Origin of the sequence: Rhodococcus sp. HM1, from assembly GCF_023218075.1 — a bacterium.
Taxonomy (GTDB): Bacteria; Actinomycetota; Actinomycetes; order Mycobacteriales; family Mycobacteriaceae; genus Rhodococcus.
The window spans coordinates 1-57439 of record NZ_JALPTB010000009.1; the positions used below are offsets into that span (position 1 = coordinate 1).

Consider the following 57439-nt stretch of genomic DNA (forward strand, 5'->3'; position numbering starts at 1 on the left):
GTCCGGGGGCGGCGCTGCTGGCCGGGGCGGTGGGCACCGGGATCGTCGCCGCCGGGGCCGCGGTGATCGTGGGTCGTGGTGGCACCGAGCCGATCCCGGACGCCCCGCGCGCCCCCGGGATCGCCTCGGTCCTGCGCGCCTCCCAGGTGCAGCTCGCGCTGATCGCGATGACCTCGCTGGATCTGCTGCTCGCCCGCATGGTGCTCGACGCCGACGCCGCCGGTCTGTACGCGCTGGGCGCGGTCGCGACGAAGGTCGCGTTCTGGCTGCCGCAGGCCGTCGGTGTGGTGCTGTATCCGCAGATGGCCAACCCGACCCGGTCCGGGGAGGCGGTCCGGTCCGCATTGACGGTGATCGTCGGGATCGGGGCGGTGGTCGTCGCGGGCGCCGCGCTGTGTGCCCCGCTCGTGCCGCTGCTCGTCGGCGACGCCTACGCCCCGGTGCAGTCGCTGCTGTGGGTGTTCGCGCTGCAGGGCGCGTGCCTCGCCGTCCTGCAGGCCGGTCTGCTGTCGGCGATCGCGAGCGAACGCACCCGTCTGGCGGGAGTCGCGTGGCTCGGCCTGGTCGTCGAGGCGGTGCTCATGACCACCGTGGCGTCCACGGTGCAGCAGTTCGTCGCCGTGGCGGTCGGGGTCGCGGCGGTCACCGCCGCGGTGGTCGCGGTGCTCGCCGTGCGCGCGGCCGGACCCGCCGTCCGGAGGAAGTCCTGAACACCTCGGCTGCGGCCCAACTGAAGAACTCGCGCGCCGGAACGGCAGCCGCCCACGTGAATTCCGCATGCGCCTGTCCGTTCGCCGCGCGGCCGATTCGACGCTGATACGCGCGAACGCCCGGCCGGGAATCCCGGCCGGGCGTTCGCGTGAGCTCTCGACGGTTACTGCTCCGACGGCGGCTTGCGCAGATCCGTCTTCGGGATCTCCTGCGTCGCGTCGGTGGTCCAGTCCCGCTGCGGCGGGTTCTGTCCCGCGTCGGTGCGCGGGATGACCTGGGTGTCGTCGTTGGTCAGGTCCCGCTGGGTCGGAGCGGCGTGCGCCGGGCCGGACGGGGTGGTCGTGGCCGGGCCGGCCGGAGCCGGGCCGCCGGCAGCGGCGGCCGGGGTGCCGCCCTTGCCGCCGCGCACACCGAGCACGATGCCCGCGATCAGCGAGATGGCACCGAGGATGCCGAGGATGATCGGGACGGTGCGGCCGAACGTCGACAGCTGGTCCTGGCCGTCCTTGGCCTGTCCGACCTGGTACTCGATGGTGTCCTGGTCGAACGGCAGCGTGACCTTCAGGACCGTCACCTCGGGCTTGTCGGCCGCACGGGCGTAGTACTGGTACTGCTGCTCCTGGCCCTTGATGACGACGCCGGTGATCGGATCGACCCACAGGTCACGGACGTTGGTGTACCAGCGGACCATCGTGACCGGCGCATCGCCGCCCTCGACGCCCCACGTGGAGGCCGGCAGGCTCAGCTTGTACGACGGGTTCGACGGATCGGCCTTCGACAGGTCGACCGGATCGATCGTGTGCTGGAAGTGGTAGACCTTGACGCCGCTGATCTCTTCCTCGCCCTTGTACTCGATCTCGTAGTTCTCACGGGCGTTCAGATCGAAATAGGGGTAGTTCTTCTGCTCCACGTCGAACGGGAACTTGTACTGCAGGCCGTCACGGTTGTCGATCTCCGTGGGCGGCGCGGTCGCCGAGGTCTGGATGGTGCTCACACGATCCGGGTACTCCTCCGCCGAGACCGGCATCGAGGTGACACGGTCGACGGTCACCCGGTCCACGGTCGCGGACACCAGGCCGGTGTCTCCCTGCATGTCCAGGCGACGCACCGTCTGGCCGGCCTGCAGCGTCATGATGTCGGCGTTCGAGGGGTCCTCGACCGTGACGAAGCGCTGCGCGACGATCGGGACGTTCGTGTCGACCTGCGCCTTACCGGAGAGCAGCGCCCTGGAATTGAGGATGTCGCCGGTACCCTCGGCCACAGTGGTGACCTCGAGATCGAGCGGCGTCTTCTTCAGCTTGCCCACTGTGTAGGTCGGCACCAGCAGCGCGATCGCCAAGAGGAACGTCCCCAGGCCCACCAACACCAGCGCAAGTTTCCGGCCCGAGCCCGATCGCTCAGCCATGCTGTCTCTCCTCACTCAACGGTTGTCATCGAGTACCCCCACCGGCAGCAGGGCTGCACGGATCGTCTGGTGTACGACAATGCGGACACCACGTGAGCCCAGACACTAACAGCCGACAGTGGTTGTGCGTACGTTCGGATCGCGGAAGAACCCGGACTTCCGGGACAGTACGCATCCCGGGCACACTGGTCGGCGATGACCAATCGACCCGATGCCGGTGCCTCACCTCGTGGCGCGACCGGCTTCCTGCCGGCCCTCGAGGGCATGCGCGGCTTCGCCGCCGTGGGTGTTCTCATCACCCATGTGGCGTTCCAGACCGGTGCCGTGCACGATCCGGTGATCGGCCGGGTGTGGGGCCGTTTCGATCTCGCGGTCGCCCTGTTCTTCGCGTTGTCCGGTTTCCTGCTGTGGCGGCCGCACGCCGCGGCGGCCCGCGGATACGGTGTCGCGCAGCCGACGGGCCGTTATCTCGCCTCCCGGGCCGTGCGCATCCTGCCGGCCTACTGGACCGTCGTGTGCCTGGTACTGCTGTTGCTGCCGGGGGCGGGCGGCGGCTGGCGGGTGTGGGTGGCGAACCTGACGCTGGTGCAGGTGTTCGTGCCGCTGACGCTCACCGAGGGCCTCACCCAGATGTGGAGCCTGTCCGTCGAGGTCGCGTTCTATCTGGTGCTGCCGCTGCTGGCGCTGGCGTTGTGCCGGCTGCGCGGGGACGCCGCGCGGTTCCGCATCCCGGTGATCCTCGCGGCGTGCGCGCTGAGCTTGGTGTGGGTGTGGCTGCCGGTGGCCACCCCCGAGCACATCCATCACGACAACTGGCTTCCCGGTTACCTGCCGTGGTTCGGGGCCGGCATGCTGCTTGCCGAACTGGCCACCGTCGGCGGGACGTGGATGCATCGTCTCGCGGCGCGGCGGGCGCTGATGGCGGCGATCGCGATCGGCGCGTTCGCGCTCGCGACCACCCCGCTGGGCGGGCCGGAAGGACTCACGGACCTCGAGCCGTGGCAGTACAACGGAAAGATCCTGCTCGGCGCCGTGATGAGCGCGGCGCTGCTCGCCCCGTTGACCCTCGCGCCGCGCAGCGACCACCGCATCCTGGCGTCGCCCGCCGCGCTGGCCGTCGGCCGCTGGTCGTACGGCATCTTCATCTGGCATCTCGCGGTGCTGTCGATCGTGTTCCCGGTGTTCGGCATCCTGCCGTTCCACGGCCACTTCTGGTTCGTGCTCGCGGTCACCGTCGTCCTGAGCATCGCGGTCGCGTCCGTGAGCTACGCGCTCGTCGAGGAACCCGTCCGCCGCGAATTCCACCGCAGGACGCGGGCGAAGCGCGGCGACAGCGGCACGGTGGCCAGGCCCAGCGCGACCAGCCCGACGACCGCCGCGAACTGAATCAGGAACGAGTGGCCGACGTAGCCGCCCGGCGCCCGCCACGGGCCCGTCGACAGCATCGCCATCGCGATCATCGTCGCCGCACCGGTCGTCCCCACCAGGATCCGTGAGGCGGCGGTTTCGCCCCGGCGCGCGATGATCACGCCGATCGCCACGGCACCGGCCACCGCGACACCCGCCCCGACCGCGCCCGCCGCCACCGTCGCGACCGCGACGACCCCGGCGAGTCCGACGAGGGTGCTGCCCCACGGCCTCGGAGCGGGACCGGGCAGTTCCTGCTCGCGGCGCCGCCGCGGCCACCATGCCGCCGCGAACAGCGGGATCAGCAGCAGCAGTCCACCGAAGATCCCGGCGCGGTACCAGCGGTCCGTCGCGAACGCGAGGGTGACGGTGCCGCCGGTTCCGGCCGGCACGATCCAGCCCTGCTGCCAGCCGTCCACCACGACCGGGGTCAGCTCGCTGCCGTCCGGTGCGGTCGCGACCCAGCCGACGTTGGTGCTCTCCGGCACCACCACGATCCGTTCGGTGCCGGCGACCGGGACGTCGAGTTCGCGAAGATCCTCGGTCCACGTGCCGGTGGCGAGTTCGACCGGTGCGGGCACGGGCGGCAGCGCCCCCGGGACGGGCAGGTCCACGCTCGACACGACGAACGCGGCGCCCGGGGTGATGTCGAGGTGCACCCGGCCCGCGGGCAGCGCGACCGTGCCGGTGTCGCACAGGGTCGCGGGGATCTCCTCCCCGGAGGCGAGGGCGGCGACCGTCGTCGTCACCGACGTGCGGTAGGAGCGGCCCGCGACGGTCACGACCGGGCCGCTGTCGCAGCCGACGGTGACGGTCCGGTCGGCGGCCGGGTCCTGCGCCCCCAGCGGGCCGTCCTGCCCGAGGACGGTGATCTCGGCGAGGCCGGGCGGGGTGAGCTTCGCGAACCCGAGGATCGTGCGGTCCAGGACGTCGGGCCAGGCGACGAGACTGACCACGATCCGGTCCGTGACGTGCGGTTCCAGATCCACCCGGGCCGAGCGGACGTCGTCTCCGAGGTCGATGTCGCGCACCTGCGGTCCGTTGCCGAGGTTGACCGCGATCCGGGTCGGTGCCACCGGTAGCGCACCGAGGCTCGCGGCCACGTCGAGTCCGGTCACGAGTTCCGGCGACGGCAGTTGCAGGGTCAGGGTCGGGCGTGGTGCGCCGGGTTCGAGGGCGGATTCCGGCGCGGTCCAGGAGGTGCGCGGATCCCCGTCGGTCGCGGCGAACGCGGAGCCGGACAGGTCTGCGACGTCGGCGGGACCGGTCGCGGTGACCCGATCCGGCTGCGCGGCGAGCGCCTCCACCGCGGGACCGGGACGCGTCCGCACCCGCACCTGCGGCGCGACCTCGGTTTCCGCCGGCACCGACAGCGAACGGGTGAACGTGTTCGGTTCCTCCGGGGCCGTCGCCAGCCCGCGGGCGCACCGCACCCGGTCGGGGGTGTCGACGCAGCTGCCGCGGCCCGGGAACTCCTGGCTCAGCTGCCAGCCGAGCACGTCCGCGCCGTCCGGGACCGGCGGCAGTACGATGCGCCGGCGGATGTCGATGGGCCGTGGGTTCTCGCGGTCGGTGAAGTCGTCCACCGCGACCTCGGTGATGCCGAACTGGCTCCCGGCGGTGCCGTCCTCGGTGTGGGTGGCGGTGATGCGGATCCACGTCGTGGTCCCCAGCGGCAACGCGATCGTCTGTTCGCGGCCGGGTTTCTCGACCCGGACGGCGGTGGTGCCGCGGTCGGTTTCCAGCTCCAGCCACTTGACGGGCGAGCCGAGCGCGCCCGGGCTCGTCGTCAGGTGCAGCATGCCGGCCTCGATCGGGGTGTCGAGGTCGAGCTGCAGCCACTGTCCGACCGCGGATTCGAGGCCGTTGCTGTGCCAGCCGGTGGTGGGGTCACCGTCGACGACGGCGGCCGGTCCGCTGCCCGGTGAGGTGCCACCGAGCTGCGTGGCGTCGGACGCGGCGCTGGAGACCCCGATGCGCGCGCCCTCCCATTCGGCGCGGACGAGGTCGGTGTCGGCGACCGGATAGTCCGGCACCAGGTTGTGGGTGCGTCGGGGATCGTCGGCTGCCCGGATCGTCGACGAGTGGTAGTCCACCTGCCCGTAGTCCGTTTCGCGGTCGGTGGGCGTGTCGGTGACGACCACCCCGTCGACGGGCAGCCCGGCGCGCTGCGCGTCCGCGGCCAGCAGCAGCGGGCCGGGCAGCGGCGGTTCGCCGCCGGCGAGTTGCAGCGGCGATTCGGGGCCGCCCTGGACCCGCGGAACCGACGCGGCGTCGACGACATACGGGCCGACGGGCGAAGAGCCCGGCACATCGACGCGGTAGATCTCGATCGCCGGATAGGCGGGCTGCAGATCCGCGTCCGCGACGAAGTCCTCGCCGAGTTCGCGGCGGATGTCCGGGCCGAACTCGGCGACCCGCACCAGGCCGGGGGAGCCGTCGAGGGCGCGGTGGACCAGTGCGCTGCGCGCGGCCGGGGACGTGTCGGGATCCAGATCGTTGCGGACGACCACGTAGCCGATGCCCTGGCCGCGCAGCGTGGCGGCGAGCCCGTCGGAGGGCCGGCCGTCGGCGATGAGCCGCTGCACCGAGTCGAGGGCGCGGATCGCGCCGGGCGGCACCAGCGGCACCGCGTCGCGGGACACCCACGGTGATTCGGCCAGGGCCTGGATCGGTTCGTCGCGGGTCAGACCCCAGATCTGGCTGCCGAACGGGGCGCCCGGCACGATCAGGGCGCGTTCGCCGCGGTCGGAGGTGTTCTCGCCGAGCCACGCCGCGGTCTCGTGCCAGTAGCCGGGGACCTCGTCGTAGGCGCCGCGCGGCGCGAGCTTGCCGGTCCACGCCAGGGAGGTCGCGAGGGTCGCGGCGACCAGGATCAGGGTGGTGAACGCGACCATCGGGTCCCGTTCGGGATGCGCGAAGGCGACGCGGGCGCGTCCCCACGGCACCGACCCGGGCAGCGGCACCCGCCGCAGCAGGTGGGCCAGGCCCAGGACCAGCGGCAGCCGCACCAGCGGTTCGAGTTTGTGGACGTTGCGCAGCGCCGCCCCGCCGGAGTCGAGGAACAGGCGCACCTGCTCGGCGAACGGGGAACCGAGCTCACCGACATAACCCGCGCCGAGCCCGGCCACCCCGACGAACAGGATCAGGGTCAGCCGGCCGCGCGCCGGCATCGAGCGCATCGCCAGACCGGCCATGCCCGCGGCGGCGAGGAGACCGGTCACGAGGACCGCGGCCGGCTGCGTCACGAGCACCGCCCCGGCGATGCGTTCGGGGGAGACGAACGGTGTCCAGCTGTCGGTGCCGCGCAGGATCTCCGCCAGCGACGCCCACTCGGTGGTGACACCGGACGATTCGATGTAGTCGAGGAAGGGCGGACTGACCCTGCCGAGCAGCAGCAGCGGCACCATCCACCACAGCACCGCGAGAATGCAGCACGGGATCCACCGGATCGTGAAGTGCCACCACGCCCGCCCGGGCCGGTGCGCGAGCCACCACAGGCCGGCGACGAGGCAGGCCGCGGCGGTCGCGACCGCGTTGATCGCACCCATCAGCGCCACCGCGACCGCGGACTGCGCGGCCAGTTGCAGGGCCGAACGCCCGGAATCGCCGCGCGCGTACCGGACCACGGGCAGCAGCACCCACGGCGCCAGCATCATCGGCAGGGTTTCCGACGAGATCGACCCGAGGGTCGTCAGGACCCGCGGGGACAGCGCGAACACCACGGCGGCGAGAACCCGGGAACTGCGGCTGCCGATGCCCAGTGCTTCGGCGAGCCGCACGATGCCCCAGAATCCGGCGATCAGCAGCAGTGCCCACCAGATCCGCTGGGTGATCCACGGAGGCACGTGCAGGATCTGCCCGGCCGCGAAGAACGTGCCGTGCGGGAAGAAGTAGCCGTACGCCTGGTTCTGGACCTGCCCGAGCGGGGCGATGCTGCTCCACTGGTGGGATGCGCGGGCCAGGAACCCCAGCGGATTCTGCGTCAGGTCGTACTTGGTGTCGGCCACGATGAGGCCGGGGACCTGCGCGAACGCAAGTACGAACGCCACCGCGGCGGCCGCGTACAACCACCGACGTGACAAGGGTTCGGCGGACGGCCCCGGATCGTGCGGGGCCGTCACGCCGGAGGAAGTGCGTGAACTCGCAGCGTTGCCGGCGCCGTCAGCGGCTGCCGTACTCAACCTGGTTCAGGAGGGAGGAATCGGCGTTGCCGCTGCGGTCGATCTCCGGGCGGGTGTTGTCCTGCACCGCGGCGGTCACACCGAATACCGCTGCAGCACCGAGAACGGCGCCGATCACAGCGCTGCCCAGGCCGGGTCCAAGGAACTTCGCCATGCCCATCTCCCCATCGTCAAAACGTCGGCGCGGGACGTCCCCGCGCCGTTTCGCACCGCGTCAAGGTATCACCCGTGTCACACGGTGTGCCCCCACTGTGTCTCTGTCCGTGTGCCACGACGGTGTGCCCGGAATCAGAGGCCGAGCGTGCCGAGCAGTGTCCGCAGCTTCGCGGTCGTCTCGTCGAGTTCGGCGTCGGGGTCGGAATCGGCGACGATCCCGCCGCCCGCCCACGCGAGGGCACGCAGCCCGTCGGAGCTGATCTCCGCGCAGCGGATCGCGACCAGCCAATCGCCGTCCCCGGCGGCGTCGCACCAGCCGACGGCACCGCCGTAGAAGCGGCGATCACCCTCGACGGCCCGGATCGTGGCGAGCGCCGCCTCGGTGGGGGTGCCCGCGACCGCGGGTGTCGGATGCAGGACCGTCGCGAGGGTCAGGGCGTCGGTGGCCGGGTCGCGCAATGTCCCGGTGATCGGGGTCGCCAGATGCCACACGTCGGGGGTGCTCGTCAGCACCGGGGTCTCGCGGATATCCAGCTCGGTGCACAGCGGGCCGAGACGGTCGCGGATCCACGCGGTGACGTAGGCGTGCTCGGCGAGGTTCTTCGCGGACGCGAGGAGGTCGCGACCGGCCGCCTCGTCGTCGGCGGGGTCGGCGCAGCGCGCGGCGGTCCCGGCGAGCGGCCGGCACGTGACGGTGCTGCCGCGCCGGCTCACCAGAACTTCCGGGGTCGCGCCGACGAGGGTGTGCCCCCAGTAGCGTTCGCCGGCGGCACTGAGGTCCACGGCGTAGGTCGCGGCCGTCGGGTGCCGGGCGACCATGCGCGCGGCGACGGCGAGGGCGTCGAGCGGCTCGTCCGCGTCGAGCGCGACCGACCGTGCGGCGACGACCTTGCCGAACTCGCCGAGTTCGAGCCGTTCGATCAGTGCCCGCACCCGCGCGACGTGGATGCGCGGGGGCGGGTTCTGCGCGGCGACCCGCACCGGCGGCAGTGCGTCGAGGTCGTCGGGCGGGGTCCACGGCCCGTCGGTGACGGTGCTCTCCTCGGGCTGCATCAGCGCCGGCGGGCGCTCCGGGTCGAAGGGCAGGGCCCCGACGATCAGATCGGCCTCGTCGCGTCGCAGTGCCCGTGACGCCTCGGCGGCGGTGTCGTACAGGCGTCTGATTCCGGTGGTGCGGAGGGTGCGCTCCGGGCGCGAGAGAAGGAAGCCGTCCATGATCGCTCGACGATATCGCCCGGCGGCGACGGCGGTGCGCCTAGCGTCCCGGCGGCACGATCAGCACCGGCCGGTGGCTGTGGCGCAGCACGTGGTCGGCGACGGAGGACTGCAGCAGGGACCGCAGCCCGGTGGTGCCGCGGGTTCCGGTGACGATGATGTCGACGTCGAGTTCGTCGGCGGCCTCGATGATCGAGGTCCACACCGCGTTGACGATCTCGACGGTGCGGCCCTCCGCCTGCAGGCCCGCCGCGCGCGCCAGTTCGAGGCCTTCGGAGTTGGTGACCTTGGCGTCGGTGAGCGCCACGTCCTCGCTGTCCTCGTCGGGAACCCATTCGGGTTGCATCACCCCGGAGAGCCCGGACATCCGTGCGGCCTGGCGCACCATCGGTTCCCACGCGGTGACGACGACGGCGCGGCAGGACTCGAGGAAGCGGCCCGCGTATTCGACGGCGCGCTTGGAGTTTTCGGAACCGTCGTAGGCAATGAGGATCAGATCTGCGGGCATCGCACACCCCTTGGGTCGAAACCGGCTGCTCGGGGTGCACATTACCGTTACCGGCGGGCTGTGGGAGCCGACTGTGCGATGGTCGGCTACCGTCGATGTCCATGCGTATCCGTCACAGCCTCGTCGCCGTGCTCGCCGCCGCGACCGCGGTCGCCGGCTGCGGCGGGAACGACTCGCCGGACGTCTCATCGACCGCCGCAACCGAGTCCGTGTCCGCGACATCGGCGGCTCCCACGACCACGACCACGACGACCGAGCCCGTGGCGGCACCGGCACCCGCACCGGTGTGCGGCGACGATCTGCTCGCGTCGCTGTCGTTGCGGCAGAAGCTCGCGCAGCTGCTCAACGTCGGGGTGACCGGCACCGACGACGCGCTGGCGATCGTGCAGTCCGAGCAGATCGGCGGCATCTTCATCGGCAGCTGGACCGACGTGTCGATGCTGTCGAACCGGGAGATCCCCGCGGTCGCCGCACAGAGCTCCCTGCCGCTGATGGTGACGATCGACGAGGAGGGCGGCCGCGTCTCGCGGGTCGGTGAGCTGCTTGGGGAGGATCCGTCGGCGCGGGTCACGGCGCAGACGATGAGCGTCGAGGAAACCTACGCGATGGCGCTCGAGCGCGGCCGCGAACTGCGGGAGCTGGGCATCACCGTGGATTTCGCGCCGGATGTCGACGTGACCGACCGGGCCGACGACGACGTGATCGGCGACCGTTCCTACTCCGACGATCCGCAGGTCGTCGTGCAGTACGCCGACGCGTACGCGCGGGGGTTGCGCGATGCGGGAATTCTCCCGGTGCTCAAGCACTTTCCGGGTCACGGCTCGGCGTCGGGTGATTCGCACACGGGCGCGGTGGTCGCCCCGCCGCTCGCTCAGCTGCAGCGGATCGACCTCGTGCCCTATCGCGAACTCGTCACGTCCGGGGTCGCCGTGATGATCGGCCATCTCGACGTGCCGGGGCTGACCGACGGGCGGCCGGCGAGCATCAGCCCCGCGGCGGTGCGGTTGCTGCGCGACGGTGCCGGGTACGGGGCACCGCCGTTCGACGGGGTGATCTTCACCGACGATCTGTCCGGGATGCGCGCGATCACCGACAGTTACGGCATCGCCGAGGCCGTGGAGGCGGCGTTGATCGCCGGTGTCGACCAGGCGTTGTGGCTGACCACCGATCAGGTGCCCGAGGTTCTCGATCGTCTCGAGCAGTCCGTGCGGTCGGGCGCGTTGCCGGCCGCGCAGGTGGACGACGCGGTGCGCACGGTCGCGCGGGCCAAGGGTGCGCTCGGCTGCTGATTTTCCGGGATTCCGAAATCCGGAGAACCCACCCGCGCTCCTTACCCTAGGGTAAGGAGCGAGACCCGAGCAGTATGGAGGAGACATGGCCGGCGGTACCAAGCGACTGCCTCGCGCGGTGCGGGAACAGCAGATGCTCGATGCCGCCGTGGAGGTGTTCTCCGAGAAGGGTTTCCACGAGACGTCGATGGACGCGATCGCGGCGCGCGCCTCGATCTCGAAGCCGATGCTGTATCTGTACTACGGCTCGAAGGACGAACTGTTCGCCGCGTGCATCGGCCGGGAGGGGCAGCGATTCGTCGAAGCCCTGGCTCCGGCGGGCGATCCCAACCTGCCGCCGCGCGCGCAACTGCGGGTCGCGCTCGAATCGTTCCTCGGATTCGTCGACGAACATCGGCACTCGTGGATGGTGCTCTACCGTCAGGCCCTCGCCCAGCAGGCCTTCGCGAACCAGGTGCGCAGCAGCCGCGACCGGCTCATCGAACTGACCGCGCACCTGCTCGAATCGAGCACGCGCGACCCGGAACCGGACATGGACTTCACCATCATGGCGGTCGCACTGGTCGGCGCGGGTGAGGCGGTCGCCGACCGCATCGCCGGCGGCGAGATCGACGTCGCCAAGGCCGCCGATCTGCTCGAGAACCTCGCGTGGCGCGGCCTCGCCGGCCGCCGACGCACCGATACGCCCGGCTGACCCCCGAATACGGATCGGGTGGACCGGGACGCCCCCATCGCGCCCCGGACCACCCGAAGTCGTTGTGCCGTCCCGTCTCAGCGCAGCGTGGCGCTCAGATGCGGGTACTGCTTCTCCGGATGCCGCAGGGACAGGTCCCAGCCGTCCGCGACCTGCTGCGCGTACAGGTTCACCGTCGCCGGCAGCAGCACCGGCTTCCCGAACCGCACCGAGTACGTGACCTTGTCCGGGACGCGTCCCTCGACGGCACGCAGCGCCGCTGCGGCACTCCACATGCCGTGCGCGATGGTGCGCGGGAAGCCGAATGCCTTGGCGCCCAAGGTCGAGACGTGGATCGGATTGCGGTCGCCGGAGACGGCCGCGTAGCGGTCGATCGTCTTGCGGTCCACCCGCAGGGTCGACGTCGGCACGGGCGGGATCACCTGGGGTTCCGGTTCCGGCTTCGGGGCGCCGGACAGCGATGTGCGCTGCTGGTGCAGGAACGTCGAGGTCTGGCGCCAGACCGGTTCACGACCGACGGAGATCTCGGTGACCACGTCCACGAGCATGCCCTTGCGGTGCTCCCGCAGATCGGTCGCGTGCACCCGGAGGTCCAGCGGTTCGGTGGCGGAGATCGGCCGGAGTTGCTCGATCACGTTCTCCGCGTGCACCGAACCCATGGCCGCGAACGGAAAGCCCTTGGACACCATCAGTTTCATCACGAGGGGGAACGCGAGCGTGAACGGGTAGGTGAGCGGCAGGGTGTCACCGAAACGCAGCCCGCAGACCTTCGCGTACTCGGCGAGGTTGTCCTGGTCGACGCGAACGCCGCGCAGCAGCAGCGTGTCGTCGGGCAGCGTGTCACCCGACGCGCCGACGACCGGCAGCGCGGAGAGCACCGCGCGGGAGTAGACGTCGAGGATCGACGGCACCGAGTCGAGTTCGATGACGGCCATCTACGCCCCCAGCATGGACTGGCCGCACACACGCACGACCTGGCCGGTGACGGCACTCGACGCCGGGTTCGCGAACCACGCGACGGTCTCGGCGACGTCGACGGTCTCGCCGCCCTGCTGCAGGGAACTCATCAGGCGGCCGCCCTCGCGGGTGGCGAGCGGGATCGCGGCGGTCATCGCGGTCTCGATGAAGCCGGGCGCGACGGCGTTGACGGTGATCTTCTTCTCGGCCAGCACCGGTGCGGTGGCCTGCACGAGACCGATGACCCCCGCCTTGGAGGCGCCGTAGTTGGTCTGGCCGCGGTTGCCGGCGATCCCGGCGATCGACGACACGTCGATCACGCGGCCGCCCTCCTTCAGCGCACCCTTCTCGACGAGCACCTCGGTGATCTTCTGGGGAGCGAGGAGGTTGACGGCGATCACCGAGTTCCAGCGGCCCGCGTCCATGTTGGCGAGCAGCTTGTCGCGGGTGATGCCGGCGTTGTGCACGATGATGTCGGCGCCGCCGTGCCGCTCGAGCAGGTGCGCAGCGAGCTTCTCGCCCGCGTCGGGGGCGGTGACGTCGAGCGCGAGGGAGGTTCCGCCGACCTTGTTCGCGGTCTGCGCCAGCGCCTCGCCGGCCGCGGGGACGTCCGCGGCGACGACGGTTGCGCCGTCCCGGGCGAGGACCTCGGCGATGGTCGCGCCGATGCCGCGCGCGGCGCCGGTCACGACGGCGACCTTCCCGGCGAGCGGCTTGTCCCACGACTCGGGCGCGGTGGCCTCGCCGTCACCGATGCGCACGACCTGGCCGTCGACGAACGCGGACTTGGCGGAGAGCAGGAAGCGCAGGGTGGATTCGACACCGGACAGCCCGGCGGGTGCCTTCGGCGAGACGTACACGAGCTGCACGGTCGCGCCGCGGCGCAGTTCCTTGCCGAGGCTGCGGGTGAAGCCCTCGAGGGCGCGCTGGGCGATGCGCTCGTCGACCGAGGACGCTTCCTCCGGCGTGGTGCCGAGGACGACGACACGGCCGCACGGGCCGAGAGCCTTGATCGCCGGCTGGAAGAACGTGAACAGCTGCTCGAGCCCGGCGACGTCGGTGATGCCGGTCGCGTCGAACACCAGGGCGCCGAAGCTCTTCTCGTCGGGCTCGGCGAAGACGTAGTCGGAGAGCAGCGCGCGGATCGGCTCGACGAGCCGGCCGTTGCCGCCGAGCAGCACCGGACCGGCGAGCGGGGGCTCACCCGGCTGGTAGCGGCGGAGCTTCTCCGGCTGGGGCAATCCGAACTGCTTGGCGAGGAAAGCACCGGGTGCGGAGGTGATGAACTGGGCGTAGAGCTTGGGTGCGCCCTTGGTTTCGGCCACGATTCCACCTTCTCTGGTTCGGAGGTCATGCGGTGTCGACAATAACTTACTCGTGAGTAAGAATAGTATCCAGAGTTCGCATCCATCAGAACACCGGGAGACGACACGTGACCACAAAAGCCCGTTCCAGCTCTTCGCGCTCGTCGCGCCGCGTCGCGATCCTCGGCGGAAACCGCATCCCGTTCGCCCGGTCCGACCGCAAGTACGCCCGCGCCTCGAACCAGGACATGTTCACCGCGACCCTCGACGGTCTGGTCAGCCGCTTCAACCTGCAGGGTGAGCAGCTCGGCGCCGTCGTCGGCGGCGCGGTCCTCAAACACAGCCGCGACTTCAACCTGATCCGCGAATGCGTGCTCGGCAGCCCGCTGAGCCCCTACACACCCGCGTGGGACCTGCAGCAGGCCTGCGGCACCGGCCTGCAGTCGATCATCGCCGTCGGCGACGCCATCGCCGCGGGCCGGATCGAGTCGGGCATCGGCGGTGGCGTCGACACCACCTCCGACGCGCCCATCGGTGTCAACAACGACCTGCGCGAGTTCCTGCTGTCGCTCAACCGCGCGCGTTCGACCGGTGACCGCCTCAAGCTGCTCGGCCACGTGCGCCCGTCGATGCTCGGCATCGAGATCCCCCGCAACGGCGAACCCCGCACCGGCCTGTCGATGGGCGAACACGCCGCGATCACCGCCAAGGAATTCGGCATCGCCCGCGCCGACCAGGACGAACTCGCCGCCGCGAGCCACCGCAACATGGCCGCCGCCTACGACCGCGGGTTCTTCGACGACCTCGTCACCCCGTTCCTCGGCCTGACCCGCGACGACAACCTCCGCCCCGATTCGTCGGTCGAGAAGCTGTCGACGCTGAAACCGGTGTTCGGCACGAAACTCGGCGACGCCACCATGACGGCCGGCAACTCCACTCCGCTGACCGACGGCGCATCCGCGGCCCTGCTGTCCAGCGAGGAGTGGGCGGCCGCCCGCAGCCTGCCCGTCCTCGCGTATCTCGTGGACTCCGAGACCGCCGCGGTCGACTACGTCCACGGCGGCGACGGTCTGCTGATGGCCCCGACCTACGCGATCCCGCGCCTGCTCAAGCGCAACGGCCTGACCCTGCAGGACTTCGACTTCTACGAGATCCACGAGGCGTTCGCGTCCGTCGTGCTCGCGACGCTGCAGGCCTTCGAGTCGGAGGAGTACTGCAAGGGCCGGCTCGGCCTCGACGCACCGCTCGGCTCGATCGACCGCAGCAAGCTCAACGTCAACGGATCGTCCCTGGCGGCCGGGCATCCGTTCGCCGCGACCGGTGGCCGGATCGTCGCGTCGCTCGCCAAGATGCTGCACGAGAAGAAGGCCGAAACCGGCAAGCCCGCACGCGGCCTGATCTCCATCTGCGCGGCCGGGGGACAGGGCGTCACCGCGATCCTCGAGGCCTGAGAAGACCGCACGAAAAAAATTCCGGAAGGTTTGTAACGTCCCGGGGAGAGGGTCGATAGACCTATCGACCCCGCATTGCTGCCTGACCCCCGACCTGGTGGCAACGCGGGGTCTTTCTCGTTTCCGGTGCCCTTGCGCCGGGCTCGGATCGGAGTGCGCCGGGACCGGCATTTACGCTTGGTGGAAAGGCGCACCCGGTCGTGGGGTGCCCAGTCGGAAGGACACGGGTGAGTGGTAACAACGGGGCGGACGACCGCGCGAACATGAGCGGTGCCGTTCCCCCCAACGAGGCGGAAGCGCAGAGGAAGCCCGAAACGGCCGCCGCGGCCGCACCGGACCACACGGCAGGAACCGCCGCCGACGCGAAACCCGATGTCGTTGCCGAGCCGACCGCCCCGGCACCCACCGAACGGTTCGTCTCGATGGCTCCGCTCCCGACCCCGTCGAAGGCCGCCCCGGCACCCGAACCGTCCGCAGCTCGGAACGGCGCGGCCGCCCCCGTCGAAGAGGCCCTTGTCGAGGAGGGCGCTGCCGAGGAGGGCGCTGCCGAGGTCGCCGATGCGGCACCCGAGCGGGAAGCCGGGGACCGGGCGCCGGAGACACCGGCGGCCGCGGAGGAGCCCGTCGCCCCGGACACGTCCGCCACCGAGAGCGCGCCCGCCGCGCCGGAGACCCCGCCGGCTCCCGAGCCCCCGCAGACTCGGCTCAAGCCTTGGGAAATCCCGACCGCCGCCATTCCGGCTGCGCCGAAGAAGCCCGCGCCCTTCGCGTTCACCAAGCCCGTGTTCACCGAGCCTGCGGCCCCGGTCGAGCCTGCGGCACCGACCGCCGCGACCTCCCTGAAGGACGCCGGAATCGATCCGCCGGCCGCGGACCGCACCCCGGACGAACCGCCGACCGCGCCGCAGGCCGGTCTGCAGCCGGAACCGGCCGCAGAAGCACCGGCCGAGCAGGCACTCGCCGCAGCACCCCTCGAGCAGGCAACCGCTGCAGCGCTCGTCGAGCAGGACACCACCGAGGTGCCGGCCGAGCAGACGCCCACCGCGGCACTCGCCGAGCAGGCGCCCACCGAGGCGCCGGCCGAGCAGGTACCCGACACAGCACCTGCCGAGCAGGCACTCGCCGTCGACGACTCGGCGCCGACCGTCGCGATCGACATGTCCGCGATCAGGAACACGCCGCCCGCCCAGCCGGCTGCGTCCGCAGCCGAGCCCCCGACGGAAAGGACGCCGGAAGGCACCGCCTCCGCCGAATCCGACGAGGGCCGTGCGGCGGGAGAATCCGCCGACGACGCGGCGACCGAGGTCGTTCCGGTCGTCGCCGGCGGACCGGTCCCGCCGTCGTCTCCGCCCCCGACACCGCCGGACGGCACCGGCGGATCCCCCTCGCCTGCGGGACCGCCGTGGCGGAAGATCGCGATCGTGGCCGGCGGTGTCGCCGCTGCTCTCGCGGTTCTCTACGGTGTCGATCTCGCAACGTCGTCGGGCAAGGTCCCGCGCGGCGTGACGGTCGCGGGGATCGAGATCGGCGGCGAATCGGTCGACGACGCCGAGGCACTGCTGCGCGACGAACTCGGCCGACGCCTCGAAAACCCCGTGCCCGTCACCGCCGGCGACACCACCGCCGAGGTCGTTCCCGCCCGGGCCGGACTCGAGGTCGACTGGGAGCACACGCTCGATCGCATCGGATCGCAGCCGCTCAATCCGTTCACCCGGCTGGCGTCGCTGTTCGGCACCGACGAGATCGGCGTTGTCTCCGTCCGCGACGACGCGGCACTCACGGACGCTCTCGAAGGAGTGCGTTCGAGCGCCGAACGCGCCCCGCGGGAGGGCACCGTCGTCTTCGAGGGGGCGACCCCGGTCGCGGTGTCTCCGCAACCCGGCCAGAATCTCGATCCCCAGGTCGCGGCGGACGTGTTCGCCGAGAAGTGGGCGTTCGGCGACGTCGCGTTGCCGGTGACCACGCTGGACGTGACCGTCACACCCGAAGCGGTGGACCGGGCACTCACCGAGATCGCGATACCCGCGGTGGCGTCGGACGTGAAGGTCCAGGGTCGCGACAACACGGTCGCGACCTTGCCCCGCGACCGGATCGGCACGATCCTGTCGTTCGTGCCGGACGGCGAGGGCGGCCTGATCCCCGAATACCACTCCGAGGTCGTGGTCGATTTCCTGCGTCCGCAGCTCGCGGAGACCGAGGTCGAACCGAAGGACGCCCGCATCGTCATCGAGGGCGGCGGACCGACGATCGTGCCCGCGGTGAAGGGCGAACTGGTCGACTGGACGAAGACTCTCGAACCGCTGCCCCAGCTGCTGGCCGCGCCGGGCGACCGGACCACCCCGGCCGTGTACGCACCCGTGGATCCCGCGCTCACGACCGAGGCCGCCGAGAAGCTCGGCATCCGCGAGGTCGTCGGCGAATTCACCACCGGTGGCTTCTCCTACGCCTCGGGCGTGAACATCCGCCTTGCCGCTTCCGAGATCGACGGTGCACTCGTCAAGCCGGGAGAAACGTTCTCGCTCAACGGATATACCGGTCCGCGCGGGGCGGCGCAGGGCTACGTCGAGTCCGGCATCATCGAGGCCGGCCGGCCCGGCACGGCCGTCGGCGGCGGCATCAGCCAGCTCGCGACAACCCTCTACAACGCAACGTATTTCGCCGGCATGGAGGACGTCGCCCACACCGAGCACAGCTACTACATCTCGCGGTACCCGGCGGCGCGTGAGGCCACCGTGTTCGAGGGCGCGATCGACCTCCAGTTCCGGAACCCGTTCGACACCGGCGTGCTGATCCAGACCATCGGCACGAGTTCGGACATCACGGTCCGGCTCTGGGGCACGAAGACGGTGGACGTGCAGTCGTTCACCGGGGACCGGACGGCGTTCACGTCACCGAACAAGATCACCCTTCCGGCGGGCGACGCGTGCATTCCGTCGAGCGGCGCGCAGGGCTTCACGGTCAGCGACACCCGCGTGATCACGGATGCGAAGACGGGAGCGCAGCTTTCCCGCACGACGCGCACCGTCAAGTACGACCCGGTTCCGATCGTCGAGTGCATCGAACCGGAGGAAGAGCGCGAGCCCGCTCCGGGACCGGAACGCAACCCCGCCGGCGCGCCCGGGAGCACACCGGAATCCGGTTCGTCGCCGACGACGAGCGGCCGGCCGCAGCCCGGTGCGCAGCCGACGACGAGCAGCGCTCCGGAACCGGAATCCGAGACGGACGAGCCTGCAGTGCCCGACGCATCGGCCGACGAGGAGTAACACGGTCGCGCCGTTCGGGTCCCGATGAGCGGGACATCGGCAGGGCAGGAGTGATGTCGTTCATAGCATCGCCGCTGTGAACACACTGACCGGCACCGAATCCGAACTGCGCGACCTGCTCGAGAGTCAGCGACGGGAGTTCCGTTCGCAGAGAACGAGTTCCGCCGAGGCTCGCCGGGCGCGGATCGAGTCGGTGATCGAGATGGTCGTGGCCCGCCACGACGAGATCGTCGACGCGATCGACGCCGATTTCGGCGGGCGCCACCCGGGATACTCGACCGTCAACGACATCCTCGGATCGCTGACCGCGCTGAAATACGCGCGAGATCACGTGGAGACGTGGATGCAGCCCGAGCAGCGGACGGTGTTCTCCCCGTACGACCAGCTCGGAGCCACCGCCGAGGTGCAGTACCAGCCCAAGGGCTCGGTCGCGATCATCGGCACCTGGAACGCCCCGCTCTTCACGCTCCTGAGTCCGCTCGCCGGCGTGCTGGCAGCGGGCAACCGCGCCGTGCTCAAGCCGTCCGAGATCGTGCCGCGCACCGCGGAGGTGCTGGCGGCGGCGGCCGCGGAGTTCCTCGATCCCCGTGACGTCGCCGTCGTGACCGGTGGACCGGAGATCGCGCAGGCCCTCACCGCCCTGCCGTTCGATCACATCGTGTTCACCGGCAGCGCGGCCGCGGGACGATCGGTGATGGCGAACGCCGCGCTCAACCTCGTGCCGGTCACGCTCGAACTCGGCGGAAAATCCCCGGTGATCGTCGGGCGTTCGGCCGATACGGACACCGCGGCCTTCCGCATCGCGGTGGGCAAGGCGACCAACAGCGGTCAGCTCTGCGTCAACGCCGACACCGTGTACGTCCCGGCGGAACAGCTCGAATCGTTCGTCGCCGCCATCGGCCGGACCTACGGCGAACTGCTGCCCACGATCGCAGGAAACGTCGACGTCACCGCGATCGTCTCCGATCGGCACGCCGCCCGCATCGACGGATACATCAGCGAGGCACAGCAACTCGAAGTACGCGTGGAGGTCGTTCCGTCCGAGCCGATCACCACCGGTGAACGTCGGCGCCCGCTGCGTCTGGTGATCGACCCCCCGGCATCGGCGGCGATCTCCCGGGAGGAGATCTTCGGCCCCGCCATGGTGATCCGCACGTACGACGACCTCGCGGATGTTCTCGACGAGATCAATTCCGGTCCGAAACCGCTGGCGCTCTACTACTTCGGGCACGACGAGGACGAGCAGCGCGCGGTCGTCGAGGGCACGACCTCCGGTGGCGTCACGATCAACGAGGTCATGATGCATGCGGGCATGCTCGACGCACCGTTCGGTGGCATCGGGGAGTCGGGGATGGGCCACTACAACGGCCGCGAGGGCTTCCTCGAATTCAGCCACGCCCGAACCGTGTTCGTCGCTCCGGACTATGACCCGCGTCGCGAATGGGGCATGCTGCCGCCCTACGCCGAGGAATATCGCGCCGCGATGTCGGCGCAGGTGAGCAAGTGATACCGGTGGCTGAACACCACCACATCGGAACCACCACACGAACTTTCGGAGCGATACTGTGAAGACACGTGGCGCGATCATCCGCCGGGCACCCGGTACCTACGAGGTCGCCGATCTCGAACTCGACGAACCGCGGCGCGGTGAACTGACGGTGAAGATGGTCGCTGCGGGCCTGTGCCATTCCGACGACCACATCGCCGTCGGCGACCACGCGGTGGGCAGTTACCCGATCTGCGGCGGACACGAGGGCGCCGGAATCGTCGTTCAGGTCGGCCCCGAGACGCACGGCTGGAGCGAGGGCGACCACGTCGTGTTCTCGTTCCTGGCCGCCTGCGGCCGATGCCGATGGTGCGCAAAGGGACTGCAGAACCTGTGCGACCGCGGCGCCGCCATCATGACCGGGACTCGCCCCGACGACCCCTCGAGCTTCCGCATGAGCCTGGACGGGGTGCCCGTCGCCCAGACGTGCGGATTGTCGACGTTCAGCGAATACACCACCGTCAGCGTCGATTCGGCAGTCAAGGTCGACAAGGACCTGCCGCTCGACAAGCTGTGCCTGCTGGGCTGCGGAGTCGGCACCGGGTGGGGAGCAGCGGTGAACTCCGCCGAGATCTACCCCGGCCAGACGGTCATCGTCCAGGGCATCGGCGGGATCGGCATCAACGCCGTCCAGGGCGCGGCCCACGCCGGCGCGGCCCGGATCATCGCCGTCGATCCCGTGCCGTTCAAGCGGGAGAGCGCGCTGCGGTTCGGAGCCACCCACGCGGTCGCGGACATGGCGGAGGCCACCGAGATCGCGCGTTCGTACACCAACGGACAGGGCGCGGACGCCGCGATCGTGACCGTGGGCGTCACGACCGGTGAGCACATCGCGGCGGCGTTCTCGGTGATCCGCAAGGCAGGAATCTGCGTGGTCACCGGTCTCGGCAAGATGACCGACGTCGGAATCCCGATCAGCCCGATGGAACTGGTGCTCTACCAGAAGCGGCTTCAGGGTTCGCTTTTCGGCGCATCCACACCAACCGCCGACATCCCGTGGATGATCGACCTGTACACGTCCGGGAAGCTGAAGCTCGACGAGCTGATCACCACCACCTACAAGCTCGACGACATCGCCCAGGGCTTCGCCGACATGCACGCGGGCCGAAACCTGCGCGGGGTCGTCGTCTTCTGACACCCCGTGTGCCTTTGTGGCGGTTCCGGGCGCCAGTTGTGCACACCGGCGCGGAGCGCAGCAGTGGCCCCCACCGGGAATCCGGTGGGGGCCACAGCGTGTCAACCCTCCGGGCTCGTCTGCCCGGGCGGCTCGATCAGAACGCCGCTTCGTCGAGCTCCATGATGTCGGTGTCGACGTTGGCGATGATGCTGCGCGCCGCGGTCAGCTCGGGCAGCACGTTCTTGGCGAAGAACGACGCGATCCCGACCTTGCCCTTGTAGAACGGAACGTCCTTCTCGTCGGCGCCGGTATCGAGCGCGGCGAGCGCGATCTCGGCCTGCTTCAGGAGCAGCCAGCCGATGAGCAGGTCGCCGAACGCGAGCAGGTAGCGCACCGAGCCGAGTCCGACCTTGTAGAGCTCGGTCGGCTGCTCCTGGGCGCCCATGAGGAAACCGGTGAGGGTCGCGGTCATGGCCTGCACGTCCTCGAGCGCGGTGGCCAGCAGGGCGCGCTCGGGCTTGAGGCGCTCGTCGGCCGAATCCGAGTCGATGAACTGCTTGATCTGGCCGGCGACGTGCGCCAGGGCGACACCGCGGTCGCGGGCGATCTTGCGGAAGAAGAAGTCCTGCGCCTGGATGGCGGTGGTGCCCTCGTACAGCGAGTCGATCTTCGAGTCGCGGATGTACTGCTCGATCGGGTAGTCCTGCAGGAAGCCCGAGCCACCGAGGGTCTGCAGCGAATCGGTCAGGTACAGGTAGGCGCGCTCCGAACCGCAACCCTTGACGATCGGCAGCAGCAGATCGTTGATGCGGTGCGCGAGGTCGGCGTCGGCGCCGGAGACCTGCTCGGCGACCACGGCGTCCTGGTGAGCGGCGGTGTACAGGTACACGGCGCGCAGACCCTCGGCGTAGGCCTTCTGCATCGCCAGCGAGCGGCGGACGTCGGGGTGGTGGGTGATCGTCACGCGCGGCGCGGTCTTGTCCGCCATCTGCGTGATGTCGGCGCCCTGCACGCGCTCCTTGGCGTAGTCGAGGGCGTTGAGGTAGCCGGTGGACAGCGTGGCGATGGCCTTGGTGCCGACCATCATGCGGGCGTGTTCGATGACGTCGAACATCTGGGCGATGCCGTCGTGGATCTCGCCGACGAGCCAGCCCTTGGCGGGGACGCCGTGGCCGCCGAAGGTGACCTCACAGGTCGCGGAGGCCTTCAGGCCCATCTTGTGCTCGACGTTGGTGACGAACACGCCGTTGCGCTCGCCGAGCTCGTTCTTCTCGAAGTCGAAGTGGAACTTCGGGACGAAGAACAGCGACAGGCCCTTGGTGCCCGGCTTGCCGCCCTCGGGGCGGGCCAGGACCAGGTGGAAGATGTTCTCGAACAGGTCGTCGGAGTCGGCGGAGGTGATGAACCGCTTGACGCCCTCGATGTGCCAGGAGCCGTCGTCCTGCTTGATCGCCTTGGTGCGGCCGGCGCCGACGTCGGAGCCCGCGTCGGGCTCGGTCAGAACCATGGTGGAACCCCAGCCGCGCTCGACGCACGTGGCCGCCCACTTCTTCTGCTCGTCGGTGCCGTTCTCGAAGAGAACACCGGCGAAGGCGGGGCCCGCGGCGTACATGAAGGCGGCCGGCTGGGCACCGAGCATCATCTCGTTGGAGGCCCACAGCAGCGCGCGCGGCGCGTCGGTGCCGCCGATCTCCTCGGGAATACCCATGGACCAGTAGCCCGCGTCCCACCAGGCCCGGAACGCCTTCTTGAAGCCTTCGGGGAGGGAGACGGAGTGGGTCTCGGGGTCGAACACAGGGGGGTTGCGATCGGTGTCGGCGAAGGCTTCGGCGGCCGGACCCTCGGCGAGGGCCTTGACCTCTGCCAGGATGCCTCGGGCGGTGTCCTCGTCGAGATCGCCGAACTTGCCGGCCTCGAGGAGCGTCTGGATCTTCAGGACCTCGAACAGATTGAACTCGAGGTCGCGGAGGTTGCTCTTGTAATGGCCCATCTGTGTCTCCCAGTGCGGTGCGGTCGAGCTGCGGTGTCAAGTACCGCCCAAGTTATTACTCGTCGGTAACATCCCTATGTTACTCGCCAGGCAACTAACTGCCAAGGGCGGATTTCCGCGCGACGACAAGGGCGTCGACAGCAGTTCCGGAATCAGTTTCCCGGGCCCTCCTTTCGGCGACGACAATTTCCAGCCGGCCGTCGATCTCGTCCACTATATCCGTTGGGGTGTAGAGGATTTCGGGGTTCCGAGGGCCTCCGGTTCCGAGTGTGGGATTAGTCGAATCGTGGCCCAGAAATATGAGGATTCCATCAGGTTTCAGGGAATTGATCGCATTGTCGATCAGGCTCGCGCGCTGTGGTGCGGGGAGGTGGAGGAATACCGAGAGAATCAGGTCATATTCACCGTCGAAAGGGTCCTGGGTCACATCCTTCTGGATGTAGCGCAGGCGATCACGGCTGCGCTTGGGCGCCTGAGCGGCGATCCGCCGGGCCTTCTCGAGCGCGACGCCGGAGAAGTCGACACCGTCGACCTCCCACCCGCGCGTAGCGAGCCACAACGAGTGCCGGCCCTCGCCGCACGCCAGATCCAGCGCTCGTCCTTGTGGCAGCGCCGCGGTGAACTCGACGACGACGGGATTCGGCGGAGTACCCCACACCATGTCCGCCGCCGCGTACCGTTCGTCCCAATCCTGTGCGTCCATGCATTTCTCCTATGCCACGCGGTACCCGGGTGCAAGCCGGTTACGCGCTCGACGGTGTATATGCAGGTGGTGACCGACGACAAGTCCGGTTCGACGCTTTTTCGGGACCGACCGGTTTCCTTCTTTCGGAAAAACAGGTATGCCCGCGGGTATAACGACCGTCGCCTTTCCGCAGCCCGGGCGGCATCGTGTGAGGTGCCTCACCAGCTCGACGAAGGTTCACTCGATGCGCTACCCCCACCGCTCGCCGATGCTCCCTGCAGACGGTTCCCATCCGACGATGCACTGGTCCACCGTTCACGTCGACGCCCGTGCGGAGATGTGCGGGGTCCTCGGGCGGGGAACGCCGGTGGTCTTCCTCCCCGAATGCGGGTCGACGCCCTGGACGTACCGGCATGCGCTGGCGACGCTGGCCCGCAGCGCGCGGGTGTATGCCCCGGCGATACCGGGGTTCGCGGCAGCGCCCGGCAGCCCCCTCGAGGAGCGGATGCTGGCGGACTGCTCGAGCTGGCTCGGCCGGTTCCTCGAGGCGGCCGGACTCGGTCCCGTGACCCTCGTCGGGCACTCGTTCGGCGGGGCGCTGGCGATCCGGGCCGCCCACGATCATCCGGATCGCGTGACGCGACTCGTCCTGGTGAACCCCGTCGGCGGCACGAGGTTCGATGGCGTGTCCGACGACGGCGATCGCGACGGAGCCGGCCGCCTCGACCGGACGGCCCGAGGCCGGGAGCCGACCGCTGAGCTGACCCGGCTCGCGGAGCGACGCCTGCCGGTCTCACTGCTGTGGAGCCGCGGAGACCGTCGGGTGCCGCGGGCGAGCCTCGAATCTCTGCGCCGACTGCTGGGGAGTCCGCCGGTGTTCACCGTCCCGGGCGGACACGAATGGCTGCTCTCGGACCCGGAATACTTCGGCAACGCGATGCGCACCGTCCTGGGCGGGTTCCCTGTCGAGGTCGCGGCATGACCGCCCCTGTCTCCGGTCGCGGGCGCATGACCACGCGAGGCGGGAAACTCGTCATCTGGAAATGCCGGGACTGCGCCGTGCTGCTCCCGCCCCTGACCGTCTCCTGCCACTCGTGCGGCCACGGCGACCTCGAGCCTGTCGACTCGGCCGGCGTGGGAGTGATCGTCTCGTGCCGGACCGCCGACCGCGCACCCGACCCGGTGTGCGACGCGCCGTGCCCGTCGGTGATCGCCATCGTCGAACTCGACGAGGGCCCGTGGGTCTATTCGTGGATCGACGGTGCGCTTCCGGTGTCGCCCGATCGGCCGGTGAGGGTGTATTTCCGGTGCACCCAACCGGGGGAGAGATTCCCGATCTTCGAGCCATGTCGTTCCGCTTCTGCCCGACCCGGAAACATCGCCGCATAACGGGCCATGCGGTGGGTGGCGGTGGTGCGGTCGGCCCACGCCGCCTGATCGCGTGATGACGCGTACCGCAACGAATCCCATGCCTCCGGAACCTAGACGCACAGGGCAACACTTCGTGCTGTCGGTTCCGGACGGGTCGCGGTGTCGACGTCGACCCCCCGCCCGGAGCGCCCTGGAGGGTTGAAAACTCTTCGACAGCAGTGCCATACGTGACTTCGAGTGGCCCGGCCGGAGCGGTGTTCCGCTCCGGCCGGGCCTCGCCGGGAAGTGCAACAGGACGCCGTGGTGCGAGTTCCGACTCCGGTTGCCGCTCGGGTGAAACAGCAATCTCACTCCGGTGGCGTGGGTGCGTGTCGGTGCGGCGGCGTGCGTCGATCCCATTCGGTCCGTACGGGTTTGGTCGGCGGGTGATATCATGCTCTGCGTTTTCCGCCGTGATGGAAAGCGTAGAGCATCCACTCCCCGCGTTACGGAGATGTGACCTACGTCATATACTTATCTTCCAGCGAGGGCTGAGTCGGTCGCGGATAGACCGGTGTTCTATACGGTTTCGTCACCAAGCGGTCGGTACGACGACACGCGAAGCCCATTCGAAACCTCGAAAATAGGTATATACCCGGGTAATTCTGACGTTGCCCGTTCCGACCGTTACCGAGACGCTATGTACGTCTCGATTGACGGAAGCTGTCACTGCGCTCCGTAAGCGGCGATGTACATCGCCCCGGTCGAGATCACCACCAATCATCTCGACCGACCGAGGGAACAATCATGGGCAAGCATCGGGTGCAAAGTGTTTCTACCGCAGGACGTTTGATCGCAATTGCTGCAGGAGCGGCTGCTCTCGCAGCAATGAGCGGGATTCTTTCTCCGGGTATGGCAAGTGCGCACGCCGCGTCCGAGGCATCCAACGGATGCGCCTGGGAGTGGCCGGTCGATGGACCGGTGTCGCAAGGGTTCCACGGTGGCCACGACGGCACCGACTTCGCCGTCGGGGTCGGTACGGTGCTGCACGCGCCGACCTCGGGGAGGATCTCGGTGGCCGGCCCGAACGATCCCGGTGGATACGGAACCTACATTCAACTGGAAGCCGACACCGGTGAGCAGATCCAGATGGGCCACCTTTCCCAGACGTGGGTCGGCGTGGGGGTCCACGTCGCCGCCGGTCAGGCGATCGGCGCGACGGGTAACACGGGTAGCTCGACGGGACCACATCTGCACCTGCGCATTCATCGTGGTGGGCCGGTCGACCCCGTGAGCTTCCTGCGGTCCGTCGGTGCGTGCGGCGCGGGTTCGAACGACATCCGAGCCTGATCCGTTTCCGAGCCTGTCTCGGGCCGGCATCGAATTTCTCTGCAGTACCGAGGAACGGGCATCGCGGTGGGCAACGCCCCCGGCATGTCGGAGGCGTTGCCCCCCGGGCGTTCCCGACCGCGTTGCTTCCGAATCGTCACGCCCGTAATACATGTGGCCGAGCAGAAAGGCAGAAGATGATTCGCACGTCCTCGAGAGCGGTAGGCGCGGCACTCCTGGGTCTGGGTGTCGCCGCAGGTGTTGCCGTCGCAACGCCCGCAGTGTCCTCGGCAGCGCCCACGGTGTCCTCGACAACGGCCACAGTGTCCTCGACAACGGCCACAGTGCCCCCGGCCGCGGAATCGTGCGTCGGCACATGGGACGTCGTCGTCGGCGGCTTGACCAACAACACCTCGGTGGGGTTCCTCAACGAGGATCAGCGCGTCGGATACAACTCGTTCGATACCCGGTCCGGTGTGAGGGAACTCGATCGGCTCGTCCGTGCTCATGTTCGGGCATGTCCTGCCGACTTCATCCACGCCGTGGGTTACTCGGGTGGTGCAGCCGTCGTACATCAGTGGGCAACCGAGAACGGGAAGGAGTTCCGCGGCAAAGCCGGCATCGTCCTGATCGGCGATCCCAAGCATCCGGGCGGAACGGGTGGCGTCGGGGGATTTGCGGCCACCGATATGAGGTGGGTGCCGACGCTCGGTGGTGCGAACGACGACTACGGTGGGTTGCCCGCGCTCCGGGTATGCAACGTGCAGCTCAACGGTGGTGACCACATCTGCAACAGCGGTGTCGGCTGGGGCGGATATCTCAGTGGTGTGCACGGCGACTACGACTTCGATGTGAACTCCTACCCCGTCGATGCCGATGGCGTGGTGCTTCGATAGCGGATCCCGGAAGGTTGCCGGGGGCCTCTCGATCGCCGTCGGATCGGTCGGGCACGCCGCCCCACCCGATGCACCGGATGCCGGCACGGCCCGTGACCGCCGGCCCGAAGGGGCAGGCACGAGGACGGGCCGGACACCCGGTGACCCGAACGACCGCTGGAGCGGCACCGTCGAGACCCACACCGAGGGCGCGTGACGCCTCAGCGGTGCAGAGTCGTGTGCATCAGCAGCACGTTGTAGTTCTGATGCACGGTGGTCAGGAAGTACAGATCCGGACCCGACGACCACGGATGGATGTACGCGCCGTACGCGCTCGGAAGCTCGCGGGTGTCGACGATGACCTCCGGCGGGCTCCACGGACCCGTCACCGACGAGGCACGGCGCATCACCACGGAATTGTGCGCGTCGGTGGTGAGCATCAGGAACTGACCGAGATAGTCGTTCCATTGCACGGACAGCTCGGCGACCCCGTCGCCCATGAGCGGGCGCGCCGCGTTCACGTCGCGCACCCACGCGCCGCCGTCCCAATACTCGTAGGCGCCGAGATCGCGGATCTGCGCCTCGGGGACGCGCGCCAGGTGCACGAGACCGCCGCGACCCGGAGGAGTGCCGTACTGGTAGACGAAGCCGTCGCGCTTCAAGAACGCGCTCATCTGGAAGTTGCGGTTGCCGCCCTCGCTGGGACGTACCGTCTCCGGGGCCGGAGCCCAGTTCTCGCCGTTGTCGTTCGAGAAGATCAGCCCGGAGTAGTTCGTCTCCCAGGTTCCCGCCGGTCCCCAGTTCTTCACCGACATCGCGCTGAGGTATTGGGTGTCACCGACCGCGATACCCGCGGTCGGTATCCGGCTGATCTCGACGAACGGGATCTTCGGGCTCGGAATCAGCTCCTTGGCCTGGCCGAACGCGTCCGTCACGGCACTGCTGAAGTCCATGCCGTTGGACAGGTCGCGGTCGGTGCTGCGGAACAGCACGTTGCTGCGCCACGCCCACAGGCTGCCCGAGAGCAGGTTGGGCAGGCCGAGGCCTGCGGTGTCACCGAACGCCGTGAGGATCTCGCCGCGGCCGTTGTCCCACATGATGCCGAGGTCGGTACCGAGGACGTTGAGGTCCTGCGTCCGGTTCTGGCTGAGGATGCCGGTCTGTTGCGCGACCGCCCGGGCCCGTCCGCCGAGCTGTGGCACGCCGTTCACGCCGTTCAGGCCCGGGATCGGATTGATCGCATTGGGGTTGGCGGACGCGAGCGCCGCCCCCAGTGTCAGTGTCAGCGCGGTGACCGTAACGGTCGTCACGCAGTATCGGACCAAAGTTCGCATTTTTCCCCCGAACAGATGCACAGCGCCGGACGCTAGCAGCTGCCGCGCCGAGAGTGTGAGTCAATCCCGGAACTTGTCGATCTTGTGATCCGGGACGCAGCCGACCGGGGTCGCACGCCCCTGCGATTCGAGGTGGGAAGTGCCTACCACAAGGACGGTGACCCCGGGCACAATTTCGCTACGCGTTACCGTATTGAGGTTGTCGTGCACTGACACGCAGTGCCCGAAGAAGAGGAGTTCGCCTGATGGGTGCACAGATTGCCGGTCCCGCCCCGCTGCGGAACACCGCATTGCTCGGGCTGGGCGTGCACCGCCCCGAGCGAGTCGTCACCAACGCGGAGATCTGCGAGCTGATCGACTCGAGCGACGAGTGGATCCAGTCGCGTTCCGGCATCAAGTCGCGGCGTTTCGCCAAGGCTCACCCCGAAGAATCGGTCACCGATATGGCGGTGTCCGCCGGCGCCAAGGCCCTCGAGGCCGCGCGCATGGCGGGGGCCCAGATCGACACCGTCATCGTGGCGTGCTCGACCTATCCGCTGCAGACCCCGCAGTGCGCGGCGATCGTCGCGGACCGTCTCGGCACCGGCGGGGCCGGCGCCCTCGACATCGCCGCCGGCTGCGCCGGTTTCTGCTACGCCCTCGGCGTCGCCTCGGACCTGGTCCGGGCCGGTTCCGCCGAGCACGTGCTGGTGATCGGTGTCGAGCGCATGAGCGACGCCACCGAGCCCACCGACCGCACCGTGCGCTTTATCTTCGGTGACGGTGCCGGCGCCGTGGTCGTCGGAGCATCCGACGAGGTCGGCATCGGACCGACCGTGTGGGGTTCGGACGGCAAGCAGGGCAACGCGATCCGCCAGGAGCCGGACTGGGTCGACTTCGCCCAGAACCCGGACCAGAAGCGCCCGTGGATCATCATGGAGGGCACCGCCGTGTTCCGCTGGGCCGCGTTCGAGATGAGCAAGTTCGCGCGGCAGATCGCCGACAAGGCCGGGGTCGCGCTCACCGACCTCGACGCGTTCGTCCCGCACCAGGCGAACCTGCGCATCAACGACGTCATCGTCAAGCAGCTCGAGCTTCCGGACACCGTCGCGGTCGCGGACGACATCATCGAGACCGGCAACACCTCCGCCGCGTCGATCCCGCTCGCGATGGAGAAGATGCTGCGGACCGGTCAGGTCGAGGAAGGTGACACCGCGCTGCTCCTCGCGTTCGGTGCCGGCCTGTCCTACGCGGGCCAGGTCGTGAAGATGCCGCGTCTGGCTCAGTAGGTGTCCCAGGCCGACCGGCCGTCGCTGCGGCGATGGCTGTGGATCGTCGGCCTCGCGGTCCTGATCGTCGTCGCCTTCGTCGCGCTCGCTCCCGGTGGGCGCGACGAATCCGACGCGGTCACGGCCGAGGGGCTCACCTCGGTGCCACGCTCGTGGACCCCGACGCCCACGGGACCGGTCACCTCCACCTGGCGGCCCAGCGGGAGTCCGTCGGCGACGCCGACGTGGCGTCCCTCCGCGACCCCGACCGCCGCGACCCCTTCTGCGGCAGCTCCGGAGCCCGCGGTCTCGCCGGCTCTGGCGACGCTCGCGACCCTGCCGGTCAAGGGACGTGCCCCGAAGACCGGCTACGACCGGGAGCTGTTCGGAAGCGCGTGGACGGACGACGTGACCGTCCAGTTCGGGCGCAACGGCTGCGACACCCGCAACGACATCCTCAAGCGCGACCTGATCGACCTCTCGCTGGTGCCCGCGACCCGTGACTGCACGGTCCGGACCGGCACGCTGAACGACCCGTACACCGGCCGGACGATCTTCTTCCAGCGCGGTGCCGACACGTCGGCGGCGGTGCAGATCGATCACATCGTCGCGCTGTCGGATGCGTGGCAGAAGGGCGCCCAGCAGCTCGACGAGCAGACCCGCCGCAATCTCGCGAACGACCCGCGCAACCTGCAGGCCGTCGACGGCCCGACCAACCAGGGCAAGGGGGACTCGGACGCCGCGTCGTGGCTGCCGCCGAATCGGGCGTACCGGTGCACCTACGTGTCCCGCCAGATCGAGGTGAAGGCCGCGTACGGGCTGTGGGTCACCCCGGAGGAACGCGACGCGATGACCCGGGTCCTGTCCGAGTGCTGACGTCGGTGTGCCTTTCCGGCGGTCCCCACCGCCAGAAAGGCACACCGGCGCTACAGCGCACCGGCGATGTCGTCCTCGGACAGCAGCACGGCGCTCGCGGCGGGCCCCAGCGGCACGAAGCTGTCACGGCTGGTGACCCGCCGGACCTCGCCCTCGTATCCGGCGTCGGCCAACGCGGTGACCACCCCCTCGGACACCCCGCCGCTGCGGCGGGTCTCGTCGACGACCAGCACCCGCGGGAACCGTTCGGCATGCTCGACGAGCGCCGCGACGGGCAGCGGGGCGATCCATTGCAGATCCAGAACCGTGACGTCGAGCCCGCGCGCGGCGGCCCGATGCGCGGCGCGCAGGCACATGCGGACCCCGTTCCCGAACGTCACCAGCAGTGCGTCGGTGCCGTCACCGTAGGTCTGCACCTCGCCGGGTTGCACCGCCGCCGGATCTGGGACCTGCGCCCACAGGCCGTCGCCGTCCTCGTAGAGATCCCGCTGGTGATACAGCGCGATCGGTTCGACGAACACGCACACCCGTCCGGTGCTGCGGGCCAACTCGACGCACGTGCGCAGCAGCGCCCCGGCGTGGGCGGGCCGGCTCGGCACCGCGACCGTCAGCCCCGGGATGTCGCGCAGCACGGTGAGGGAGTTGTCGTTGTGGAAGTGCCCGCCGAAGCCCCGCTGATAGGCCAGGCCGGCGATGCGCACCACCATCGGGTTCTGGTAACTGCCGTCGGAGAAGAACTTCAGCGTCGCCGCTTCCCCGCGCAGTTGGTCCTCGGCGTTGTGTAGATAGGCGAGGTACTGGATCTCCGGGATGGGCAGCAGCCCGGCGACCGCGAATCCGAGGGCGGTTCCGAGAATCGTCTGCTCGTCGAGCAGGGTGTCGAACACGCGCAGCGGGCCGAATCGTTTTGCCAGCCCGCGGGTCACACCGTAGACACCGCCCTTGACGGCCACGTCCTCCCCGAACACGCACACCTGCGGCATCTGCTCGAGGAGGTCGCCCAGGGTGCGGCCGACGGCCTGCGCAAGAGTGAGCGGCTCCTGAGGTACCGGACCCGGATCGTCCGGGATCCGGGGGTGGCCGTGCGTGTGGAGCGGCCGCACGACCTCCGCGACCGACGTCATCCTCGGTGGCGTTCCGAGGTCGGCGAGCACATCGCCGACGGACCGACGCGACCGCTCGTACCGCTCGAGGATCTGTTCGGGGGAGAGGATCCCGCGGCCGACGAGTTCGCGTGCGGTGCCGAGCAACGGGTCGCGCGCGTAGTCACCGGTAATCTCCGCCGGGCTGCGATAGGCCGACTCGGCATCCGATCCGGCATGCCCGAGATAGCGGACCGCCTTCAGGTGCAGGATCGCCGGCACGCGCGAGGTGCGAACGGACACAAGCATTTCCGACGCTGCGGTGAGCGCGTCGACCGGATCGGCCCCGTCCACCATCCGGTATCCGACACGCGGATACGACGCGAGTGTCCGCTCCACCCACCCGACCGGACTGCGCACGCTGATACCGAATCCGTTGTCCTCGCAGACGAACAGGATCGGCAACGGCAACCCGCGATGAGCCAGGTACGCGGCGGTGTTGAGCGCACCCACCGCCGTGGAGTGATTCACCGACGCATCCCCGAAACTGCACAACACCACCGAATCCGCGGGCCACGGACAGTCGATGCCCAGACGCGGCATCCGCGCCAGAGCCAAAGCGAGCCCGACCGCGCGCGGCAGATGCGAGGCGATCGTCGACGTCTGCGGCAGCACGTTCAGGGCGGCGTTCCCGAACACCTTGTGGCGACCACCGGAGATGGGATCCAGCGTCGACGCGGCGCAACCGGCCAGCACGTCCCGGATCGGGGTGCTGCCGGGCACCAGTGACGCGCGGGCCGCGTAGAACCCGCCCGACCGGTAGTGCAACAGCGCAGGATCCGTCACGCGCGCGGCCAGACCCAGCGCCGCGTTCGACTCGTGCCCCGCCGAACCGATCGTGTAGAAACCCTCCCCGCGCCGCTGCATGTCGCGGGCCGCGAAATCGAGGTGCCGCGACTGGGCCTGGGCGTCGAAGTAGTGCAGCAGCAATTCGTCGCTCACCCGGCGGTCGGGGCGATGCTCGACCGCCGGCGCCAGCGACCGCACGGTTTCGGTGAAGTACTCGTCGAGCGGTTCTGCAGGCATGTTTCCGTCGTACGCCCTCGCGTCGCGCGGCGGACCGTTTTCCGATTACCCGGTGCCGTGGCGGCGGCGCGGGGTCAACGTCGGCGCAGATCGATCGGCTGGCCGTCCGACGGGAACGGGAGCGACGTGAAGTTCATGGGTGCGACGTAGTCGGCGGGCACGTGCCAGTGATACCCGAGCAGCAGGTGGTGCAGGACCGTCTTGACCTCCGCGCTCGAGAAGTACATGCCCAGGCAACGGTGTACGCCGCCGCCGAACGGCGACCACGCGTACTTGTGGACGCGATCCTCGCGGCGCTCGGGAGAGAACCGACCGGGATCGAATCGCTCGGGATCGGGCCACAATTCGGGCATGTGGTGGGTGTAGTGCAGTCCGACGTTGAGCAGCGTTCCGCGGGGAATGTAGTGACCGAGGATCTCGGTGTCCGCGACCGCGCGCCGCACGATCCCGGGCACCGGGGTGACGAGGCGCTGGCATTCCTTGATCACCAGATCCAGGCTCGTGAGCTCCTCGAGCTGGTCCAGGGTGGGGGTGGTGGTGCCGAGTGCTTCGGATTCCTCGCGGCACACCTGCTGCCACTCCGGGAACTGCCCGAGATACTGCATCGCGGTCGACAGGGTGATGGTCGAGGTGTCGTGCGCGGCCATCATCAGGAAGATCATGTGATTGACCACGTCGTCGTCCGTGAAGCGTTGCCCGTCCTCGGATTCGACATGGCACAGCGCGGTGAACAGGTCGTCGCCGTTGCCGGCCCGGCGCGCGGGCAGATACCGACGGAAGAACTCCTCGAGGCGTCGGCGCCCGACGACGCCGCGTCGCCAGCGCGTGCCGGGCAGCGGGTAGCGCACGATCGCGGTCGCGGCCTGTACGCATCCGATGAACGCCTTGTTGACCTCGGCCATCTCCTGGTGCGACGAGCCTTCGGCCCCGCCCATGAAGATGGATGTCGCGAGCCCGAGCGTGAGTTCCTTCAACGCCGGGTAGGCGCGGAAATCGGTTTGCGGAGACCAGTTTTCGAGCGCCTTCTCGACGGCGGGATGCAGGGATCGGGTGTATCCGGCCAGCCGGTCGCGGGTGAACGCCTGCTGCATGATGCGCCGGTGCGCGGTGTGTTCGTCGCCGTCGAGCAGCATCAGGCCGCGGTCGAAGAACGGACCGATGAGCACCCGCCAGCCCGGCCCGTTGGCCAGGGCGCGGTCGCGGTTCTGCAGGGCGGCGCCGCACGCATCGGGGCCGAGCAGCACCACCCACGGGTTCCCGGCGAACCGGAACCACGAGACCGGCCCGTATCGGCGGTAGCGGCGGTCGTTCGTCCCGACCGGGTCGCGCATGTAGTCCAGGCTGTAGCCGACGTACGGCAGGCCGCCGTCCCCGGGGACCGCGGTGAGCCCCGGAGGTGGATCGGCAAGCACCTTCGTCACGTGGATCTCCCTCGCGGAGGCGGATCTGACAGGACTCGATGTCACTTCACTGTAGCGTGATCGGCATGCCCGTAACCGGAGAATCGACGACGAGCCGGCCCGCCCGCAGATATCGCGGCCGAAGCGCCGCCGAACGTGCCGCCGAACGCCGCGAACGACTGCTCGAGGCGGGCCTGACCGTCTTCGGCGGTGAAGTGGACCCCAAGGCGACGATGACCGCCATCTGCCAGGAGGCCGGGCTCACCGAACGGTACTTCTACGAGAGTTTCACCGGCCGCGACGAGCTGCTCGTCTGCGTCGTCGAGCGGATCGCCGACGAAATCCGCGACCGCGCGCTCGCCGCCCTCGCCGAGACCGAGCACAGTCCCGAGGAACGGGCGCGAGCCGCGATCGCGGCGTTCGTCGCCGTGCTCACCGACGATCCGCGCAAGGGGCGCATCGCCGTCGTCGAATCCGCCGCGACAGAACCGCTGCGGACCCGGCGCCGCGAGTTGCTGCTGCAGTTCGCGCATCTCGTCGCGCTGGAGTCGCGGGAACTGTGGGGCGAGAGCGCGTTGCAGCCGCCGTACGACGAAGTCTCCGCGCTGCTGTTCGTCGGAGGCCTCGCCGAGGTGATGACGGCATGGCTGCGCGGCGAGGTCGACGTGACGCCCGAGCAGATCGTCGACGCCGCGACCCGCCACTACCTGGTCACGGCGCACCGATGATCGCTACGTCGACGGCGCCTGGTTGATCTGCAGCCGCGCGCCGAGAGGATCGGCGATCGTGGCCATGCGACCGAACGGCGTGTCCTCGGCCGCGCGTTCGACGGTGCCGCCGAGCCGGGTCACGGCCTCCGATGTCGCGTCGGCGTCCTCGACACCGATGTAGAGCTGCCAGAACGACGGCACACCCTCGGGGAGGAAACCGGACGCGTCCATGATCCCGGCAATGTCGTCGCCGCCGATCTTGCCGGTCGAGTACCGGAAGTCGCCCGAGTCGCTCATCGGCTGGACGTCCCAGCCGAACACGTCCCGGTAGAAGTCGAGGGACGCGGCATAGTTGCGCGACATCGTTTCGAACCACACCGGCGCGCCGGGTTCGCTGTCGAACCCGAACCCGTGGTGCTGATCGGCCTGCCACACCCCGATCACGGCACCGGCGGCGTCGGCGAGGATCGCCATGGTGCCCTGGTCGCCGACCTTCATCGCGGGCATCAGAACCTGGCCGCCCGACTCGGCGGCCTTCCGTGCGGTGGCGTCGGCGTCGTCGGAATCGAGGTAGACCGTCCACACGTCGCCGTACGGGTTGGCCGGCTGCTGCGGACCGAGACCGGCGATCGGCGCGCCGCGGTGACTGAAGATGGTGTACCCGCCGTACTGCGGGTCCTCGTTGGTGTCGGCCTGCCAGCCGAAGAGTTCGGTGTAGAACGCGATGGCCCGTTTCGTGTCGGAACTGGTGAGATCGATCCAACCGGGTGTGCCTGTGCGGGACTGATGTTCGGCCATGACGGCCTCCTGTCTTCCTGTGGGAGCGGAGTCGTGCGAGTGGATCCGAGCGGTCGCGAATCACGCTACGCGCGGGGTCCGACAAGTTCCGGTGAAGCGCAGATCGCACCTGGGCATGGAGGTGAGCCCGATCACGTGCCATGCTGTCGCGCATGGTAGACGTCGCACGTCCGAAATTGGAGGGGACCGTCGCGGTGGGGCGGGGGCGCCGGATCGGGTTCGCCGAGTTCGGTTCCGCGCAGGGCCGCACGGTGTTCTGGCTGCACGGCACACCCGGCGCGCGCCGGCAGATCCCGGTCGAGGCCAGGGCCTTCGCCGAGAACATGAACGTCCGGTTGATCGGCATCGACAGGCCGGGGATCGGTTCGTCCACGCCGCACCGCTACGAGAACGTCCTTGCGTTCACCGAGGACCTGGAGACGATCGCCGACACCCTCGGGGTGGGCCGGATGGCGGTCGTCGGACTGTCCGGGGGCGGCCCGTACACGCTGGCCGCGGCGTACGCGATGCCCGATCGGGTCGTCGCCGCGGGCGTGCTCGGCGGGGTGGCGCCCGTCGTCGGCCCGGATGCCATCGACGGCGGGCTGATGAAGTTGGGCACGTTCGTGGCACCGCTGCTCGAGGTCGGTGGGTTGCCCGCGGGGGTCGTACTGAGTTCGCTGATCCGGCTGGTCCGCCCGCTCGGATCGCCGATCATCGACCTGTACGGCCGGCTGTCGCCGGAAGCGGACCGCCGCCTGCTGGCCCGCCCCGAGTTCAAGGCGATGTTCCTCGACGACCTGCTCAACGGCAGCCGCAAGCAGATGGCCGCGCCGTTCGCGGATGTCGTGGTCTTCGCCCGCGACTGGGGGTTCCGGGTGTCCGACGTCAAGACACCGGTGCGCTGGTGGCACGGCGACACCGACCACATCATCCCGTTCGAACACGGCCTGCACATGGTCGATCTGCTGCCCGACGCCCAGTTCCACCACCTGCCCGGGGAGAGTCACCTCGGCGGACTCGGGGTTTCGGAGGAGATCCTGCGGTCGCTGCTGGACATCTGGGACGCCACCGCCCCGGAGGACGGAAAGCAACAGGACCCGGTCAGCCGGTCGTGAGGGCGCGGTCGAGCAGGTTCAACGCGACCTTCAGGTCGGCGGCGTCGACCTGCCCGGGCGCCGACGCCTTGCCGACCATCCCGAACGTCGCGGCCGAACCGAACACCTGACCGGCCAGCCGGGAGACGACGCCGAGCCCGCCCATCGCCATCGTGACGATGGGCCGGTCGGCGTGTTCCTCGTGCATCGTGCGGGTCGCGTCGAGCAGGGTCACCACGTCGGCGGCGCCGCGCGGCATCACCGCGATCTTGCAGATGTCGGCGCCCAGATCCTGCATCGCGACCAGCCGCGCGACGATCTCGTCCTTCGCGGGGGTGCCCTCGAAATCGTGGTTCGACGCGACCACCGCGACCTTCCGTGCGTGCGCCGCGGCCACGATCCGGTCGACGGCTGCCCGGTCGCGGCGGTATTCGACGTCGACCAGGTCGACGGCCCCGGATTCGGCGAGCGCGACGTTCGAGTCGGCGTACGCGTCGTCGGTCAGGTCGGCCTCGCCGCCTTCGTGCCGGGTGCGGCACGTGGCGAGCAGGGGGATCCCGCTGAGGTGCCCGGCGAGGACGCGGGCCTGCTCGACGACGCTCGCGGTGTCGGTGATGGTGTCGAAGAAGTCCGTGCGCCATTCGACGATGTCGACGTCGACGCCGGTCAGCGCCTCGACCTGGGTGCGCAGTTCGTCGGGGGTGCGACCGGTGATCGGCACGATGATCTTGGGTGTGCCCTCGCCGATCGTGACGTTCTTCACCCGGACCGGCGTGATCGCCCTGCCACCCACTGCTGACTCCCGTCGTCGACTCCGGCACCCATTCGATCGGAAGCCCGCCGGCGCCCGATGCCCGAGCGAATGTACCGCTCGTCTCCTTCAATCGACCGAACGATACATTCGCTCGGAAAAACGGCCGGATCCGTGCCCGCCCGCACTGCAGGGATCACGATCCGCCGCGGAGTCGCTTGCTGTACGCCTCGTACAGTTCGGTCCAGCCGAGGTCGAGAGCGTCGCGCCCGACGATCGGCCCGGGGGAGCGGTGCTCCATCACCTCCTGCAGCACGTCGAGACACATGTGCCAGCCCGCGGCGAGCTCGGCCGAGGTGTCCGGCCCGGTGACGGTGTGCTGCAACGTCAGCGTGCATCCGCCGGGGCGGGGTGTGATCTCCCAGCGCAACCAGTCCTCATCCCACCGGTGTTCGAGCACGTGCGGGGTGCCCGCGGCGACGACGGTGCCGTCGAACTCGGTGGCTTCGTCGCCGTCGACGACGATCAGCGTCGCCGGCCCCACGGTGCCGAGATGCCGTTCCGGCCGGTACGGCGCCCACTGCACGACCTGCGCCGGATCGGTCAGGGCCACCCACACCACGTCCGGGAACTGCGGGAAGTCACGGCTGAACACGAGGGTCCACTGGTCGCCCGCATCGATCACCTCGGCGGACTGGAGGGGGCTCGGCCGGTAGTCGCGAATCGCCATCGGACGGTGCTCCTCGTCGCCGGAAGACGTTGTCGGTGAAGAAAACCGCGTGTCCGATTCTACCCGTCCGGCGAGGTCGGCCGTGTGGACTCGCTGCGCCGATCGATGTATTCGCAATATCCGGAGCCGGCGACCCGCCGACCCCGCCAGCGGCCGTCGAACCGGATCCCGCCGACGTATCCGGCGCCGAGCCCGTACGCCCAGTCGCCGTCGGCGTGTCCGTCGACGTGCCCGACGCCGGGAATGCCCCAGTGGAACTCGCCCGGCAGCAGCATGCGCCGCCCGTCCGGGGTGCGGACCTCGCGTGCGGTGTCGATGCGCAGCCGGACACCCACCCGCACCGTCTCCACCGTCCCGGTCGCGCTGCGCAGGAACGCGGTCCGCAGCACCGGCACATCCCCCGGGCCGAGCACCGAGGTGAGCAGCAGCTGCGTGTCGTCGTCGACGCTCAGGACCTGGTAGACGAACGTGCGCACCGGCAGCCGCGCGGGGACCGCGACACCGTGCGCGTACTCGAGCGCGGCCAGACCCGTGACCGTCCGGGTTCCGTCGGGGTCGGTGAGGGTGCCCTCGTAACGGCACAGCCGGCTCGAATGCCGGTACAACCCGGGGATCGCGAAGAAGGTCGTGATCACCCCGGTCGGGTGCAGCAGCAGATCCACCGCGACCGCATCGGCCGGCCACGTGCGCTGCACCCGGACATCCGAGGCGGACACGGTCATCGACAGGTGCTCTCCGAACGACGCCATGCCCGGCCGCAGGTCGCAGTCCCGGCGGATCGACAGCGGCGTGAATCCGGATTCGGTGGTCGCCGCGGTCGTGGACACCAGCGTCACCGAGTCACCGCCTCGATCCGGCGCGGCCGGCTGATCGAACACCACCGGCCCGGGCCGACCGGCGATGCCCATCACGCTCAGGAACCGGTGCGGGGCGGGCAGGTCGCCGATCATCACCCCGTGGTGCGCCCACCGTCCCCGCCCCACGACGGGCAGCGGCCCGCCCTCCGGTGCTCCCACGTGCTGGCCGCTGCGGCTGACCAGTGCCACCGCGCGGGCCACCGCCTCCGACGGGCCGCTCACTCGAACCACGATCGCACCGGCGGCTTCACCCACATGATCTTCTCGTCCGGGTGGGCCCGCGCGGCCGCCGGATGATCCGGATGGTTGCGCGCCCACTCGGTCTTCTCGTCGAGCAGTGCGGCCACGTAGTTCCAGGTCTCCATCGTGCGTGGGGGATGCGCGCCCGCCTCCCGCGCCAGCCGACGGCGGTAGTCGTCGGTCATCGCGAGCAACTCGGCGCCGGTGATGCCACGATCCCACGCGAAACGGGCGAGGATCACCGACTTCTCGCGGCGATTCTTCGCGGCCTGGTCGGTGTGCGCGAAATCGGGAGTGTCCATCCCTTCTCCTTCCGATCGGGGCACCGGTGTCCATCATCGGTCATCGTTGACAACGACGGGGCGACGGCTCACGCTCGAGGGAGCCACCTCCGGTCCGGAAGGACGAGCGATGCCGGCACAGACGCGCGACATTCCGCAGGGAACGCCGAGAGACGTTGCAGCGCAGGCGAAGAAGGAACCCAGGACGCCGGAGTTCGATCCCACGCTCGGAATCGTCGTCGGAGCCGAGGTGCGCGGCACGCCCCCGCACCGCATCGTGGCGCTCGGGGATTCGCTGCTGCAGGGCTTCCAGAGCGGCGCGGTGTTCCACACCGACCTCTCGGTTCCGGCGATCATCGCGTACGAACTCGGAGCGCTGCGCGCGTTCCGCTTCCCGCGCTACGGGGGACCGGGCGGGCTGCCACTGAACATCGAACTGATGTTGCGCCGCCTCGAGGACCGGTTCGGCTCGTCGCTGCAACCGTGGGAGGTGCCGCTCGCGCTGTTCGACGTGCGCTCGTTCATGGACGAGGTAGAGGACTACTGGGAACGAGGCCCCGGCGCGACCGCCCCGGTCGTTGCGGCCTACCAGCACAATCTGTCCTGCTTCGGCTGGGATCTGCGCGACGCGCTGAGCCGCACCGCCCGGATCTGCGCGGACGCGATCGAGACACCCGGCGACGATTTCCTGAACCAGGTGGTGCAGAACAACGGCGACCGCGCGGCGCTGCACGTGTATCCGCACTGGGCGCCGCCGCAATGGGAGATGACCCTGTTCGACGCGGCGGCCGCACTCGGCGACGACCACGACGGCACGACGGAGAGCGGCATCGAAACCCTCGTGGTGTTCCTCGGTTCCAACAACGCGCTCGGCACCGTCACCGACCTGCGGGTGGAGTGGAGCGGACCGGACTTCCGCGACCTCGCGAAGAAGGGGCCGTACACGATCTGGCGTCCCGAACATTTCGACGCGGAGTTCGCCGAGGTGGTGGCGCAGGTCGAACGCATCTCCGCGCGCCACGTCGTCTGGTGCACGATTCCGCACGTCACGATCGCGCCGATCGCGCGGGGCCTGGGCTCGAAGGTCGAGCACGGCTCGCGGTACTTCCCGTACTACACGCGGCCGTGGATCGACGAGCGGCGATTCGACGCCACGCGGGATCCGAACATCACCGGCGCGCAGGCCGCCGTCGTCGACGCGGCGATCGACCTCTACAACACCACCATCACGCGGGTCGTCGCCGAGGCCCGCGCGGGAACGTCCGGCCCGCCGCGGGACTGGTATCTGCTCGACGTGTGCGGCCTGCTCGAGCGGCTCGCGTTGCGCCGCTACATCGACGACGTGCAGGCCCGCCCGGCGTGGTGGACGCCCTATCCCTTGCCTGCGGCCCTGGCCGCGCTCGATCCGGTGCCCGATTCGCGGTTCCTCACCGCGGACGGTCGCGGGGGACGCGCCACCGGCGGGTTCTTCTCCCTCGACGGAGTGCATCCGACGACGGTCGGCTACGGGATCCTCGCGCAGGAGATCATGACGATCATGGCGCAGGCCGGCGTCGAGTTCCGTCACCCCAGCGGGGAGTTGCGAACCGGGCCGATCACCGTCGACTGGGAACGGCTCATCCGCCGCGACACTCTGATCCGGACACCCCCACAGAACATCGATTCGACGTTGTCGATTCTGGGGTGGGCCGACGAGGTCGCCGACCTGGCCGGCCGCGCCCTGGGCATCAGGTTGTGACGCCGGTCCGGCGCGGGATCAGGACCCCGTGCCCGTACCACCGGCAGATCTCGAGGGCTGCGGTGAGCGTGAACGGGTCGATGTCCTCGAGATCGCGTCGGAGTTCCTCGGTGGCCTGCTGAATCCGGTACCGGATCGTGTTGCGGTGCAGGTTCATCCGCGCTGCCGTGGTCGCGGGGCTGCGATTGCAGGACAGGTGCACCCGCAGGGTTTCGCGCAGTTCGGCGGCGCGATCGGTGTCTTCGGCGAGCGGGCCCAGCATGCCGGCGACGAAAGTGCGCATCTCCGTGAGATCCCCGGCGAGCATCGCGACCGGGGCGATCTCCGCGTACCACACCAGCGCCGGTGCCTCCGGCACAGCGGTGCTCGTCAGTGCCTTGACGGCGGCGGCTTGCCGATGCCCGGCACGGAATCCCTCGATACCGCTCCCCGGGAGTCCGACCGCAACGCGCAACGGCACGTCGGCCGCCTCGATCGCGGCCCGCAGACGCTCGATCACGTCGACGACATCACCGTGCAGGGCGAGCCACGCGTTCATCGCGAGCGGTTCGGTATGCACCGCGAGCGTGGCCGCGCCCGGAGCGACCTCGGTGAGCAGTTGCTGGACCGCCGTTGCGACATCGGGGAAGGGCGATCGTTTCGATTCCGGAATCCACAGCGCCATCGCCAGGTGCATGCCGTCGAGCGGATACTCGAGTGCGCCGGCCTGTTCGGCGTCGGTCACCGCGCCGGTCAGTATCTGGCTGATCCAGTACTGGGTCAGACCACTGCGGCTGGCGATCCACCGTTCCCGCTCCTCCTCGTAGGCGAGGGTGACGCGCTCGGAGAGGTGGTCGATGAAGGCGGCGGTCTTGCTGACCGCGGCCCGCAACGCGACCCGGTTGTCGGCCGGGGCGGCATCGTCGGCCACGTCCATGCACATGCTGGTGAAGCGCGCCTGACCGATCCGGTAGGCGCGCAGCAGGTGCGCAAGCGACCCGCCCCGGCGGGCCAGTTCCCGTGCCAGCGCGAGTGCCTCGGGGGGAGGGTCGACCGCCGACGGATCGGTGCCCTCGAGCAGGGCTGTCATCAGCACCGTGGTGTTCTCGGCGATGCTGGCCAGCAGCAGAGCGCGGTCTCGCTCGGTGCTCGCTATCTCGGGGATCTCGGCGCCGGTGAGTTCCGCAGTTTCGGCGACGAAGGCATCACGGCGCGCCACGACGGCGTCGGCGATGTACCGGGCCGCCTCCTGCTGTTCCTGGTCGGTCCAGTCGACGAACACCGACGCCATCGGGTGGCCTCCCCAATCTCGAATCGCGTGGCGCACCGCGATCGGCGCGGGTGTCGAATCTACCCGCTGGGTGTGCCGGGCCCGCTCCGAACCGCCGCCCCGGCACGGGTCAGGTCAGATTCACGACGTGCGCGTGCGAAGCGACGGCGTCCTGCAGCTTCTTCCGGGAAAGGGTGCGTGGGCCGCACGCGCATCCGGCGGGGATGGCATCGTCCTCGAACTGTGTCGCCTCCAGGGTGTCGACGAATTCCGAATCGAGCTTGTCGCCGTGGTGGCCGGTGGCTTCCCGATCGCGGGAACCGCGCCCACCCGGGCCACTGGCCGAGACCACCACCGGTCCTTCGGTCGTCTTGTAGACCGCGGCGACGGTGTGGCTGGCCGGACATCGCACCTTCAGCACCGCTTGTTCTGTGCGCGAGGGTCCGAGTTCCTTCACGGCCGCGAGGGCCTTCCGGCGGCGTTCGGGGGGTGGGGTTTCGGCGATGTTCATGTTCCTATTCCACCCCACCGGCCGCCGCGATCCCACCGGTTCGGCATAACCGATCTTGAACCGGCATCAAACGATTCCGTCGGTGAGGTGGTTCGGTGTCCCGAAGCGGTGCGCGGTGATCGAGACCGACTGTTCCCTCAGGAACGGCAGCATTTCGAGCCGGCCGGACTCGGTGACCCGATTGTGGTACACCGCAGTTCCGGGACGCCCGTACAGGTTTTCGGCGAGCGCGCGGGTGTCGCCGCCGATCAGCCGGATGCGGTCCGGGGCAGGCCTGCCGATCCGGTTCAGCCACGCCGCATCCGTCTCGATCGCCAGAGATGTCACGAAAGTCCCTATCACGCGTGTTGTTTCGCTAGACAGCGGCGCCGTGGTGGACACGTCGACGGATGCGCCGCACCGGGCGGCGGCACCGAGCACCCGCAGCAACTCGACCGCGGTCCCGCGCGCGCCGAGCCGGACGTGCACCCGCACCGGGCGGTACCGGAACAGATTCCGTTCGGCGGTCAATGCACTCACGTCGCGGGCGAGGGAGAACTCGGTGCGCCACACGCGGGCGTCGCTCGCGAACGACCGGCGCAGGAACTCGCGCTCGGCTTCCGACAGCCCGGCCGCGTCGAGAAGAAGCGCCGGGACGCCGTCCACGGTCTCGTCGACAGGGCTGTGCGGCGCCGGTTCCCACGACCCGAAACCGACGAGATAGTTCGGGCCCCCGGCCTTGAACCCGGCCCCGACCGACGACCGTTTCCAGCCGCCGAACGGCTGCCGACGCACGATCGCGCCCGTGATGCCGCGGTTGACGTACAGGTTCCCGGCCTCGACCCGGTCCAGCCACAGCGCGATCTCCTCGGAGTCGAGACTGTGCAGCCCCGCCGTCAGCCCGAAGTCCACCCGGTTCTGGAGCGCGATCGCCTCGTCGAGGTCGCGGGCCGTCATGATGCTCAGCACCGGCCCGAAGAACTCGACGAGATGGGCGCGAGAACCCGGCCGCACACCGATTCGGACACCGGGGCTCCACAACTGCCCCGACTCGTCGAGGCGCTGCGGGGCGACGAGCCACGATTCCCCCGGACCCAGGGTGGTGAGCGCGTCGAGCAACTTGCCGCGGGCCGGCTCGACGAGCGGCCCCATCCGGCTGCGCGGATCGTCGGCGCGGCCCACAGGCAGCGACGTCACCGCGTCGACGAGCTGATTGCGGAACCGGCGCGACGACGCGACCGACCCGACGAGGATCACCAACGACGCCGCCGAGCACTTCTGCCCCGCGTGCCCGAACGCCGACTGCACGACATCGCGCACCGCGAGATCCAGATCGGCGCTCGGTGTCACCACGATCGCGTTCTTGCCGCTGGTCTCGGCGAGCAACGGCAGATCGGGCCGGAACGACCGGAACAGCTCCGCCGTCTCGTAGGCGCCGGTGAGCACCACCCGGTCCACGCGCGGATCCGCGATCAACTGCCGCCCCAGATCATGGTCGGCGAGCCGCACGAGATGAAGCACGTCGCGGGGCACCCCCGCCGCCCACATCGCCTCGGCCAGCACCGCGCCGCAGCGGGCGGTCAGCGCCGCCGGTTTGAGCACCACCGCCGATCCCGCGGCCAGCGCCGCCAGCGTCGATCCGGCAGGGATCGCGACCGGGAAGTTCCACGGCGGCGTCACCACGGTCAGGGCGGACGGCACGAACCGGGCGCCGTCGACGGCGTCGAGGTCGCGGGTCCGATCGGCGTACCAGCGGGCGAAGTCGATCGCCTCGGACACCTCCGGGTCGGCCTGGTCGACAGTCTTACCGGCCTCGGACACCATCACCTCGACGAGCTCGCCGCGCCGGCATTCGAGCTCGTACGCGACCCGTTCCAGAACCTCCGCGCGGTCGCTGCCCGCGCGGAGGCCCCACTCGCGGCCGTGCGCGGTGGCGGTCGCCAGCAGGTCGTCGAGCTGGTCGGCCGTGCGGATCGTGTGTGCCGCGACCGCGGCGGCACCCAGCCGGGAGCCGGCCGCACGCCCGAGGATCTGCCGGGCCCACGTGCGGTTCGCGGGCAGCGACGGATCGGTGTCGGGCGTGTTCGCGAACTCCGGGCCGGGCGGCTCGAGCGGACCCACCAGCCGGTTCTGGGTGCGGTTCGGAGGGGGGACGGAACCGTCCACGTCCGCCAGGGACGCCAGGAACCGCTGCTTCTCGCGTTCGAACAACGACTCGTCCTCGTGCAGCGCGAAAACCGCCGACATGAAGTTGTCCTGGCCCGCGCCCTCCTCGAGCCGCCGCACCAGATACGCGATCGCCACGTCGAACTCGTCCGGATGCACCACCGGCGTGTACAGCAGGATCCCGCCGACGTGGCGGCGCACCACCTCGGCCTGGCTGTGCGCCATCCCGAGCAACATCTCGAACTCGACGCCGTCACGGACCCCGCGTTGCCCGGCGAGCAGCCACGCGTGCGCGACGTCGAACAGGTTGTGACCGGCGACGCCGATCCGCACGTTGGCGATGCGGTCGGGCTCGAACGCGTAGTCCAGCAGACGCTTGTAGTGCGTATCCGTCTCCTGCTTCGAACCCCAGGTCGCGAGCGGCCAGCCGTGCAGCGACGCCTCGACACGTTCCATCGGAAGATTCGCGCCCTTGACGACCCGCACCTTGATCGGCGCCCCGCCCCGCGTCCGCCGCGCCGCGGACCAGTCCTGCAACCGGATCATCGCCGCCAGCGAATCCGGCAGATAGGCCTGCAGGACGATGCCCGCCTCCAGGTGCGCGAACTCCGGCCGGTCCAGGATCTTCATGAACACCGCGATCGTCAGGTCCAGGTCGCGGTACTCCTCCATGTCCAGATTGATGAACTTCGGGGAAGGGGAGGTCGCGGCCAGGTGGTACAGCGGCACCAGTCGCTCGACCACGTCGTCGACCGCCTCGTCGAACGCCCACGGTGAATGCGGCGCGACCGCCGCCGACACCTTGATCGACACGTAGTCCACGTCGTCGCGGGCCAGCAGCGCGCGGGTGCCGGCGAGCCGGCGGTCGGCCTCGCGTTCCCCGAGCACCGCCTCCCCGAGCAGATTCAGGTTCAACCGCACCCCGTCGCGACGCAGCCGCGCGATCGCGCGCCCGAGCCGCGCGTCGCTCGCATCGACCACGAGATGCCCGACCATCGCGCGCAGCGCCCGCCGCGCCGCGGGCACCACCACGTGCGGCAGGGCGGGACCGAGCGTGCCGCCGGCCCGGATCGCGGCGCGCAGGTGCGCGGGCAGGAAGGCCGGAAGGTCCCGGGACAGGTGCGCGAGATTGCGCGCGGCGACCCGCGGATCCTCGGGCCGGATCACCCCGTCGATGAACGCGACCGTGAACTCGAGGCCGTGCGGGTCCTTCAGGACCGCGGCGAGCTGTTCGGCGCCGCGGTCCGGCGGGACCGTCGCGGCCTCGGCGATCCACCGTCGCACCAGGGCGACGGTCTCGTCGGCGAGCGAGCCACTGTGGATTCGGGGCTCGTGCGTGCTGTCGGTCATGGCAAACCTCCCGCGTCCAGCACCATTGTGGCCGCAACCGCGCGAGGCGGGCGGTGTTGCGCTCATGTCCCACACCCTCGTGTCACACAACACCGGGCCGAATCGTCACACCTCCACGAGGACGAATCCGATTCGAGAAGGTGATGGTCATGCGAGTCTTCGTGGCAGGTGGATCCGGGGTGCTCGGGCAACGGCTGGTGCCGCAGCTCGTGGCGCGAGGTCATCAGGTGACGGCGACGACGACCGGCCCCGGCAAACTCGGTCTGCTCGGGCAGCTCGGTGCCGATGCGGTCGTGATGGACGGACTGGACGCGGACTCGGTGGCGACGGCGGTGGCCTCCGCCCGGCCCGATGCGATCGTCCACCAGATGACCGCGATCTCCGCGGCGCACTCGGGCAAACCCGATATGAAGCACTTCGACCGGTGGTTCGCGACGACCATCCGGTTGCGTACCGAAGGCACCGATCACCTGCTGGCCGCGGCCGAGGCGAACGGCATGCCGCACGTCGTCGCACAGAGCTATGCGAGCTGGAACGGCATCCGCACGGGCGGATGGGTGAAGACGGAAGAGGATCCGCTGGATCCGGAGGAGGGGACGAAGGCGCGCCCGGGCGCCGATGCGATCCGCTACGTCGAGGACCGGGTCCTCGAGGCGGGCGGGGCGGCACTGCGGTACGGCGGGCTCTACGGTCCCGGCGCGAGCGACGATCAGGTCGAACTCGTCCGCAAACGGCAGTTCCCGCTTGTCGGCGGCGGCACCGGATACGGCTCGTGGGTGCACCTCGACGACGCGGCGAGCGCGACCGTGCTGGCGGTCGAACAGCACGCGAAGGGCGTCTACAACATCGTCGACGACGAACCCGCCCCGGCGGGGGAGTGGCTGCCGTATCTGGCCGCCTGCGCGGGCGCGAAACCCCCGATGCGGGTACCGCGATGGCTCGCCCGGTTGCTGGCGGGTGATGTGGCCGTGACGATGATGACCGAGGGGCGCGGGTTCTCGAACGCCAAGGCCAAGCGGGAGCTCGGCTGGGAGTTGCGTTATCCGTCGTGGCGTCAGGGTTTCCGGGACGGTCTGTTCTGAGCGGAGTCCGTCCCGGAGAAACAGGTATGCCCTTCGGGTATTTCGGCCGTCGCTGCATCGCGCGGAAAACGACATGGTGGGACGTGTCCCCACCCGTTCGATCGAAGGTCCCCATGCCTCTCCGACACGGATTGCCGGTCACCCGTACCGATGGTCACCCCGCAACGATGTCCTGGTCCACTGTTCACGTCGATGCCCGGCCGGAGGTGTGCGGCGTCCTCGGCCGGGGAGCACCGGTGGTCTTCGTGCCCGGATATGGATTGACGCCCTGGATCTACCGGCATGCCCTGGCCGGGCTGGCCCGCACCGTACGGGTCTTTGCCCCGGCGATTCCTGCCTTCGCGGCAGTGCCGGGCAAATCCCTCGATGAGCGGACCGTGGCGGAAGGCGCGGCCTGGCTCGGTCGGTTCCTCGATGCTGCCGGACTCGGTTCGGTGACCCTGGTCGGGCACTCGTTCGGCGGGGCACTTGCGATCCGTGCCGCCTCTGCTCTTCCGGATCGGGTGGCCCGGCTCGTTCTCGTGAACCCGGTGGACGGAGGACCGTGGCCGGACGTCGGTGGAGCGGTGACCCCGCTCGGCGACGGATCACCGCGGGAGCGGGGGACGTCACTGGAGGAGGCGTTGGTGCGACGGATGCTCGCTTCGGTCGATACGCCGCGCCGCACCGTCACTACGGACGGTGATCCGGCACCCGAATTGCGCACCGACTCCATCCCTCGGGGCCGGGGCCTCGACGAATCTCTGGATCGGCTGGCGCAACAGCGTCTGCCGGTAGCGCTCGTGTGGAGCCACGACGATCAGCTGGTCCCGCGGACGAGTGTCGAATCGCTCCGCGCGTGCCTGGGCGGAACGTCGGTGTTCACCGTCGCAGGCGGACACGGGTGGCCGATCGCCGACCCGGAATGTTTCGGTCACACGATGCAAACCGTCCTGGACCGTCTCCCCCTCGAGGTCGTCGTCTCGTGAGCGGCTAATCGGCGATCGGGAGGGGACTGCGCAGCGCCTCCAGCGACGCGATCTGCTCGGGCGACCACGGCCGCGCCGCGGAGCGGCCGTCCCCGACCTGCACGAGCGTCACCGACATATCCGCCGCGAGTGACCCACCCTGCTCGATTCCTGCCCGCAGCGTCACCGAGGTGGTGCCGATCCGTGTCACTTCGATGTCCAAGTGCGCTTCCTCGGTGAACAGTTCGCGCGAAAAGTTGCTGTTCACGTTGACGACGACGATGTCCGTGACCGGATCGAAGCCGTCGAGCGTGTCGGCCAGCACGCGGTTCCACGCACCCGTCGCTGCTTCGAGCGCGCAGTAGTGCGGCACGTGCCGGCGGATATGCTCGGACGCGTCCGCGGGCGCGTGATTGTGCAGGGTGACGGTGACGCGAGGCATGTTCACGGACACTACCGAGCGTCGTGGAGCCCGGCCCGGGCAGGTCAGGACGGGCGCACGGTCAGTACCTGCGAGGCGGTGCCGATCGGCCCGTGGACGTCGTGGATGACGCTGCTCGTCAGCCCGAGACCGGTCGGCCCGAACGAGACGGTGGTGTCGAACCCGAGCCACTCGCCGCGCGGCTCGGCGAAGAAATGCGCGGTCAGGTCGATGTTGGGGAACGCGATGTCCTTCGGATGGGCGCGCACGGTCATGCCGTTGGCGATGTCGAGGAGGCCTGCCGCCCCGGCGACCGCGCTGATGTCCTCACCGGCGACCAGGGGGAGCGGGGTGCGTACCCAGTACGACGCCCGGCCCGGCTCGACCTGCCGGCGGCGCACCTGCGCGGACTCGATGAATCCGCCGGGCCACACCGACGTCGGATCCCACTCCTCCATCTCCTCGGGCGGGGCGATCCGTGCGAGCGACGTTCCTTCGAGTTCGGTGGTCGGGCGGGTCTGCATCAGCCAGGCGCGCAGGCGCACGGCGGCGCGGCCTCCGTGTGCGAGGACGGCCTCGACGAGTTCGATGGTGCGTCCGGGACGCAGGACGGCGACCTGCACCTCGACCTCGTCGATGGGGAGCGTGCCCAGGATGTCGTAGGAGAGCCGGCCGATGGCCAGCCCGTCGTCGCGGCGGGCGTCGCGGTCGAGTTCGACGGCGTGCGCCATCAGCCCGAGGGCCGGTGCGATGTGCTGTTCGTTCGTTTCCCACGCGCCGCCGACGTGATGCGTGGCCCGGAAGGTGGTCGGCCCGGTTCGTTCGAAATAACTCATCGGCAACTCCTCGTGCGTTTGCTCCATGCAATCACGCGCGCCGCGCTGACGCGCCGGTGTGCCTTTCTGGCGGCTCCCACCGCCACTTCGGCACACCGGCGCATCAGCGCCGCGGAGAGCGGAACTCCTTCAGGTAGGGAGGGTTTCGAGGGCGGCGACGACCTCGGCGGTCGAGGACGCCTCGGGCAGGGTCACTTCGAGCCGGGCGGGCCGATACTCGTCGGCGTGCACCGCCAGCAGGTACCGGCCGGGATAGGGCGTGCCGACGGTGAAGCTGCCGTCGGGTCCGGACAGGATCGCGATCTCCGGCATCGGCCCCGGACCCGTCACCACGACGATGCGGGCGAACGGGACCGGGGTGTTTCCGCAGCGGACGATGCCTCGAATCACGCCTTCCACGCCTTCAATCGGTCGAAGACCGGGCCGGTGATACGGACACCGGAGTTCACCGGCACTCCCGGTGAGACGCCGTTGGTATGGATCCCGAAGGCGTGCCGTTGGCCGTTCACGAGGCGATACACGGCGCTGCCGCTCTGACCGCCGAACGTGTCGACCTCGTAGAAGATCCGTTGTGCAGCAACCGAAGACAGCCTCCGCGAGTGATACCACTGCGTGCCGGTCGGCTTGTCGCCCGGATAACCGGTGATGTTGGCGATCGACGACAGGAGGGTGTTGTCGTCGTAGACGCCGAATCCCAGCCAGCCGGTTCGGTCGCCGAGATTCGTGGGAAGGATGAGTGCCCCGATGTCCCAGTTCGAGTCGCCGTTCTGCGTCCAGCCCTGCACCGACCGCAGGCTACTTCCGCTCGCCCGGACGGAACCGAACGGCAGCGACGAGCCGTTGCGGCCGGGCATCACCGTCACCGAACGCACCCAGCCGGAACCGGGCCCGCTGCCCTGCGCGAACACGCAGTGCCCGGCGGTGATGACGGTGTGCGGACCGATGAAGAAACCGGTGCCGCTCGCAAACGAGCCGTTGGACAGCTCGATGAGCAGGTACGAGTGGACACGCCACGGGTAGACGGTCGTGTCACCGATCTGGACGCGATCGTCGGGGAAGATGACGGATTCGAGTGCGGGCTGTCCTGCCGGCGCGGGACCCCACGTGGCTTCGGCCGCGTCCGGCGGATTCATCCGCAGCAGTTCCTGAAGGTCGGTTCCGGGGGCGTCGGGGGTTCCGGAGTAGCCGGCGAGCTGCTCCGCACCCGACCCTGCGAGGTCGGCGAGCGCACCGGCCGGCCCCGCAGACGGCGGGGACTGCACGAGGTCGGATTCGGGGATGGTGAGCGATACGGGTGAGGTTTCCGCCGACGGGTCGGAGGTGGTGACGGCACCATTGTGGGCGGCGGGAAGGGTTGCGGTCATCGTGGTCTTCCTGACTGTCGGTACCGCGACGAACTGCGGTACTGCCGGGTGGGGGACAGTTCGAGGATGGGATCAGACGAGCGCGGGCACACGCGTAGCCGACTACGCGAATTCGCGCCGATCACGGCCACGGTCGCGGGTACTCACACCCCGTCTTTCCGAGCGAACGGTACATTCAGTCGATCGAAGGAGACGAGCGGTACATTCGCTCGGAGGCGATCGTTCGGAGGCGGTAGCGTTCCCTGGTACCCGCACGACTCCGATCGAAAGGGTTCGTCATGCCTCGTATCGCCACCGCCGAAAAGGTCGATCGTGATGCGCTACTGGAATTCCTGCGCCCGCGACACCGGGCGGTCCTGGCCACGGTCCGCTCGGACGGCACTCCGCAGATGTCACCGGTGACCTGCGGGGTCGACGCAGACGGCCACATCGTGGTGTCCACCTACCCGGCGCGGGCCAAGGCCCGCAATGCGCGGCGGAATCCGCACGTGACGCTCTGCGTCCTGTCCGACGACTGGAACGACGCGTACGTTCAGGTGAACGGACGCGCGGAGGTTCTGGACATGCCGAAGGCGCTCGACGGCCTCGTCGAGTACTACCGCTGCATCGCGGGTGAGCATCCCGACTGGGACGAGTACCGCGAAGCCATGGTCAGGCAGAACAAGACCCTGATCCGGGTCCATATCGAAAGCTGGGGTCCGATCGCGACCGGTGGATTCCCGCCGGGGCTCTGACCTGGCGGAACACTCCGAGGCTTGACGATATACAACCATTTGGTTGTATATTGGTTCTCGTGAGCGGAGACGACGAGGACCGGGCCGATGCCCTGTTCCACGCGCTGTCCGACCGAACCCGGCGCGACATCCTGCGCCGTGTGCTGGCCGGGGAGCACTCGGTTTCCGCGCTCGCGGCGAACTACGACATGAGCTTCGCCGCTGTCCAGAAGCACGTCGCGGTATTGGAGAAGGCCGGCCTGCTGACGAAGCGCCGCAGCGGCCGGGAGCAGTTGGCCAGTGGCGACGTGGCGGCGGTGCGGTCGGTGGCGTCCATGCTCACCGAACTCGAGCAGGTGTGGCGCGGTCGCATCGCACGTATCGACGAACTCATCGCAACCGACTCGACCGAGGAGAGCTGACGACATGCCTGTCACCGACGTCCGACACGACATCGACAACCGAACACTGACCATCACAGCCGATTTCGCCGCCCCGGTCGCGCGCATCTGGCAGGTCTACGCCGACCCACGCCAGCTGGAGAAGGTGTGGGGTCCGCCGACCTACCCGGCGACCGTGGTCGACCACGATCTCCGGCCGGGCGGCCGCGTCACCTACTTCATGACGGGACCCGAAGGCGACAAGCACGCCGGGTACTGGGAGATCAAGACGGTCGACGAACCGACGAGCTTCAGTTTCGTCGACGGTTTCGCCGATCTCGACTTCAACCCGAATCCGGAACTGCCGGTCTCCGAGAACGTCTACACCTTCGCCGAACACGAAGGTGGCACGCGGGCAACGTATGTGGCCACCTATGCCTCCGCCGAGGCACTCCAGACGGTGCTCGACATGGGTGTGGTCGAAGGTGCCTCCTCGGCGATCAATCAGATCGACGAGCTGATCGTCTCCTGACCTCGCGCGACGGTCGGCTCGCCCGCATTTCGGGGCGAGCCGACCGCTCGCGGGCACTCGTAGCCTGCGCAGCGAGTGCGTCGGTATTCGCCTTCCGAACCGGTAGCATCGTCGCGCTCACGTCGAAATGTCTTGTGTGCCTTCCATTGTCTTCCGGAACAGTTCGAGGACGAGTTCCATGTTGGGACCCCAGGCGGGTGCGAACCCGGCGGGAAGCACGTCGTGGGTCCAGGTGACTGTGCAGCGCCCGTCGGGGAGCGGGAACACCTGAACCGACGCGTTGTCGTGTTCCGGTGGCGCGGTGCCGCCGACGATCGCGTAGACCAGCCGTCGGCCGGCGTCGTCCACCGTGATCTCGCGTTCCCGCATCACCGTTCCGTCGACGAACGTCACGGTCCTGACTCCGGGTTCGCTCAGGACGCTGTCGCGTACGAAACCGGGCGCCATCCGGGTCGGTCCGTCGATGAAGTCGCCGAGAACCTGCCAGGCGCGGTCCGCATCGGCTGCGATCGTGATCTCTCTGGTTACCGAAGCCATGTCGAGGGCCTCCTCTCGAGTCGCCGGGCCACGATGCAGCAAATGGCTGCCCGCGTTGCCGGCACCGGCCGAATCTGCGGGGGCGGTTCGATGGTTACCCCACATCATCTAACCGGTATAAGCACTACGCTAGTTACATAACCGGTCAACGTCAATAGACGGTTAGGATGAGGTCATGGTGGAACCTCGCCCGGACAACGATCCCGTCGGAACCGCGCCCGGACGGCTCCGCTGGATCGAAGAGTTCGTCAACACGCGCCGGGCCGATCGGGACGACATCGCCACCCCCGCACAGCTCGTGGACTGGTTCCATGCACACGACCTGGCGCATGACGCCGCGTCCGCCACTGCACGGCAACGGGATCGAGCCGAACACATCCGGGAGGGGTTGCGGGCTCTGATCGCCGGCAACAACGCCGAGCCGGTCGCCAGCCCCCGACCGGACGGTCTGGACCCGGACGCCACGGCGAGGATCGCCGCACTCGCGTCGTCCCTGCCGATGGCACTCGACGTCACTGCTGTACCGCCACAGCTGATTCCGGCCTCGCGCGACCCGATCGACGCTGCCCTGACCCGGCTGTTGATCGCGGTCGCCGAGGCGGTCGCGGACGGCACCTGGAACCGCCTCAAGGCCTGCCGGGAACCGAGTTGCCGCTGGGCCTACTACGACCACTCCCGGAACCGGCGCCGCACGTGGTGCTCGATGGAACTGTGCGGCAACCGCGCAAAAGCCCGCACACACCACCGCCGTTCGACGCTCGAATCCGGCAACGCCGTGCCGAAGTAGATCTTGACGCGGCGTCGGGCCGGGCGTTTCACTGAGAAGGCTCGTCTTCGATCACCCGACGGTGTTCTGGGAGGATGACCTATGCGCGGCACAGATTCGGTGGTTCCGAAACCTCGGCGCGGAGCAACCCGTCGTCGCCGAACCGTCTCGCTGCTGGCACTGGTCGGAGCGTGCGTTCTCTCCTTGTCTGCGACCGGGACGGCCGTCGGCGATCCGGCGACGGACACCGGGTTCTCCCCACCGTTCTCCGGAGCGCCCGGCTACGAATACCTGGCGCCTCCGCAGATGACCGATCCGTCGCAGCTCAACCAACCACTCGGTCAGCAGGCTGCGGAAGAGATCGCCGCCCGCATAGGGTTGGGGCCGGAGGACGCTCTCACCGAACAGCAGTATCAGGACCTCACCACCGGAGGCGGAGTCGGCGGTAGCAGCGACGCTGCCGCGGTGATCAACGCGTGCGCCGAGATCCTCACCAATACGAACGGCCGGCCCCTCTTCTCGGATGTCGACGGCGTTTCCACACCGTCGGTCCTCGGAAGCTACGGGCTCTACGTGAACCCCGCCGGGTTGCTGGAGAGTCCGGCCAACGCGGACGCACCTACGCGGCAGGTGAATTCGCTGATCGCCCCCGGCGGTTTCGTGGGTACGTGGCTGCGGAACAACGGCGCAACGGATACCCTGGTGGCGCTCTACCGGTCGGCGTACACGGTGCAGGCGGTCTACGGCTTTGCGGCACAACAGATGTCCGGGACGGCGCAGCTGGTGACCAACACCAAGGGGGGCGTGACCTCGGAGGTGGGCATGTCGATGGCGCCGCCGCTGTGGATCGTGAACTTCGCCCTGCTCTACATCCTGAAGCCGTCGTTGGCGGCGGCGATGCCCGCCTACTGGGCTCCCATCCCCCCGGAGGTCGCCGACGCCGTGAAGGCCAGCCCGACCGGACAGGTTCCCTTCAAGGACTATGCGTCCTACTTCGAGTGATCGGCTTCCCGGCCAGGGCTCGTTGCTGATGCGAGGGTGCGGGAGCGACGCATGTTCGACGAAGAAGAGTTTCAGCGGGCATTGGCGCGACCGCGACTTGCCGGTCCCGTGCCGGAGTTCCTCGATTCCAATCGAGGCGTGCCGATCCGCGCGATCCCCGAGCCGGAACTGCAGGCCACCACTCGTGAGTGGTTCACGATGTTCGAGAAGAAGCTCGACTACCTGAGCGAGCGCCACGGCACCGATCTGTCGTGGGTGATGACGTGGGCCAAGAAGTACTGGTGGAGCTTCCTGGTCCGCGACATGAGTATCAACGACGAGCTGTATGCCCAGGACATCCGCTACGTCGACCCCACGACGTTCGGGCGCACGATCGTAGGTATCGACGAGTTCGTGAGGTACAACTTCGCCTTCTTCGACGCCATCCCGGACTGGCGCTACGACCCGTTGCCCGATCAGGTGTACGTCGACGTCCAGCCCGACGGCACGGTCCGCACGGTCATCCGGTACATCGGAAGCGGCCACTTCTCGGGTGCGCTCCGCCTGTACCCCTACGACGACTCGGCACCGGTGATCTACGGCGACGGACGGTTCATCCAGGCGCCCGCCGTCGATCGATACCACTTCGGCCCCGACGGGTTGATGAGCGAGGGGGAGACGCTCTTCGACTTCCTGGATGCCGTCCAGCGAGCGGGCATTCTTCCGCGGGACGACAGCTTGCCGTTCCGTGCGCTAATGGCCGCGTCGAAGCTTCCGGTGCTGGCTCGCCGGGTCGGGGAGAAGTTGCGCCGTGATGAAGGTCACCGATTCCGGGCTTCCAGCCGGTGGAGAAGTCCGTGAAGGTGGCCGTCGGTTGCCATTCGGCGGTCGAGGACGGGGTTGACCAGTCCGCGTAGCCACGAGTACTGCCGCCAGCCCGCCGGGGCAACGGTCATCGGTGCCCGCCGGCGGATGCCGTCCACGATCGTCCGGGCGGCCCGCTCGGCGGTGATGCGCCGGTTGAGGGGCCACGGAAGGAGGTTGTCGATTTCGCGGCCTAGGTCGTCGGCGTCGAGCATGTCGTGGGTCATCGCGGTGTCCACGACACCGAAATAGGCGATGCCCGCGGTGGCCCCGTGGGCCGCGAGTTCGACGCGGAGGGCGCGCCCGAGCTGCTCCACCGCGGACTTGCTGATCATGTACGGGGCGCCGCCCGCCCGGGAGCGAAGGCAGCACAGGACGATACGACAACCACGTGTCCGGCACGGCGGGTACGGGCGGTCACCGGAGGACCTCGATGTCGAAGGGGGCGATGTCGAATTTCCGGACACGGCGGGCGTATTCGAAGCTCCACCCCGGGTACAGGCCGGCGTTCCTGCCGTCCGCGGTGTGGTAGTAACTGGTGTCGCATCCGCCGGTGAGCCACACGGTGCCGTCGCTGCGCCGGTTCATCTCGTCGACGAACGCGCTCTGAGCGCTGTCGCGAACCTCGATCCGGGACACCCGGTTACGCCGCATCGCGGTGAGGGCGTCGACGATGTAGCGCACCTGTGCCTCGATCATGAAGATCGCCGACTGGTTCCCGACCGCACCGAAGGCGCCGAGGGTGTTGAAGAAGTTCGGGAATCCCGCGAGGGACATGCCGAGATAGCTCGCCGGGTTCTTGCGGTACAGGTCGGCGTAGGTGTGCCCGCCACGCCCGCGGATTCGTTCGTATACCGCTGGTGGAACATCGAATCCGGTTGCGTAGACGATGGTGTCCACGGGATGCTCGGTGCCGTCGCGGGTGACGACGGAGTGTGGCCGGATCTCCGCGATCCGGGTGATGACGACGTCGACGTTCGGTCGGGTCAGCGCCGGGAACCAGTCGTCGGAGAAGATGGCGCGTTTGCAACCGATCATGTAGTCCGGGGTGAGCTTCCTGCGCAGCTCGGGATCGCGTACCTGACGGCGCAACTGATATCGGCCCAGGAGTTCGTAGGG

At 69.3% G+C, this 57439-nt stretch carries 49 protein-coding genes and 3 pseudogenes (1 of these 52 cut by a window edge); 25 read left to right on the plus strand and 27 right to left on the minus strand.

Annotated features, from left to right (window positions below):
• Positions 1-710 (plus strand): annotated as a pseudogene (locus M1M07_RS07050) (polysaccharide biosynthesis protein); the annotation flags it as partial.
• A gap of 164 nt (positions 711-874) precedes the next feature.
• Here the strand turns inward: M1M07_RS07050 and M1M07_RS07055 are convergent.
• Positions 875-2116, minus strand: a complete 1242-nt coding sequence (locus M1M07_RS07055; protein ID WP_248673676.1) for a DUF3068 domain-containing protein — start codon at positions 2114-2116, stop codon at positions 875-877.
• Positions 2117-2311: 195 nt separating this feature from the next.
• On the opposite strand from M1M07_RS07055, the pseudogene M1M07_RS07060 reads away from it, so the two are divergent.
• A pseudogene (locus M1M07_RS07060) lies at positions 2312-3415 on the plus strand (acyltransferase family protein); the annotation flags it as partial.
• Here the strand turns inward: M1M07_RS07060 and M1M07_RS07065 are convergent.
• From M1M07_RS07065 to M1M07_RS07080, 4 genes are all read right to left on the minus strand, one after another.
• Entirely contained in the window at positions 3382-7647 is a 4266-nt protein-coding gene (locus M1M07_RS07065) for an alpha-(1->3)-arabinofuranosyltransferase (RefSeq protein WP_248673677.1), read from the minus strand. The pseudogene M1M07_RS07060 and the gene M1M07_RS07065 sit on opposite strands and share 34 nt — an antisense overlap.
• Before the next feature lie 40 nt (positions 7648-7687).
• Entirely contained in the window at positions 7688-7861 is a 174-nt protein-coding gene (locus tag M1M07_RS07070) for a DUF2613 domain-containing protein (RefSeq protein WP_072812050.1), read from the minus strand.
• Positions 7862-7995: 134 nt separating this feature from the next.
• Positions 7996-9078, minus strand: coding sequence for an isochorismate synthase MenF (locus M1M07_RS07075; protein WP_248673678.1), 1083 nt, complete (start codon positions 9076-9078; stop codon positions 7996-7998).
• Positions 9079-9118: 40 nt separating this feature from the next.
• On the minus strand, positions 9119-9586 hold the full coding sequence (locus M1M07_RS07080; protein ID WP_197253982.1) for a universal stress protein: 468 nt from the start codon (positions 9584-9586) through the stop codon (positions 9119-9121).
• Between the two features lie 101 nt (positions 9587-9687).
• On the opposite strand from M1M07_RS07080, the gene M1M07_RS07085 reads away from it, so the two are divergent.
• The gene (locus tag M1M07_RS07085) at positions 9688-10875 is read left to right on the plus strand and encodes a glycoside hydrolase family 3 N-terminal domain-containing protein (RefSeq protein WP_248673679.1); all 1188 of its coding nucleotides are present in this window, start codon (positions 9688-9690) and stop codon (positions 10873-10875) included.
• A gap of 85 nt (positions 10876-10960) precedes the next feature.
• Entirely contained in the window at positions 10961-11569 is a 609-nt protein-coding gene (locus M1M07_RS07090) for a TetR/AcrR family transcriptional regulator (RefSeq protein WP_197253978.1), read from the plus strand.
• A 77-nt stretch (positions 11570-11646) separates the two neighbouring features.
• On the opposite strand, the gene M1M07_RS07095 is transcribed toward M1M07_RS07090, so the two are convergent.
• Both M1M07_RS07095 and M1M07_RS07100 read right to left on the minus strand, forming a co-directional pair.
• Positions 11647-12504 (minus strand): MaoC/PaaZ C-terminal domain-containing protein, encoded by an 858-nt coding sequence (locus tag M1M07_RS07095; protein ID WP_197253976.1) that lies wholly within the window; start codon positions 12502-12504, stop codon positions 11647-11649.
• Positions 12505-13851, minus strand: coding sequence for a 3-oxoacyl-ACP reductase (locus M1M07_RS07100; protein ID WP_197253974.1), 1347 nt, complete (start codon positions 13849-13851; stop codon positions 12505-12507). It abuts the gene before it with no gap.
• Positions 13852-13958: 107 nt separating this feature from the next.
• On the opposite strand from M1M07_RS07100, the gene M1M07_RS07105 reads away from it, so the two are divergent.
• The 4 genes from M1M07_RS07105 to M1M07_RS07120 all read left to right on the plus strand — a co-directional run bounded on the left by M1M07_RS07105 (position 13959) and on the right by M1M07_RS07120 (position 21225).
• Positions 13959-15281, plus strand: coding sequence for an acetyl-CoA C-acetyltransferase (locus M1M07_RS07105; protein ID WP_197253972.1), 1323 nt, complete (start codon positions 13959-13961; stop codon positions 15279-15281).
• A 1157-nt stretch (positions 15282-16438) separates the two neighbouring features.
• Complete coding sequence (locus tag M1M07_RS07110) at positions 16439-18544, plus strand: VanW family protein (RefSeq protein WP_248673783.1); 2106 nt, start codon at positions 16439-16441, stop codon at positions 18542-18544.
• An 85-nt stretch (positions 18545-18629) separates the two neighbouring features.
• Positions 18630-20051: an aldehyde dehydrogenase family protein gene (locus M1M07_RS07115; RefSeq protein ID WP_248673784.1), complete on the plus strand. Its 1422-nt coding sequence runs from the start codon at positions 18630-18632 to the stop codon at positions 20049-20051.
• 58 nt (positions 20052-20109) lie between these two features.
• A complete protein-coding gene (locus M1M07_RS07120; protein WP_248673680.1) occupies positions 20110-21225 on the plus strand; it encodes an NDMA-dependent alcohol dehydrogenase in 1116 nt (371 codons plus the stop codon).
• A gap of 136 nt (positions 21226-21361) precedes the next feature.
• On the opposite strand, the gene M1M07_RS07125 is transcribed toward M1M07_RS07120, so the two are convergent.
• Together M1M07_RS07125 and M1M07_RS07130 are read right to left on the minus strand one after the other, a co-directional pair.
• Positions 21362-23197 (minus strand): acyl-CoA dehydrogenase, encoded by a 1836-nt coding sequence (locus tag M1M07_RS07125; protein ID WP_248673681.1) that lies wholly within the window; start codon positions 23195-23197, stop codon positions 21362-21364.
• Between the two features lie 94 nt (positions 23198-23291).
• On the minus strand, positions 23292-23900 hold the full coding sequence (locus tag M1M07_RS07130; protein ID WP_197256383.1) for a bifunctional 2-polyprenyl-6-hydroxyphenol methylase/3-demethylubiquinol 3-O-methyltransferase UbiG: 609 nt from the start codon (positions 23898-23900) through the stop codon (positions 23292-23294).
• A gap of 280 nt (positions 23901-24180) precedes the next feature.
• Here M1M07_RS07130 and M1M07_RS07135 point away from each other — a divergent pair, with 280 nt between their 5' ends.
• From M1M07_RS07135 to M1M07_RS07150, 4 genes are all read left to right on the plus strand, one after another.
• Positions 24181-24864, plus strand: coding sequence for an alpha/beta fold hydrolase (locus tag M1M07_RS07135; RefSeq protein WP_248673682.1), 684 nt, complete (start codon positions 24181-24183; stop codon positions 24862-24864).
• Complete coding sequence (locus M1M07_RS07140) at positions 24861-25271, plus strand: Zn-ribbon domain-containing OB-fold protein (protein ID WP_197256387.1); 411 nt, start codon at positions 24861-24863, stop codon at positions 25269-25271. Before M1M07_RS07135 ends, M1M07_RS07140 begins: the two co-directional genes overlap by 4 nt.
• Positions 25272-26039: 768 nt before the next feature.
• Positions 26040-26582, plus strand: a complete 543-nt coding sequence (locus tag M1M07_RS07145) for a M23 family metallopeptidase (protein WP_197256389.1) — start codon at positions 26040-26042, stop codon at positions 26580-26582.
• A gap of 302 nt (positions 26583-26884) precedes the next feature.
• Positions 26885-27457 (plus strand): cutinase family protein, encoded by a 573-nt coding sequence (locus M1M07_RS07150; RefSeq protein WP_197256391.1) that lies wholly within the window; start codon positions 26885-26887, stop codon positions 27455-27457.
• A gap of 200 nt (positions 27458-27657) precedes the next feature.
• Here the strand turns inward: M1M07_RS07150 and M1M07_RS07155 are convergent, their stop codons facing one another.
• Positions 27658-28746, minus strand: a complete 1089-nt coding sequence (locus M1M07_RS07155; protein ID WP_248673683.1) for a DUF4185 domain-containing protein — start codon at positions 28744-28746, stop codon at positions 27658-27660.
• A gap of 269 nt (positions 28747-29015) precedes the next feature.
• Between M1M07_RS07155 and M1M07_RS07160 the strand changes: the two genes are divergently transcribed.
• Both M1M07_RS07160 and M1M07_RS07165 read left to right on the plus strand, forming a co-directional pair.
• Entirely contained in the window at positions 29016-30038 is a 1023-nt protein-coding gene (locus M1M07_RS07160; RefSeq protein WP_197256395.1) for a beta-ketoacyl-ACP synthase III, read from the plus strand.
• A gap of 141 nt (positions 30039-30179) precedes the next feature.
• A pseudogene (locus M1M07_RS07165) lies at positions 30180-30890 on the plus strand (HNH endonuclease family protein); the annotation flags it as partial.
• Positions 30891-30943: 53 nt separating this feature from the next.
• Here the strand turns inward: M1M07_RS07165 and M1M07_RS07170 are convergent.
• Positions 30944-33061, minus strand: a complete 2118-nt coding sequence (locus tag M1M07_RS07170; RefSeq protein ID WP_248673684.1) for a thiamine pyrophosphate-dependent enzyme — start codon at positions 33059-33061, stop codon at positions 30944-30946.
• Positions 33062-33135: 74 nt separating this feature from the next.
• Positions 33136-34482, minus strand: a complete 1347-nt coding sequence (locus M1M07_RS07175) for a cytochrome P450 (RefSeq protein WP_248673685.1) — start codon at positions 34480-34482, stop codon at positions 33136-33138.
• Between the two features lie 65 nt (positions 34483-34547).
• On the opposite strand from M1M07_RS07175, the gene M1M07_RS07180 reads away from it, so the two are divergent.
• A complete protein-coding gene (locus M1M07_RS07180) occupies positions 34548-35189 on the plus strand; it encodes a TetR/AcrR family transcriptional regulator (protein WP_197256402.1) in 642 nt (213 codons plus the stop codon).
• A 3-nt stretch (positions 35190-35192) separates the two neighbouring features.
• Here M1M07_RS07180 and M1M07_RS07185 read toward each other — a convergent pair whose 3' ends face one another.
• The gene (locus tag M1M07_RS07185; protein WP_197256404.1) at positions 35193-35969 is read right to left on the minus strand and encodes a VOC family protein; all 777 of its coding nucleotides are present in this window, start codon (positions 35967-35969) and stop codon (positions 35193-35195) included.
• Positions 35970-36121: 152 nt separating this feature from the next.
• On the opposite strand from M1M07_RS07185, the gene M1M07_RS07190 reads away from it, so the two are divergent.
• On the plus strand, positions 36122-37066 hold the full coding sequence (locus M1M07_RS07190; RefSeq protein WP_231611525.1) for an alpha/beta fold hydrolase: 945 nt from the start codon (positions 36122-36124) through the stop codon (positions 37064-37066).
• On the opposite strand, the gene aroD is transcribed toward M1M07_RS07190, so the two are convergent.
• The 4 genes from aroD to M1M07_RS07210 form a co-directional block, all read right to left on the minus strand.
• A complete protein-coding gene (gene aroD, locus M1M07_RS07195) occupies positions 37053-37838 on the minus strand; it encodes a type I 3-dehydroquinate dehydratase (protein ID WP_248673686.1) in 786 nt (261 codons plus the stop codon). The two genes, M1M07_RS07190 and aroD, sit on opposite strands and share 14 nt — an antisense overlap.
• A gap of 154 nt (positions 37839-37992) precedes the next feature.
• A complete protein-coding gene (locus M1M07_RS07200; protein ID WP_197256408.1) occupies positions 37993-38526 on the minus strand; it encodes an SRPBCC family protein in 534 nt (177 codons plus the stop codon).
• Positions 38527-38585: 59 nt separating this feature from the next.
• A complete protein-coding gene (locus M1M07_RS07205; protein ID WP_248673687.1) occupies positions 38586-39605 on the minus strand; it encodes a DUF6670 family protein in 1020 nt (339 codons plus the stop codon).
• The gene (locus M1M07_RS07210) at positions 39602-39925 is read right to left on the minus strand and encodes a hypothetical protein (RefSeq protein ID WP_197256413.1); all 324 of its coding nucleotides are present in this window, start codon (positions 39923-39925) and stop codon (positions 39602-39604) included. The genes M1M07_RS07205 and M1M07_RS07210 overlap by 4 nt, the downstream gene beginning before the upstream one ends.
• A gap of 109 nt (positions 39926-40034) precedes the next feature.
• Here M1M07_RS07210 and M1M07_RS07215 point away from each other — a divergent pair, with 109 nt between their 5' ends.
• A complete protein-coding gene (locus tag M1M07_RS07215; protein ID WP_248673688.1) occupies positions 40035-41642 on the plus strand; it encodes a hypothetical protein in 1608 nt (535 codons plus the stop codon).
• Here M1M07_RS07215 and M1M07_RS07220 read toward each other — a convergent pair.
• From M1M07_RS07220 to M1M07_RS07230, 3 genes are all read right to left on the minus strand, one after another.
• Positions 41632-42912: a CdaR family transcriptional regulator gene (locus M1M07_RS07220; RefSeq protein WP_197256416.1), complete on the minus strand. Its 1281-nt coding sequence runs from the start codon at positions 42910-42912 to the stop codon at positions 41632-41634. The two genes, M1M07_RS07215 and M1M07_RS07220, sit on opposite strands and share 11 nt — an antisense overlap.
• Positions 42913-43021: 109 nt before the next feature.
• Positions 43022-43402 (minus strand): hypothetical protein, encoded by a 381-nt coding sequence (locus tag M1M07_RS07225; protein WP_197256418.1) that lies wholly within the window; start codon positions 43400-43402, stop codon positions 43022-43024.
• A 66-nt stretch (positions 43403-43468) separates the two neighbouring features.
• Positions 43469-46897, minus strand: a complete 3429-nt coding sequence (locus M1M07_RS07230; RefSeq protein WP_248673689.1) for a proline dehydrogenase family protein — start codon at positions 46895-46897, stop codon at positions 43469-43471.
• Between the two features lie 149 nt (positions 46898-47046).
• On the opposite strand from M1M07_RS07230, the gene M1M07_RS07235 reads away from it, so the two are divergent.
• Positions 47047-47979 (plus strand): NAD(P)-dependent oxidoreductase, encoded by a 933-nt coding sequence (locus M1M07_RS07235; RefSeq protein WP_248673690.1) that lies wholly within the window; start codon positions 47047-47049, stop codon positions 47977-47979.
• 167 nt (positions 47980-48146) lie between these two features.
• The gene (locus M1M07_RS07240; RefSeq protein ID WP_248673691.1) at positions 48147-48947 is read left to right on the plus strand and encodes an alpha/beta fold hydrolase; all 801 of its coding nucleotides are present in this window, start codon (positions 48147-48149) and stop codon (positions 48945-48947) included.
• 4 nt (positions 48948-48951) lie between these two features.
• On the opposite strand, the gene M1M07_RS07245 is transcribed toward M1M07_RS07240, so the two are convergent.
• From M1M07_RS07245 to M1M07_RS07260, 4 genes are all read right to left on the minus strand, one after another.
• Positions 48952-49368: a hypothetical protein gene (locus M1M07_RS07245; RefSeq protein ID WP_248673692.1), complete on the minus strand. Its 417-nt coding sequence runs from the start codon at positions 49366-49368 to the stop codon at positions 48952-48954.
• 44 nt (positions 49369-49412) lie between these two features.
• Complete coding sequence (locus M1M07_RS07250) at positions 49413-50183, minus strand: thioesterase family protein (RefSeq protein ID WP_248673693.1); 771 nt, start codon at positions 50181-50183, stop codon at positions 49413-49415.
• Between the two features lie 129 nt (positions 50184-50312).
• Positions 50313-50573, minus strand: a complete 261-nt coding sequence (locus M1M07_RS07255) for a carboxypeptidase regulatory-like domain-containing protein (protein ID WP_197256428.1) — start codon at positions 50571-50573, stop codon at positions 50313-50315.
• On the minus strand, positions 50570-51547 hold the full coding sequence (locus M1M07_RS07260) for a serine protease (RefSeq protein WP_248673694.1): 978 nt from the start codon (positions 51545-51547) through the stop codon (positions 50570-50572). Before M1M07_RS07260 ends, M1M07_RS07255 begins: the two co-directional genes overlap by 4 nt.
• A 278-nt stretch (positions 51548-51825) precedes the next feature.
• On the opposite strand from M1M07_RS07260, the gene M1M07_RS07265 reads away from it, so the two are divergent.
• Genes M1M07_RS07265 through M1M07_RS07275 form a run of 3 tightly spaced genes read left to right on the plus strand, consistent with a single transcriptional unit; the run spans position 51826 to position 53172 of the window.
• Positions 51826-52281, plus strand: a complete 456-nt coding sequence (locus M1M07_RS07265; RefSeq protein ID WP_197256432.1) for a PPOX class F420-dependent oxidoreductase — start codon at positions 51826-51828, stop codon at positions 52279-52281.
• A 59-nt stretch (positions 52282-52340) separates the two neighbouring features.
• A complete protein-coding gene (locus M1M07_RS07270) occupies positions 52341-52682 on the plus strand; it encodes a metalloregulator ArsR/SmtB family transcription factor (RefSeq protein WP_197256434.1) in 342 nt (113 codons plus the stop codon).
• Positions 52683-52686: 4 nt separating this feature from the next.
• Positions 52687-53172: an SRPBCC domain-containing protein gene (locus tag M1M07_RS07275; RefSeq protein WP_197256436.1), complete on the plus strand. Its 486-nt coding sequence runs from the start codon at positions 52687-52689 to the stop codon at positions 53170-53172.
• A 117-nt stretch (positions 53173-53289) separates the two neighbouring features.
• Here the strand turns inward: M1M07_RS07275 and M1M07_RS07280 are convergent, their stop codons facing one another.
• Positions 53290-53709: an SRPBCC family protein gene (locus M1M07_RS07280; RefSeq protein ID WP_197256438.1), complete on the minus strand. Its 420-nt coding sequence runs from the start codon at positions 53707-53709 to the stop codon at positions 53290-53292.
• 175 nt (positions 53710-53884) lie between these two features.
• On the opposite strand from M1M07_RS07280, the gene M1M07_RS07285 reads away from it, so the two are divergent.
• The 3 genes from M1M07_RS07285 (at position 53885) to M1M07_RS07295 (ending at position 56317) form a co-directional block, all read left to right on the plus strand.
• A complete protein-coding gene (locus tag M1M07_RS07285) occupies positions 53885-54496 on the plus strand; it encodes a CGNR zinc finger domain-containing protein (protein WP_248673695.1) in 612 nt (203 codons plus the stop codon).
• 81 nt (positions 54497-54577) lie between these two features.
• Complete coding sequence (locus M1M07_RS07290) at positions 54578-55477, plus strand: hypothetical protein (protein ID WP_248673696.1); 900 nt, start codon at positions 54578-54580, stop codon at positions 55475-55477.
• 51 nt (positions 55478-55528) lie between these two features.
• Positions 55529-56317, plus strand: coding sequence for a nuclear transport factor 2 family protein (locus M1M07_RS07295; protein ID WP_248673697.1), 789 nt, complete (start codon positions 55529-55531; stop codon positions 56315-56317).
• On the opposite strand, the gene M1M07_RS07300 is transcribed toward M1M07_RS07295, so the two are convergent.
• Both M1M07_RS07300 and M1M07_RS07305 read right to left on the minus strand, forming a co-directional pair.
• A complete protein-coding gene (locus tag M1M07_RS07300) occupies positions 56278-56655 on the minus strand; it encodes a hypothetical protein (protein ID WP_248673698.1) in 378 nt (125 codons plus the stop codon). The genes M1M07_RS07295 and M1M07_RS07300 overlap by 40 nt on opposite strands.
• Positions 56656-56737: 82 nt before the next feature.
• On the minus strand, positions 56738-57439 hold the 3' portion of the coding sequence (locus tag M1M07_RS07305) for an NAD(P)/FAD-dependent oxidoreductase (protein ID WP_248673699.1). The gene runs 543 nt beyond the window's last position; 702 of the gene's 1245 nt are visible here — the last part of the coding sequence; its start codon lies off the right edge, out of view — the gene reads right to left on this strand; it ends in the stop codon at positions 56738-56740.

Excerpts from the sequence above, each read along its gene's own strand:
- M1M07_RS07160 (WP_197256395.1), top strand. The coding sequence starts at position 29,016 with ATGGGTGCACAGATTGCCGGTCCCGCCCCGCTGCGGAACACCGCATTG.
- M1M07_RS07240 (WP_248673691.1), top strand. The coding sequence starts at position 48,147 with ATGTCCTGGTCCACTGTTCACGTCGATGCCCGGCCGGAGGTGTGCGGC.
- M1M07_RS07230 (WP_248673689.1), bottom strand. The coding sequence starts at position 46,897 with ATGACCGACAGCACGCACGAGCCCCGAATCCACAGTGGCTCGCTCGCC.
- M1M07_RS07250 (WP_248673693.1), bottom strand. The coding sequence starts at position 50,183 with ATGAGTTATTTCGAACGAACCGGGCCGACCACCTTCCGGGCCACGCAT.
- M1M07_RS07125 (WP_248673681.1), bottom strand. The coding sequence starts at position 23,197 with ATGGGCCATTACAAGAGCAACCTCCGCGACCTCGAGTTCAATCTGTTC.
- M1M07_RS07225 (WP_197256418.1), bottom strand. The coding sequence starts at position 43,402 with ATGAACATCGCCGAAACCCCACCCCCCGAACGCCGCCGGAAGGCCCTC.
- M1M07_RS07185 (WP_197256404.1), bottom strand. The coding sequence starts at position 35,969 with ATGGCCGAACATCAGTCCCGCACAGGCACACCCGGTTGGATCGATCTC.
- M1M07_RS07135 (WP_248673682.1), top strand. The coding sequence starts at position 24,181 with ATGCACTGGTCCACCGTTCACGTCGACGCCCGTGCGGAGATGTGCGGG.
- M1M07_RS07265 (WP_197256432.1), top strand. The coding sequence starts at position 51,826 with ATGCCTCGTATCGCCACCGCCGAAAAGGTCGATCGTGATGCGCTACTG.
- M1M07_RS07180 (WP_197256402.1), top strand. The coding sequence starts at position 34,548 with ATGCCCGTAACCGGAGAATCGACGACGAGCCGGCCCGCCCGCAGATAT.
- M1M07_RS07215 (WP_248673688.1), top strand. The coding sequence starts at position 40,035 with ATGCCGGCACAGACGCGCGACATTCCGCAGGGAACGCCGAGAGACGTT.
- M1M07_RS07080 (WP_197253982.1), bottom strand. The coding sequence starts at position 9,586 with ATGCCCGCAGATCTGATCCTCATTGCCTACGACGGTTCCGAAAACTCC.
- M1M07_RS07145 (WP_197256389.1), top strand. The coding sequence starts at position 26,040 with ATGGGCAAGCATCGGGTGCAAAGTGTTTCTACCGCAGGACGTTTGATC.
- M1M07_RS07260 (WP_248673694.1), bottom strand. The coding sequence starts at position 51,547 with ATGACCGCAACCCTTCCCGCCGCCCACAATGGTGCCGTCACCACCTCC.
- M1M07_RS07245 (WP_248673692.1), bottom strand. The coding sequence starts at position 49,368 with ATGCCTCGCGTCACCGTCACCCTGCACAATCACGCGCCCGCGGACGCG.
- M1M07_RS07275 (WP_197256436.1), top strand. The coding sequence starts at position 52,687 with ATGCCTGTCACCGACGTCCGACACGACATCGACAACCGAACACTGACC.
- M1M07_RS07300 (WP_248673698.1), bottom strand. The coding sequence starts at position 56,655 with ATGATCAGCAAGTCCGCGGTGGAGCAGCTCGGGCGCGCCCTCCGCGTC.
- M1M07_RS07085 (WP_248673679.1), top strand. The coding sequence starts at position 9,688 with ATGCGTATCCGTCACAGCCTCGTCGCCGTGCTCGCCGCCGCGACCGCG.
- M1M07_RS07220 (WP_197256416.1), bottom strand. The coding sequence starts at position 42,912 with ATGGCGTCGGTGTTCGTCGACTGGACCGACCAGGAACAGCAGGAGGCG.
- M1M07_RS07070 (WP_072812050.1), bottom strand. The coding sequence starts at position 7,861 with ATGGCGAAGTTCCTTGGACCCGGCCTGGGCAGCGCTGTGATCGGCGCC.
- M1M07_RS07140 (WP_197256387.1), top strand. The coding sequence starts at position 24,861 with ATGACCGCCCCTGTCTCCGGTCGCGGGCGCATGACCACGCGAGGCGGG.
- M1M07_RS07235 (WP_248673690.1), top strand. The coding sequence starts at position 47,047 with ATGCGAGTCTTCGTGGCAGGTGGATCCGGGGTGCTCGGGCAACGGCTG.
- M1M07_RS07055 (WP_248673676.1), bottom strand. The coding sequence starts at position 2,116 with ATGGCTGAGCGATCGGGCTCGGGCCGGAAACTTGCGCTGGTGTTGGTG.
- M1M07_RS07190 (WP_231611525.1), top strand. The coding sequence starts at position 36,122 with ATGGTAGACGTCGCACGTCCGAAATTGGAGGGGACCGTCGCGGTGGGG.
- M1M07_RS07295 (WP_248673697.1), top strand. The coding sequence starts at position 55,529 with ATGTTCGACGAAGAAGAGTTTCAGCGGGCATTGGCGCGACCGCGACTT.
- M1M07_RS07095 (WP_197253976.1), bottom strand. The coding sequence starts at position 12,504 with ATGGCCGTCATCGAACTCGACTCGGTGCCGTCGATCCTCGACGTCTAC.
- M1M07_RS07280 (WP_197256438.1), bottom strand. The coding sequence starts at position 53,709 with ATGGCTTCGGTAACCAGAGAGATCACGATCGCAGCCGATGCGGACCGC.
- M1M07_RS07075 (WP_248673678.1), bottom strand. The coding sequence starts at position 9,078 with ATGGACGGCTTCCTTCTCTCGCGCCCGGAGCGCACCCTCCGCACCACC.
- M1M07_RS07200 (WP_197256408.1), bottom strand. The coding sequence starts at position 38,526 with ATGGCGATTCGCGACTACCGGCCGAGCCCCCTCCAGTCCGCCGAGGTG.
- M1M07_RS07210 (WP_197256413.1), bottom strand. The coding sequence starts at position 39,925 with ATGGACACTCCCGATTTCGCGCACACCGACCAGGCCGCGAAGAATCGC.
- M1M07_RS07170 (WP_248673684.1), bottom strand. The coding sequence starts at position 33,061 with ATGCCTGCAGAACCGCTCGACGAGTACTTCACCGAAACCGTGCGGTCG.
- M1M07_RS07285 (WP_248673695.1), top strand. The coding sequence starts at position 53,885 with ATGGTGGAACCTCGCCCGGACAACGATCCCGTCGGAACCGCGCCCGGA.
- M1M07_RS07290 (WP_248673696.1), top strand. The coding sequence starts at position 54,578 with ATGCGCGGCACAGATTCGGTGGTTCCGAAACCTCGGCGCGGAGCAACC.
- M1M07_RS07110 (WP_248673783.1), top strand. The coding sequence starts at position 16,439 with ATGTCCGCGATCAGGAACACGCCGCCCGCCCAGCCGGCTGCGTCCGCA.
- M1M07_RS07090 (WP_197253978.1), top strand. The coding sequence starts at position 10,961 with ATGGCCGGCGGTACCAAGCGACTGCCTCGCGCGGTGCGGGAACAGCAG.
- M1M07_RS07130 (WP_197256383.1), bottom strand. The coding sequence starts at position 23,900 with ATGGACGCACAGGATTGGGACGAACGGTACGCGGCGGCGGACATGGTG.